The organism is Shewanella sp. WXL01 (assembly GCF_012263345.1).
In the GTDB taxonomy this organism is placed as follows: Bacteria; Pseudomonadota; Gammaproteobacteria; order Enterobacterales; family Shewanellaceae; genus Shewanella; species Shewanella maritima.
The window spans coordinates 1-53,444 of record NZ_JAAIKQ010000015.1; the positions used below are offsets into that span (position 1 = coordinate 1).

A 53,444-nucleotide genomic window follows, 5' to 3' on the forward strand; every position below is an offset into this window, starting at 1 on the left:
CGACATATCGGGTTCGAACCGATGACCTAAACCTTGGCAAGGTTTCGCTCTACCAACTGAGCTAATGTCGCAATCAAATATTTATACTCTCTTGACTAGAGTCGTTAGCTTCAAAACTCACCTTGAAAAGGTTTCAACTTTCCACCTAACAACCGAGCTAATGTCGCTTCTTTCACTTCAAACGGTGCTAGCTAATCACCAGTGCCGCTTGAGTGAGATGAATTCTACGGATTTGAGTTAAAGTGTCAATCAACAAATCCAAATAAATGACATAATTATGACTGCTTGCTGCAATTGCGATCAAACTGAGTTATTAATCAGCGAAAGCAGCATAAATTATCAACTCATTTATTCACTTGTAAACAGCCTACGTGTAAACATGCCTACATCAACAACAGCTCTATTGCTTAACGCTATTTAGTTGATGCTCTTATCTAAGTTATCTAGAACCAAACAGAAAAATGCCACTTCATTAAAAAATGAAATGGCATTTGTGTTTTTAACGCAAAACAGAGTTGAATATTCAGTGCCAAGCTTCAACTGCTATCGGCAATGAATGGTAAAGCGAGACTAAGTATTTACCACATTAAATCGTCTGGAATTTCATAGCCTGCATACGGATCTTCTTCATCACTAACCTGCTCTGTTGCGCTATTGTCTTCAGCTTGCCATAAGTAACCACACCATTCTGGGACAAGCAGATTAACGCGCTCAGCCAGCTTATGCGGCACAAGGTAGCTTTTATCTTCATGTCTAACGATACCTAGAGTACCGTTAAGTAATTGCTTTTGAATTGCTTCATCGATATATAAGCTGTGGATCTTACTATCTAAAGTGAAGTTAAACTTAACCTCAGCATCAGTAGGAATAGCAACTGCACGGCGAGTGAACTCTGTGATCAAGCCTCGTACCAGGCCTTTTTCTGATGCCTTGGCAAAACGCTCTTCATTTAACGCTTTATCTTTTTCTGCTTGCGCAGCTTTTTGCTGGGCAATTTGCGCTTTTAACTCAGCGCTACCGTCATCAACTTTTGCTTTACGATTGCGACGCTTTTGCGTTTTCACATCGCGCACTTTCTGTTTACTTGCTAAACCAGCTTTTAATAACTGATCTTGTAATGCATTTGCCATGGTTCACCTACACATTGCATCTAAAATTAACACTTAAGCTTGTAGCGAGTTATAAATCGCCGTTAACGCCGCTAATGGGTCGTCTGCCTTAGTAATTGGTCGGCCGATAACCAAATAATCAGAGCCAGCGGCAATGGCTTTTTCAGGTGTCATCACCCGGTGTTGATCGCCAACGTCAGCGCCGACAGGGCGAATGCCTGGCGTGACTAATTGGAAATCTTCACCTAGCGTTTGCTTAAGTGTGCAGGCTTCTTGCGCCGAGCACACAACACCGTCTAAACCAGCTTCTTGAGTCAGCTTAGCTAAACGCATGACGTGCTCATTAGCTGGTACATCGATACCTAATAGTTTCAAATCGTCGTCAGACATTGAAGTCAGCACAGTTACAGCAATCAGGATTGGTGCTTTATCGCCGTACGGCTCTAATGCCTTTTTAGCTGCTTGCATCATTGCTAAGCCGCCACTTGCATGAACATTAGTCATCCACACGCCTAATTCAGCAGCGGCTTTAACAGCTTTAGCTACCGTGTTTGGAATGTCATGAAATTTAAGGTCTAAGAATAGATCAAAGCCACGGCTGTGGATCTGTTTTACAAACTCAGGGCCAAACAGAGTAAACATTTCCTTGCCAATTTTCAGGCGGCACATTTTCGGGTCTAACTGATCAATAAGTGCCAGTGCTTCATCTTGGTTATCATAGTCTAGGGCGACTACAATGGATTTATTCGACATAGGAAACCTCTTTTGTTACTTACTCACCGTCTAAGCCTTTAACCCGCTTGATACTGCCCCACTCTTTACAAGATGGACAATGCCAATATAAGCCGTGTGACGGAAAGCCACATGAATTACAGCGGAAACTCGGACGGAACTTAATCTGTTGCTCAACAAGTTGAGATAACATGGTCAAACTTTCTTTAGCCGCACCATCTTCAGCTTGTTGTATGTGTAATTTCATTAACTGTTGAAAACCACGCATTGTCGGATGTCTATAAAGGTTTTCTAACATGAGTGATTCGGCTTGGTTCAATAATCCTTGGTTGATTTTAAACTCGGCCAACGCCACTATCACGCTAGCACCTGCACCAGCTTCCATGGCTGAATTCAGCATGGTTTCGTAGCCTTGCTTATCACCTTTCTCCATCAGCAAAGACTTAGCAATACTGATTGCATCAACAAATAACTCGGCATCGGCCTCTATTAAGCTGTTGAGTGCGCGTACGCTTTCGGCGTGTTGATGGTTATCAAAGTAAATACCAGCAAGCGACAGCCAAGCTCGGCCACACTTATCATCAAGCTTGATCGCTTGAGTAAACAGTTTAAGTTTTTCACCGTGCTCGGTAGACTCATCAGCAAGCTGACAATAAAAATGTGCGGTAGTTTGCCTAAGGGTTTGCTGACGCTTTCGTGGCAAGCGTTTGGTGGTATTTATCGCCTTTTGCCACTCTTTAGTGATTTGATAAATGGAAATTAAATGGGTTTCCGCTTCTTCACTGTGTTCTTCTTGGCTCACCAAATTGGCAAAAATTTCTTCGGCGCGATCATAAAAGCCTGCCGCAAGGTAATCTTTGCCTAACTCCATCATGGCGATGTCACGCTGCTCGGTTGTTAAACTTGGGCGAGCAATTAAGTTTTGATGAATACGAATTGCGCGGTCGACTTCGCCGCGTTTACGAAATAGCGAGCCTAGCGATAAATGGGTATCAATCGTCTCATCATCAACGTCAAGCATGCTAATAAAAAGATCGACCGCTTTGTCAGACTCGTTCGACAACAGGAAATTTAGCCCAGTAAAATAATCTCGACTAAGCTTTTTAGATTTGTGGCTTTGACTCAAACGAATACTTCGTCGTCCCATATACCAGCCATAACCGGCAGCAATGGGTAAGAGTAGAAACAGCAGCTCCAGCATATTAGGCTGACTTTTCCTCTAACATTCGTTCGTTGTCTAGTTGTAGTTTTTCGATTTGTTTCTGCTTACTTCTTAGTGTTAACTTGAGGCGCACTAAATAGAAGGATGCAAATAGCCAACTAATGATGAACCCTAAAAAGAATACAACGGCTAATACGATAGGTAATCGATATTCACCCTCGGCAACAAAATAACTAATAGTGACGACTTGCTCGTTTCTCGCGCCAAAAATCAATGCTAATACAAAACACAATCCAACAATTACGATGGCAAAAAATGATCTCACTATCTGCTCCTTGCATGTGGGCCAATATCCTGATTATCCAAGAATTTGCGGCCTGTGACTAGCGTTGCTTAGCGTTAGATACAAAAAAGCCTCCAATCGGAGGCTTTTTTAGACAGATGCTAATTAATGGTTAACTGCATCTACACGTTCACGTAGTTCTTTACCCGGCTTAAAGTGTGGTACGTACTTACCTTCCAACTCAACTGAAGTACCAGTTTTTGGGTTACGGCCTGTACGCGGCGCACGATAGTGAAGTGAGAAACTACCAAAACCACGGATTTCAATGCGATCTCCGCCTTCTAATGTTGTTGCCATTTGCTCCAACATCTCTTTAATGGCATTTTCCACTTCTTTCGCCGACAGTTGCGACTGCCTGGTGGCGAGTTTTTCGATAAGTTCAGATTTTGTCATCCTAGCTATCCCCTATTATCAAGCCAAAACTCAGTCGCCTAATAGGGAGCGAACTCCCTATACAACAGACGAACGTGATTACTTGCGAGCTGCTTTGAATGCTTCAGCCATTGCGTTGCCGATTGAAGCATCTTCTTGCTTGTTCAGTGAAGCGATCGCTTCCTTCTGCTCAGCTTCGTCTTTCGCGCGGATAGACAGGCTGATAGAACGGTTCTTACGATCAACACCCATGAACTTAGCTTCAACTGCGTCGCCTACTGAGAATTCAGTAGAAGCATCTTCGATGCGCTCAGCAGAAATGTCAGCTACACGGATGTAACCTTCTACAGTTTCAGCAAGCTCAACAGTAACACCTTTAGCGTCAACTGCAGAAACTGTACCATTTACTATAGTACCTTTCTTCTTATCTGCTAAGTAAGCGTTGAATGGATCGTCTTCAGTTTGCTTAACGCCTAGAGAGATACGCTCACGCTCTGGGTCAACTGAAAGAACAACTGCGTGGATTTCGTCACCTTTCTTGTACTCAGATACAGCGTCTTCGCCAGTACCGTTCCAAGAAATGTCAGATAGGTGAACAAGACCATCGATGCCGCCGTCAAGACCGATGAAGATACCGAAGTCAGTGATAGACTTGATCTTACCTGAAACTTTGTCGCCCTTGTTGAACTTAGAAGCGAAGTCATCCCATGGGTTAGTCTTACATTGCTTAAGACCTAGAGAAATACGACGACGTTCTTCATCGATGTCTAGAACTAGAACTTCTACTTCGTCACCTAGGTTAACAACCTTAGATGGGTGGATGTTCTTGTTAGTCCAATCCATTTCAGAAACGTGAACAAGACCTTCAACGCCTTCTTCGATTTCAACGAAACAACCGTAGTCAGTTAGGTTAGTAACGCGACCAGTTAACTTAGTGTTTTCTGGGTAGCGCTTGCTGATTTCTAACCATGGATCTTCGCCTAGTTGCTTAAGACCTAGTGAAACACGAGTGCGCTCACGATCGTACTTAAGAACTTTAACGTTGATTTCGTCACCAACGTTTACGATTTCAGATGGGTGCTTAACGCGCTTCCAAGCCATATCAGTGATATGTAGAAGACCGTCAACGCCACCTAGGTCTACGAATGCACCGTAGTCAGTAAGGTTCTTAACGATACCTTTAACTGCTTGACCTTCTTGAAGGTTTTCAAGAAGAGCATCACGCTCTGCACTGCTTTCTGATTCGATAACAGCACGACGAGAAACAACAACGTTGTTACGCTTCTGGTCAAGTTTGATTACTTTGAATTCTAACTCTTTGTACTCTAGGTGAGCAGTGTCGCGAACTGGGCGAACGTCTACTAGAGAACCTGGTAAGAAGGCACGGATACCGTTTAATTCAACAGTGAAACCACCTTTAACTTTACCATTGATGACACCGATTACAGTTTCAGCATCTTCGTAAGCTTTTTCTAGAACAATCCAAGCTTCGTGGCGCTTAGCTTTCTCGCGAGATAGTTGAGTTTCACCAAAACCATCTTCAACAGAGTCAAGAGCTACGTCTACTTCGTCGCCAACTTGAATTTCAAGAACGCCTTGAGCGTTTTTGAATTCGTCAGCAGAGATAGGGCTTTCAGACTTAAGACCAGCGTCAACTAGTACCATACCGTTTTCGATAGCAACAACAGTACCACGTACGATAGAACCAGGGCGGAACTCAAGTTCGTTTAAAGATTGTTCAAATAAATCAGCAAAAGATTCAGTCATTTTTAAGTTACTTATGTAATAAACCACTATCCATCCTAGATGTGGAGTCGAGTAATATTATTCGAATTGTCCTTAATTCAAATACCAATCGCCAAGTAGTAGAACTACTCAGCGATTTTAGATTTGTTTACTTGCTCGAGTACTAACTCAAGCACACCTTCAATACCAATACCCGTTGTATCAATGGTAATGGCATCATCAGCTGGCACAAGAGGCGCAGCTGCGCGGTTCATATCACGTTCATCACGCTCAATAATTTCCGCTAAAAGGCGGTCGATTTTAACATCGAAGCCCTTGTCCTGCAACTGATTAAAGCGTCTTTGGGCACGCTCTTCAGCCGAGGCTGTTAGGAATAATTTAAGCGGTGCTTTTGGGAACACAACTGTGCCCATGTCACGACCGTCTGCGACTAAACCAGGCTCTGCACTAAATGCACGCTGGCGTCGTAATAAAGCTTCTCGCACGCGAGGTAAAGAAGCGACTTTTGAAGCGGCGTTAGATACTTCTTGAGTACGAATTGCATTGGTTACATCTTCGCCCTCTAATACCACCTTGCTACCCTCACCTTCTGATGAAGATACGAATTTCACGTCTAAATGTGCAGCTAGAAGCGTCAGGGCTTCTTCATTTTCTAGTTCAACATCATGATGAATAGCTGCTAGTGCTAACACACGATAAATGGCACCGCTGTCTAATAAATGCCAGCCTAAATGCTGTGCCAGTAATTGGCTAATCGTCCCTTTCCCTGCACCGCTTGGACCATCAACGGTGATAACTGGAGCTCGCTCAGACATATTTTCCTCCGAAATGTAACCATCTTCCATGAAAAGTAAAAAGGGTTAACCAGAAATTAGCGGCGGCATTGTATAACAATTCTGAGGTAAATACTGCGAATATTTTTAGTTTATTCGGTACGGTCTTCTTATCTAACAACAAGAAAACCGTACTGTTTTATATCTGTATCAACTACTTTGCGAGACGCGCAAACTGTGTGAAGTAATCAGGGAAGGTTTTTGATGTGCAATCTGGATCGTTAATGGTGATCCCACAATCGGCAAATGCGATAAGCGAGAAACACATTGCCATACGGTGATCATTGTATGTATCAATCGCCGCAGTGTTAATTGTCTCAGGTGGCGTGACGCTAATGTAGTCATGCCCTTCATCAACAATTGCACCTACTTTGCGTAATTCTGTCGCCATCGCAGCTAAACGATCTGTTTCTTTAATGCGCCAGTTGTAGATGTTAGTCATACGCGTCGTGCCTTTGGCGAACAAAGCCGCAGTTGCAATAGTCATCGCTGCATCAGGAATATGGTTCATGTCCATATCAATTGCGGTTAGGCTTGAGCGGCGCGCAATAATATAATCATCGCCCCACTCAATGTCAGCGCCCATTGCCGCCAAGGCATCGGCAAACTTTACGTCACCTTGAATGCTCTTTTTACCTACACCGGTAACTTTAACTTCACCGCCTTGAATGGCGCCCGCCGCTAAAAAGTACGATGCAGATGAGGCATCACCTTCAACTAGCACAGTGCCTGGCGATACATATTGCTGGCCAGATTTAATCTCAAAACGCTGATAATTATGGTTGATAACCTCGACACCAAACTGCGCCATTAACTTGATGGTGATATCAATATAAGGTTTAGATACCAGCTCGCCCGTAATATTGATATTAACGGTTTCACGGGTTAGCGGCGCGACCATGAGTAACGCGGTAAGGAACTGACTGGATAAATCACCGGCAATAGATACTTCGCCACCATTTAGGCCTGTTGCGTTAATGGTTAATGGTGGAAAGCCATCATTTTTTAAGTAAGTCACGTCGGCGCCAAGTTGACGAAGCGCATCCACTAAGTCGCCAATTGGGCGCTCTTCCATACGTGGCTCACCTGTTAGGGTGAACTCACCTTGTCCAAGAGTTAAAGCTGCGCAAAGTGGTCGCATTGCAGTGCCCGCGTTACCCAAAAATAGTGTTTGTGCTTCTGTAGCAGTCAATGCACCGCCATTGCCATCGATGTGACAAACCGTATTATTACTTTCCAACGAATAATTCACGCCAAGCTGCTTTAACGATGTCAGCATGTGCCTGATGTCATCTGAATCAAGTAGGTTAGTTAATGTTGTCCGCCCGCGAGCCAACGTTGCCAATAATAGTGCGCGGTTAGAAATACTCTTGGAGCCGGGAATGTTGATCTCGCCATTTATCTTATTAATTGGGTCTAAACGTAACTGCTTCATGACTTCTCTTTATAACTGGGTCGGTGTCGCCAACTTGCTTAATTGCTGTGCCAAAAGGCAAATGACGACATGCGATAGGATTACTAATCAAATTACGTCTGTAAATTATTTATGCCAGACAAACATGAAAACGGTAGGTGTTTATAACACTACTGATCGACGGCGATCTTGCAACCTTTATTTACCGTAAACAGTCGCTTTTAACGCCTAATTGAAAATAATTTAATTAAACGAGTATTTTCATACGTTTTGCAATTGCACCTTGCTCGGCAAGCTTATGTCACAGATACTTTCCAGGTGACAAATCAACGCCAATGTCAAAATTGTGAGTTTGCTCTAAATTCTCTTTATGAACAGCAGCTAGCAAGTTATCCTAAATCTACTAGTTAAATTGGGCCAGCGCGAAGCGATTAGCCCCATAAAATATAGGTAAAAGGAATGTTTAACGCACTTACCGCCCTACCCGCAGATCCGATTTTAGGTCTTTTAACCCAATACCGTAACGATAACCACCCACAAAAAATCGACTTAGGTGTGGGCGTATATAAAGACCCACAAGGCAACACTCCTATTTTGGATTGTGTAAAAAACGCCGAGCAGCTGCGCACCGATAGCGAAACCACGAAAGTGTATATCGGCCCTACCGGCTCTGAGCAATTTAACCAATTAATGTCTCAGTTAGCATTCGGCTCAGACCACAGTGCCTTGCTAGCCGACCGAGTTCGCACCGTATCGACGCCAGGGGGTACTGGTGCTCTTCGCGTAGCAGCCGAATTCATTAAACAGTGCAATCCAGACGCTACAATTTGGGTATCAGATCCTACGTGGGCAAACCACACAGGTTTATTTGAGGCAGCAGGTTTAACCGTTAAAACTTACCCATATTATGACTATGACAGCAAAACACTGAAGTTTGAGCAAATGACTAACGCGCTTAAACAAGTCAGTAAAGATGATGTAGTGTTACTCCATGCTTGCTGTCATAACCCAAGCGGTATGGATCTAACAAACGCTCAATGGGATGAAGTCATCGCGATTGCAACCCAACAAGGCTTTACTCCCCTAATAGACATGGCGTACCAAGGTTTTGGTGACGGTATAGATGACGACGCTTATGGCGTACGAAAAATGGCGCAGGCCGTTGAAAATATGATTCTCTGCTCGTCATGCTCGAAAAACTTTGGCTTATACCGCGAGCGCATTGGCGCTTGTACCTTAGTAGCGAGCAACACAGCTGTAGCAAATACCGCGTTTTCTGTACTGCTTTACGTTATTCGTTGCATTTATTCTATGCCGCCAGCACATGGTGCAGCGCTAGTTGAAACCATTTTAGGTACGCCAGCGCTTAAGCAACAATGGATTGATGAATTAACCGTGATGCGCGATCGCATTAATGGCAATCGTCAAATGCTAGTCGACAAGCTTATCGAAAATGGCGTTGACCATGACTTTAGCTTCATTGCTAAACAAAAAGGTATGTTCTCGTTCCTAGGTATTAATGCTGCGCAGGTCAAACAGCTTAAACAAGAGCACAGTATTTACATGGTTGACTCGAGCCGCATGAGTATCGCTGGCATTAGCGAGGCTAACGTCGACTACTTAGCAAAATCAATCAAAGCTGTGCTTTAATACCAATTTGCACAAGGACCAAGATAAATTAATAAAAAAGCGAAATGGCCACGGCTATTTCGCTTTTTTATTGCTGTTAGTTCATTGTTTATATGAAGGTTTTAGCTATAATTCTTTAATATCAATCAGGATAAAAAAGTGAGCAGAGATTACGCAGGTAAAATCGCTTAGAACAAGGCAGAAATTGCAGCAAGCTAGTTTTGTTCTACCTTCAAAATTTTTAACGAAGTTATATGCGATTTTAACCAGTAGGAATGTTCAAATACTTGTGCTGATTGGTAGAACGTATAGCAATACAAGGTAGCTAACATTGATGCGATTAACATTCATCTTTCCACTGCTTTTTGTCGTCAGCGCCACAACGGGCTGCTCAACACACTACCTCGCCGATACTTCTCCTATAACCCCAAGCAATAAAACCAACCCTAGTCTAAATGTAAGCATAGACAGCTTAAGCCCTTGCACTGACGGTTTAGATACCAGCTTAAAACTAGACCCAAACAAAAGCGTGACAATATTGGTCCACGGCTGTGATAGCTCAGCCGGGCGTTTTAGGCAACTCGCGCAGCTGTATGCTTTTCATGATCAGCAAGCTGTTTGTTATAACTATGATGATCGTAAAAGCTTAAAAGATGCAGCCGAGACGTTAGCGAAAGCAACTGATGAATTAGGCAGTAAGCTTAATAATCAAGACATTACGGTAGTAGGTCACAGTATGGGCGGCTTAGTTTCAAGAAGAGCGTTTGAACAAACACCAGCTCAACTTGACACCTCTCAAGAGATTGATCTGGTTACCGTATCAGCACCGATTGCGGGGATCCAAGCTGCCAATACCTGTGGTATTAAACCGCTTCATTGGCTCAGCCTCGGTGTAGTGCCTGGGATATGCTGGATAATTACTGGTGATAATTGGACTGAAATTACTGCTAATTCACCTTTTATTCAGCAACCTAGTGAATTGACGAGTAACGTAAATCGCTACGTGAAAATAGTTACCGATGAAACCAATACTTGTAGGCGTAAAAATGACAATGGAGTTTGTATTGAAAGTGACTATGTGTTTAATGTCAGCGAGCAGTATCACCCAGTGATTGATCAATACCCTCAACTGACTAACATTCAAGTGAATGCTGGCCATGTGGCGATTGTTGGCGATGATACCAATATCCCGCGCCAACTTATCTCAATTTTACAACAACAAGGCATTATGCCAACAACGCCTGAAGCACGCCAAGCTGCGTTCGAAAAGCTATTGACCGAAATTTACCTTGAACCAAATGTCACACAAACTATATACAGTGCACCTTAGCTGATTTCATTACCAATTAGTATCTACAGAGCATGCTAGTTAGTTCAGTAACCACACAAATCGGATACTTACTTCTTTAAACTACAGGCATAAAAAAAGGAACCCGAGGGCTCCTTTTTAAACACACAACAACTAATTACTTAGCTAGTGCTTCTTTTGCTTTTTCAACTAAAGTTGCGAAAACAACTTTGTCGAATACAGCGATGTCTGCCAAAATCTTACGATCGATTTCGATAGACGCCTTTTTCAGACCGTTGATGAAACGGCTGTAAGACAGACCATTTTGACGAGAAGCCGCATTGATACGTGCAATCCATAGTTGACGGAATTGACGTTTCTTTTGACGACGGTCACGGTAAGCATATTGACCAGCTTTAGTTACAGCTTGAACTGCAACGCGGTAAGTACGGCTACGAGCGCCATAATAACCTTTAGCTAACTTAAGTACTTTCTTGTGACGAGCACGAGCGGTTACACCACGCTTAACTCTAGGCATTTTTCTTTACTCCTCTAATTAAGCGTATGGTAGTTGACGTGCGATTGCAGGCACATCACTCTTAGCTACTAAACATTTAGCACGTAAGTGACGTTTACGCTTAGTGCTCTTCTTGGTCAAAATGTGACGTAAGTGTGCTTGTTTACGCTTGAAACCATTAGCGGTTTTTCTGAAGCGCTTTTGAACACCCTTGTCTGTTTTCATTTTAGGCATTGCTAAAACTCCGCATTGGGGGATTAATAAAACGTAAGGCGAGCGAAGTCCTCAAAAAGAGTCTTCGCTACTTTTAGTTAGGTTGCCCTACTATTTCTTTTTAGGTGCTAGCACCATAATTGCTTGTCGGCCTTCCATTTTCGGGAAAGACTCAACAACCGCGATTTCGGCCAGGTCGGCTTTAATACGGTTCAAAAGATCCATACCTAAGCTTTGATGAGCCATCTCGCGTCCACGGAAACGCAGCGTGATTTTCGCTTTGTCACCGTCTTCTAGAAAACGAGTCAGGTTGCGTAGTTTTACCTGATAGTCGTTTTCATCAGTACCAGGACGGAATTTAACTTCCTTAACCTGGACCTGTTTCTGCTTCTTCTTTTGTTCCTTTAGTGCTTTTGCTTTATCAAAAAGGAACTTACCGTAGTCCATTATGCGACAGACTGGAGGCTCTGCATTAGGGCTGATTTCAACTAGGTCTACACCTGCTTCGTCAGCTGCGTTTTGAGCTTCTCTGATACTAACAATACCAATGGACTCACCATCTAGACCTGTAAGGCGTACTTCAGGTACGTCAGTGATTTCTTCATTGATGCGATTAGGGGCTTGCTGTCGCCCTGCTGTTCTTTTGATCTTTATGACCTATTCCTCCAACAATTTGAGACTACGGAGCGAAATTTGTTGACGAATCATGGTAGCGAAGTCTTCAAACTTCATCTTACCTAAGTCGACACCGTCACGTGTACGCACCGCAACTTCCTTATTTTCCATTTCTTGATCACCAACGACCAATAAATAAGGCACACGTCTAAGAGTGTGTTCGCGTATTTTAAAGCCTATCTTCTCATTCCTCAAGTCCGAAGATGCACGAATACCTTGTTCTTTGAAGAATTTAACAACTTCATCAACATAATCTGACTGTTTATCGGTAATATTCATAACAACTGCTTGCTGAGGAGCAAGCCAAGTTGGGAATTTACCGGCATATTCTTCAATCAAAATACCGATGAAACGCTCTAACGAACCTAAAATAGCGCGGTGGATCATAACTGGTGTGTGACGCTCGCCGTCTTCACCAATGTAACTTGCACCTAAACGACCTGGCATAGAGAAGTCTAATTGGATCGTACCGCACTGCCAGTCACGACCTAAGCAGTCATGCAATGTAAATTCGATTTTAGGACCGTAGAATGCACCTTCGCCTTCTTGGATTTCATATTTAAGGCCATTAGCACTTAATGCATCCGCAAGGGCTTGCTCAGACTTGTCCCAAACTTCATCGCTACCGACACGCTGCTCTGGGCGAGTTGAAAGCTTGATATCAATCTCTTCAAAACCAAAGGTTCTGTAGGTATCGAACACCATTTCAATACAAGAGCTTACTTCTTGTTGAATTTGCTCTTCCGTACAGAATACGTGGGCATCGTCTTGCGTGAATGAACGCACTCGCATTAAACCATGCAGCGAACCTGATGGCTCATTACGGTGAACTAGACCAAACTCAGCCATGCGGTATGGTAAGTCACGGTATGACTTAAGACCCTGGTTGAAGATCTGTAAGTGACCTGGGCAGTTCATTGGCTTAACAGCGTAAGTGCGCTTTTCAGATTCAGTTGAGAAAATCATGTCACCGTACTTATCCCAGTGACCAGACTTTTCCCACATACCGACATCAAGAATAAGCGGTGCACGTACTTCTTCGTAGCCATACTTGTCTAACTGACCGCGCATAAATGATTCAAGATCTTTAAATAAGCTCCAGCCATTTGCATGCCAGAACACCATACCCGGTGCTTCTTCTTGCCAGTGGAATAAGTCTAACGCTTTACCAATTTTACGGTGATCGCGTTTTGCGGCTTCTTCTAAGCGGGTTAAGTGTGCTTTTAACTGTTTCTTGTCTGCCCAAGCAGTACCATAGATACGCTGGAGCATTTTATTATCAGAGTTACCGCGCCAGTATGCACCGGCCACACTCATTAACTTAAAGTGGTGACAGAACTTCATGTTTGGCACGTGCGGGCCACGACACATGTCTGTGTATTCTTCGTGGTGATAAAGCGCTGGCGTTGAATCCTTGCTGATGTTTTCATCAAGAATCGCCATTTTGTACTCTTCACCGCGCGCTTCAAATGTATCACGCGCTTCTTGCCAAGAAACAACGCGCTTTTCTACTGCGTAGTTGGTTTTGGCAAGTTGCATCATACGCTTTTCTAACGCATCAATGTCTTCTTGGGTCAACTTGTGGTCTAGGTCAACGTCATAGTAAAAGCCGTTATCAATCACTGGACCAATAGCCATTTTGGTTTCTGGCCAAAGTTGTTTGATAGCGTGACCTAATAAATGCGCACACGAGTGACGAAGGATTTCAACACCCTCTTCGTCTTTAGCCGTGATGATCGACAACTCTGAATCTTGGTCAATAATGTCACATGCATCTTTTAATTCACCGTTTACACGGCCAGCGATACACGCTTTTGCTAAGCCAGGACCAATGTCCGCAGCGACTTCTAAAGTTGAAACAGGGTTGGCAAACTCGCGTTTGCTGCCATCAGGCAAGGTAATAATAGGCATGAAAATTCCTTATCCAGTGGTGACCCACACGTAGGGCCACATGGTTAGTTAATTAATTCGTAAGTTAGAACCGCCAATCAAGGTAAAACTTTACAATTGTTTTACTCATTTGACTGAGGAAACAGGCATTCTAATTGAAATACAAAGTCTGGCGCAACACACGGATGCAACAAAGTTTACGATTTCAACAATCTGTTGCATAGATTGAAGGCTGTTGCATGGATTTAAAGTATAACGGATGCGATCACGACGAATTCGTAAAATTTGTGTTCAACGCTTAAAGACAAGCATCAAAGCCTTTGAACTGACTTTTTACAATAAAAGAATAACTTGCGACTGAGCTTTTTCCACAGTGTATTTTGCGTTGAATATGCTTGACCACAATAAGGTCAAAATCATGCCATCGCGTGATTTTAACACTCCATTTTCGCACTATATTTAATGTGAGGGTGTTTAAGCGAGGTAAGCTATGAGATTAATCAACAAAGTGATTAGTTGCCCCCACTGTGGGCACCACCAGCATATCAACATAGATACGAGTCTTGGCGATCAAGAGTATTACGACGATTGTCGTGTTTGCTGTAACCCAATCCATATGCGAATGCATATAGATGAAGCACAAAATCGTGTTGAGCTATTTATAGACTCAGATGACGAGCAGGTTTACTAACTAAAACCTGCTCTACTCTGCGCGAGGGCTCAAGCAGCTAATTGTCCAAAATGGCAAGTTCAATCAGCTACAAACTAAATCTACTACGAGCTTCTTGTTTGCGTTTAGAGCATTAGGGTTAGCAGCTAAGCAACGATGGGTAAGTTTAATAACTCTAGTCATCAGCTAGTTAGTCGGCGAACTTGCGTGCCATGATCTTAGCAACCGTGTCGACAATCACTTGAGTTTGGCTATCGATTTCGATATTCACCAACGAAGATTGTTGTAGATCTGACAAGTTAGTAATGCTGAGTGTTTCTGGAATTAGGTGGATCCAGAAGCAATTACCTTCAATTTCACCAACCGTCAGGCTGCATCCATTAATACCGATAAAGCCCTTATAGAAAATATAGTCCAACCACTTCTCATCAACTTCCAGCAAAATGTTGTAATGCTCAGCAGTATGACTAATGGTTTTTACTGTTGCCTGAGTGTGTACATGGCCAGATAACACATGGCCACCAATTTCACTGCCATAAGTTAATGAGCGCTCAATGTTAACTAGATCACCTTGTTTAACATTTCCTAAATTGGTTAGCTTTAAGGTCTCTTCCATCACATCAAAAATAGCGATATTATCGCGCAACTCTGTGACAGTTAGGCACACACCGTTATTCGCGACACTCGCACCGTGTTTTAAGCCCTGTAACAACTCGGTACCTAAAGCGACTTCAAATGTTTTTAAACCCGCTTTTTCGATGATTTTTTCCACTTTACAAGTGGCCTGAACAATACCAGTAAACATAGTTATCTCTTTTTATTAGGTTTTATATGAATAATGCAGGCTATCAAGCCAAACGCCTTACCCAACTCGCCTTGCCAGTATTAGTCGCGCAAGTCACCCAAACCATGATGGGTTTTATCGACACGGTAATGGCGGGACAAATTAGCGCCGTCGATATGGCTGCTGTAGCGGTTGGCTCAAGTCTTTGGCTACCGTCAATCTTATTCATTCAAGGGTTATTGCTAGTATTCACGCCAGTGTTTAGTGAACACCATGGCGCAAACAATCAGCGCGCAATACCACCTTTATTATTCCAAGCTGGATATATTGCCATAATTGGCGCATTTGCTGTGATGATCTTTCTAGCAAGTTCGAGTTTTATTCTCGATTTAATGAACCTTGAGCAAGATTTATATCAGCTAACAACCGGCTACATAAACTTTTTGCTTTGGGGCGCACCAGCATTTTTGCTTTATCAGGTACTTAGGGGTTGCAGTGAGGGACTATCCCATACAATGCCGCCGATGATCATCGGCTTTGTCGGTCTTGCTGTGAACATACCGGCAAACTATATCTTTATTCACGGAAAATTTGGCATGCCAGCCCTTGGCGGTGCAGGATGCGGCGTGGCAACTGCACTGGTATTTTGGGCAATGTTTGCCTCGATGCTCATATATATGAAGTTTGATCGCACATTTAAAGAGTTAGCACCATTTAGAAAATGGTTTATGCCTAAATGGGGCAAGATGTGGAAAATGGTAAAACTGGGTTTACCTGTCGCACTAGCACTGTTTTTTGAGGTCAGCTTGTTTGCAGTTATCGCGCTATTTATCGCGCCTCTAGGCTCAACAGTCGTTGCTGCCCACCAAATTGCGATGAATTTCTCATCCATCGTATTCATGCTACCGCTTTCAATTGGTATCGCGGTTTCAATACGCGTGGGATATTACCTAGGTAAAGAGCAACCAGAAATCTCCGCACTTGTAACTAAAGTGGGCACAGCAATCGCGCTGTCGCTTGCCGTGGTCACCGCGATAATTACAGTGGTGTTTAAGCATGACATTGCGCTTTTATATAACGACAATAAAGAAGTGATCCAACTTGCAGGCTCATTGATGTTGTTAGCTGGCCTTTATCAAATATCAGACTCCATTCAAGTTGTCACAGCCGGTGCACTGCGTGGTTATAAAGACACGAAAAGTGCATTCTATATTTCGCTGATATCATATTGGTTTATCGGTATGTCACTAGGCTATGTATTAGCTTATACCGATATCATTGTTGAGCGCATGGGTGCCAGCGGTTTCTGGATTGGGCTAATTGCCGGCTTAAGCACTGCAGCAGTGTTGTTCGCCGGTAGGTTAATTTACATCCAAAAGAATCCAAAACGCTTTGTTATCAGCTGACAGCTGGATGAAACCAACATAGTTTAAGAGATTGAACAATAAATAGGCTTATTGAACCACCAATTGACTCTAGTTTCTCATTGTATGTGTTCTGCAGCCGAGAACGGCTGCAAAGTTGGATAGCATTTGTTCGTTTAAACACAAATTGTATTTTTTTACTTGCAAGGCTTAGTTAAGCCACTTAATATAGCCAGCGCTTTGAAGGGAAACGCTTTTTAGCAATACAACCGTAGCTCAGTTGGTTAGAGCACTACCTTGACATGGTAGGGGTCGGTGGTTCGAATCCACTCGGTTGTACCATTCCCTTTCAAATACAATTCAGATATACAACCGTAGCTCAGTTGGTTAGAGCACCACCTTGACATGGTGGGGGTCGGTGGTTCGAATCCACTCGGTTGTACCATATAGTTTTCAAGCACATACCTACTTTATTGCTCCACCTTATCCATAGTCGATAACAAGGTGGTGCCAAATGAACATCTCTATTTACGCTCAACTAAACCATTCAATAGAACTTTACGAAGAAGAAGTAGCTCAACACCAGAAGGGCTATAGACACACCTACCAATACCAATACAAATCCATTAAGCATTTCTTTGGGTGTGTTCCATTAAAGGACTTCACCTCAGAGGATGTTAGGTGGTTTATTACTCAGCGTCAAAAGCAAGTGAGTGATGCCACAGTTAAGAGTGATGTGGGAGCCTTACAGCGCTTCTGGAACTGGTTAAGACGTGACATGGGCTTACCCCTTCCTAATGTGTTTGAACACGTCAGGACACCCTCCAGTGACGTTAGGCGCGAATACATCCCCACTGAAGCAGAGATAAGCAGAGTGTTTAGTCTACTACCTGATGATGTTAAACCTGTGGCTATGTTGCTAAAGGAAACAGGAATGAGACGAAGTGAAGCTGTGTTCATACATCGTACTAATGTGAACTTGGCTAAGAAGTATATTCAACTATTCGACACCAAGAATGGAACGAGTAGAAAAGTGCCATTGAATAAGAAAGCGATTGAGATAGTTGAGAAGGAACTCAGTAATGGGAGAGGAATTTTGTTTGCTGTAAATCCACAGAGGATAAGTAAGCAAGTTAGGAAGGCAGCTGATGAAGTGGGACTTGATATGTTTGTTCTCCATAGCCTGAGACATTGGAGGATAAGTAGCTTGATAATGAAAGGAATGGATCATGCTTTAGTGGCGGGTGTGTCTGGGCACAAAGATATGAGAATGTTAATGAGGTACACCAAGCATGACGCCACAAGTTTAGCAGGCATGTTAGACTAAATAGCTTGCATAACAAGCGTCAATATTAATACTGTGGGTGTAAAACGCGTTGGGTGAAAGACGCTAGTTGGTATTAGAAGATGTACACTGAAGAAGATAGTGTCCGATGATTAACATGGCTGCTTAGAGTTATGGGAGTTGATATTCACTCTCTTTCTTCTTTTCAGTGTTCTCTTCCAAGCTAGCGCGTAGGGCGTTTAAAGCCCTACTAGCGTAGCGCTGTAAACTTCGTTTTATACTTCGTTTACTTACTTCACCGTTTAACACCTATAGCCCTTGGGTTTAACACCTATGGGTCTTTGTAACTATCAGTATTACAAGGGATAAACACCTATGGGCGTATTACCCAACTTGCTTGCCATTCTCACTCATTTCTAAGTCAGCAATCAAGTCTTTAACATCATCGACAACAGAAGCTAAGTGAGCCTTGGCGCTATCTACATCACCTTCGTGTAAATTGTTAATAACATGGTCTGCGTGGCTTAGCGCGTCAGATAGTTGTGTTTCAAATGTGTCAATATCCATAATTTTTACCTCGTTCAATTAGTTTAGCAATAGTTTAAACAACACTGCTTTTAGTTAATAATTAGATCGTATTCGATTTTTAGATAGTATGGTTTTCTCCACTGAGTAATCAGGGAACACACGCTTCCATCCTGTCCTACCATCCAAGACAAACCTGTCTACTTCCCACTGAGAACAATAATCCTCAACCGCAGCTAAGGCTTCTCTCATAACATCGGGCGTGTTGTTCACATCTTGATCGCTATTAATGACATTCACTTCCATCACTTTCAGACCAGTCTCATAAACAATGTACTCCAAGAACACTAAGAACCCATGGATAGAGACAAGTTTATAAGCACCACTCTTCAATTTGTCTTTGAATGTTTGTTCAGTGATGTAGTCAAACAGAGCCAATTTAGGTTTAAGAAGGCGTATAGTTTCCTCGCAGACGCTATCTGTTATCTCAACATTTGTTATATTGTTTTGTTGTTGTTTCATAGAACGTCCCTCCGCTATACTTCATTCTTCCCTAATCCAAGTTCATTAGAACGCAGGCTTTATAGACATGCTACTACCACTCCACTCAGCATCTTTGACCTGTTGTGTGATAGCTGCTAATCGGTTAAAGCCTTGTTGCTCCCATTGGCGAGCCTTGTCTTCTTCCTGTAAGAACTTCCATCCCTCAGCCACTGCCAAGAACACGAAAGCATCTGGTGCTAAATCTAATAACACGTTGCTTTGAGTATCCTCGTTAATCTCAGGAATATCTTTGTAGTAGTTCAGGAAGATGTTAGTAGTTGGCTCAATATTACCTCGTACATAAACACGATTAGCTACAACAGCAAAGTAGCCAGCAGGACGAGAGAAATCACCAGTTGAATAGATCTCACTCTGATCTAAAGACTTAGCCTCAGTGTTATACATCTGTTCAAATGGGATACGCTCTAAGTGTCCACCTTCTGTGTAAATCTGCTTCATTTCTAAATAGTCAGCAGGCATTAAGAAGTAGTATTCATCTTCTGTGCCATGCTCTCTTAGTGACAACCTAACCAGCTTCTCCATCGAAGGCATACGAAGATTACGTAAGATAGTTTTCTCCGCTGCGTTAATGAAGAATGGAATTGTATTCACCGTGTCTACGTCTTTACGGTTGAGATACGTTTTAACCACTTCTACTAACGAGCTGTAAGTAGGCACTGTGGTGTATTGCTCGATGTGGGTTTTAGTTTCAATTAAACTCATTATTAACCTCCATGTTCTTTAGTTTATTTAGGGCATCACTCACCCTCTGTTCCCACTCAACATTCTTGTAGTTATCAATATTGTGTGGGCATAAAGGGAAAGGTTCTTCAGATTTCCAAGTAAACAATTCAACACCAGCATAGTGCCAATTCTCATCAAACCTCTGTTCCCATTTAAGGCGCTTATCAGCATTAGCCGCATACGCTGCCTTCTCCGTCCCTGTTTTAATGCCATGCTTACGTCTATGCTCAGCTATCTTCACTGCTTCCTCTTTAGCCTTCTCTTTAGCAGCTTGTTCACGCTCTTGTGCTTCAACATAACGCTTATGGCTTTCAGCTCTCTCACGCTCTCTATTAGCCCAGTATTCCTCTGAAGCTTGTTTAGATAGCTCAGCATGTTCAGCCATAGTTTCAGCGTATCTAGCCTCTCTCATTGCCTCTAATTCAGCTTCTTCTTTCTCAGCTAAAGCATTACGCTCTTCAAGTCGTTTATAGAACTCTTTGTTGATTTCTAAGTGTTCAGCTTCAGCTTCCTTTAGTTTTTCCTCTTGAGTGGCAAATATCACTTCGTGTGCTTTAGTACCAGCTTCACTTTGCTTCTTAGCTATTTCATTTTGGTGACTAAGAAACACTTCCCATTCATCATCTTCAATGGGTCTTCCTAGCATTGCCTCGTAGGTTGCTCTTGGGTTATACATTTGTTCTCCTCCTTGAAATAAGAAAGCACCCTTACGAGTGCTCTCTTGTTCCTGTCTAAGCAATTAGCTTCAGCTGGTCTCAATCAAACAAGCATCAAAGCTCACATCTGTGTTAGCTGAACCAATGCGTAACTGAATACGATCATAACCAACAGGAACACTGATAACCTGACTGTTGAAGCTGCTATCTCCCTCAATAGGTGTCCAGCCATCAACAACATCTGTCTGTCCTTCACCTTGTAGCCTGAAGTTAACATTACCTGTGCCAGTTCTTGTGAAATCTCTGTATTTGAATACAAAGGAACGACCAGCAATAGGCTGTAATGGACTTGATGTACCAATGTTCCACATCCACCCACCAGCATCCACTGAGGCGTTTGTATAGCCATTATCAGTGACAACACCGTTGCCATTAGGAGTAATATTAATAGTGTTCCAGTGGTTAGCAGTAGCGCCTAATGTACGAGCCTGAACTACAATCTCTTGACCAATACGGGATTGGAAGAACTGTGTAATACCAGTTAAATCACTGACAATATAGAAACCATCAATGAACTGTGTATTGTTGCCGTCCATGCGTATCCATTGGTCATTGTTAAAACCAACTATCCTAACTTCAATGTCTACGTTATTAGAGCCATCAGCTTTGCCTTCTACATTCCACGAGAGAGTGTTCCAGTAGAAAGTATCTGTGGCATTCACATAGATGTCTGTTAGACGTAGGTTGTCAGTTCCATCACCCCATAACCTATCGTTGAAATACGGAGCAGCTGTATTAATAGAACCAAAGCTAGTACCTCTCCAGCCAAGCTGGCCTGTTGTTCCATTAGAGCCTTCTCCTACAGTGATAGTGTTACCTGTCTCTACTCCAGATGAACCAATCCATTCAGGATCTAACCACCAAGGAACATCAAACGCTGGATAACTGCCATCACCACGGAAGGGAACACCTACAAAGGAAGGCTTGTTAATGTGTGCTTTAAAAGCATTCAATATACGCCTACGCTGTGTATTAGTGCTCCATCTACTACCATCATGCTTACGTCTTAGATTGTGCATAGCATCAATTTCATTTACAGAGGAAGCAATAATGGCTCTGGCTGTATTCCATTTATCCTCTGAAGCCCAGAACTTCTGCTGTAGAGGAGTGTCCATAGGTGCCCAACTATTACTCATTGTTCACCTCCTGTGCTTGGTTGCCTACCATCTGTTGAGCTGTGATTATATAAAGCAATTGAGCCTGTTCAGGGGATAGCATCTCAGGTGGAAGCTTAGCTAACGCATCAACCGCTTTTAACACTTGCTTGCCAACTCTAGGAGAGTTAAGGGCACGATTTATCCCGTATGTACTAACCAAAGAGATAACAGTAGCAATAGGAAGAGAACCACCTACCACTGAGCCAACGTCCACAATGGCAGGTAAACCAGATGACAAACCATGACCCACCATACTTGCTTTGTCAGCGCTATCACTAGCTCTCTGTGCTGTCTTCACAGCACCTATTACTTCTCTAGCTCTCTCTGGAGATGAGATGAAATCACTAACAGGACTGTTGACATAGTCCTTATATAAAGCTTGGTTTGTTAATGACCTCTCTATCTCATCTAGAGTGTCAGATAAGTAGATATGCGGCTTTTCTGTAACAACATCTGCTTTCTTCCTATCAGCAATGCCATAGCGTTCTGCAAAGTGGATAGGATCTATGTCTTTACCTTTAAACGCAAATTGACGAATCAGAGACTCACCAGCATCATCTAGGGCTTCTTTGTTTGCTCGGTAATTAGGTGTGTGTTCGAATAATGATTCCCAGTATGGACGAAGCCTTTCAGGTGCTTTTTGGTAAGCAAGACGAACAGCTTCAACAAACTCTGAACCTTTTACAGTTTTACCTCTTTTGTTGTAAAGATCTCGTACATCGTTTTGAACATCTAAGAACTCTTTGTATCTATCATTCAGTGCTACATAATCATCATAGCCATCTTTACCAGCAAGCCTCTTGACAGTAGCGTCTATATCTTCAGTCAAAGCACTATACAAATTCTTTAACTTCCCTTGACGTACATCATCAGAGCCTAGCTTCTCGGATTTAATTCCATGACCTACATCAGAACGAAACTCGATCATGGCTTTTAATTCCATAGGCTTTTCACCTTTCAGCACTTTCTCAATCTTCTTGTAAGAAGTAGGAGTTAACACATCTGCCATTGCGCTCAAGCTTTTCCTGCTACCTTCAAGCATTTTAACAGTAGAAGAAGTGTCAGCTGGTTCCGTGTCTGCGCCAATCTTCTTATTGAAAAACCCATAAGCTTCTTCAAAGTCTTTCTCATTGCCTTTCAGCCAGTTTTTATGATTGTTAATAAAGAAGTCACCAACCTCTTCAGCACTTTTAAGGCTTCCGAGATTATCTAAACGCTCTTTAGATGTACTTTCATCTCTGCCAGCACGCCCTTTCGAAGCTGATAGACCACCTGTTGTTTCATCTAACACACCAGACACCTTACCCAGTGTTGGAGAGATGTCAGCTAGTGAGGGATCTATGTTGTAGTTTTGTTCATGCTTGAGCTTGTTTATTGGCATTTTGTCAGGTGTAATAGCATCACCTATCTTCTTACCAATGCCATAGCCAACAGGAGAGGCTACAGCACCAACACCTGCACCTGTGCCTACGTCTGTAATGAAGTCCACTGGAGCGTCTAATGGGTTAGCCTCAGAAGTACCAGCACCATAAGCAGCACCATAACCAGCACCTTCACCAGCTAACTTACCTAGCTTTGACGCTGTAGAGGCGTTCTTAGCCCAGCCCACTCCTGGTATTAACATAAGAGGAGCACTGCCAACTACCTCAGAGATACCAGCTTCCCATGGGTTATCTTGTGAATACTCACCCATACGTTTACGGATAGCATCAACTTCTTCTTCATAAGTGTTGTCACCGAAAGCTGACTTTACGCCAGCCTCGATTTCATCACCAAATCCGAAAGTCAAACCCTGAGCAGCAGACCTAACAGTGTCTCCTATTGAGTATGGATTGTGTCCAATACGTTCAGAGAAGTCTTCAAAAGACATATCACTGTAATTCTTACGATGTAAGGCACGAGCTAAAGCATCATCAGTCAGATCACCATAAGCGGGATAGTTCTTTCTTATTTCAGCAATATTCATTAACTACCTCCTATCTGATGCCCAAAGGATCATTAGCATTTTGCTCTTGATCAAACTGACGACTAATAGCGTGATATTCTGCCTTAGAAGGTTCTCTACCAAACTGTGATTTATAATTAGCTAAATACTGCATCTTCTTAGAAGAAGTGCGCATAATGTTTAACTGCTCTCTGATGAAGTTTTCAGGTAGTCCAGTACGTAATGTGCCAGTGTTAGGGTCAATTAAGGCGTTAGCAGCGCCACTAATCTTAGAGCCTTCCTTGTCAGATAAAGCACCCATACCACGCATGGCTTCAATACCTTCTAAGAATTGCTTAGAGCCTAATTGGTTAAACAGTGCTTCACTACCACGAGAGCTTGTAGACCAGTAACCGCCCATAGATGAATAACCACCAGCATTAGCAATATCATCTTCACCAATTTGATTGATAACACCTAGTACATCTTCAGCAGCCATATGAGAAGTGAGAGCTTCTTGGTCAGCTTGGACAGCAGCAGCTTCAGCAGCAGCTTGTTCAGCATCTCTGCGTTCCTGTGCTTTTATTTCAACAGCCATCTTCTGAGGAGCTAAAGGATCACCTTGGTAAGTCCAGTCACCATAAGTAGGATTACCCATACGATCATAAGTAGTGTTACGTGTGTAATTACCTTCACTCATCTTCTCACCAGTGACAGGGTTGATTTCACCTTCTTTGAAGTATCGCTTCTGTTCTTGGTCAGGTTTAAGGAATTGGTTCTCACGCATTGTGGCAATAAGGTCATCAGCTTCACCACTACGTTCCCAAGCAGCAATGTCTTTATCAGCATAGCCTTGAGCTTGTAGAGCAGCGCGGTTCTTAGAGCGTTCACGAATACCTTCATATTCACCGAATGTACTGAAACCAGCAGCAGCAGCACCAGCAATAGCACGTTGCATGTCTTCACCCTCTGCTCCAGCTAAAGCAGCAGTGAGGATAACCATACCCGCTGAGAGAAGACCAGCCTGCCATGAGCCATTATCACTGTATTCTTCAAATTGGTATTGTGGAGCACCTGACATACCAGCAGTAACTTTCTGAGCTTTAGCTAAGTCCATATCTCGCTGAGTTTCAGGAGAGGAAGTAATCATACTGTGAGCTGTAGCAGTGTCATCTTGTGTGGGACTTCCATCACCTACTTGCTTCTGTTCACCTGTGTCTGTAACTACATCTGTGGTCTTCTGAGCAGGTTGTTCAGGTACATTAGGCTCTGTTGCTAAAAGGCCAAGCTCTGTCATCTCTGATGGGCTTAAATCTTCTTGTGCTGATTGTCTAACATTGCCTTCATATGGATACAAACGATTAGGTAGTATTCTGTCAAAACCTTCACGAGTAGCTTTCCACGGATCAACTTCTTGTTGAGGCTGGTGTGTGAATTGTGAATTAACATTACGAGGTGTTCCTTGTCCTGTAATCTCACTAGGTAAGTTACTGCCAATCAAAGGCGCATCAATACCCATGTTATTTTGGTATTGCTGTCTACGTCTCTCTTCTTCTCGTCTTTTAGCGTCATTCATCTCTAAAACAACCTGATCTTGTTCAGGCATTAATAGACTTGATACGTTTTGTGGATAAGCCATTACTCACCTCCTTTCATCAGGGTTTCAATGATGTGGTTATTCATATCCTCTTGACCATTCTCAATAGAGTACGGAGTAAAAGGATCATTAACTTGTTCAGCAATAGTTTTAGCAATTTTCACAATGCCATCTATCGCGTTCTTGTATTTAGGATTGTTAGCCCATTCATCTACTTGTTTAGCTTTACCCATATCATCAATACGAGCTAACTCACGTGGAGGTTGAACTTGTAACATTCCTTCACCTACTGGTGCCATCCAATCTACTTCTTGTTGTTGCTCAGGAGCCATAACAGGCATCTCTGGCATAGGAGAGAATGGAGAAGGTTGTCCAGCAGGTTCCAGTCCTAAGCGTTGTCTCTGTTCAGCTATTAGTTGATTTACTTCAGGGACATGAGACATAGGAATGGTGGATAAGATTTGTTCAATAGACATAATTAACCCCTCCCTGCTGCTGTCTTCATAGCGTCTCGTAAAATGCTATAGCTGTGTGTTGGAGGAGCTTGTGTATGAGTAACACGAGAACTACCACCACCGCTTAATAAACTGCCAATAATGCTACTAGCTGCGTTAATGGCAATAGCACCACCAACACCAATAGCTTGTGGTTTAGCTGTAGGTTCACCAGCATCACCTGCTGCTGCTTGTTCAGCTGTTTTCACGTATTCAGGGTCACGCATATCCATACGTGGATCACTCATAGCTTGTTGGTTGTAATCAACAACACCAGCACCTTGCTTCAAAGCACTGCCACTCATGGCGTCTTCAAATGAAGGAGTAGCCATACCAAAAGAGGCTTGTCTGTATTGGGTCATCTTGTTAAAGAAATCGTCTTGGTTTTCCACTGAGGAGGCACCATAAGCGCCTTGTCTTAATACACTCATACTTCCTCCTTATCCACGTGCTTCTGAACTAATGCCACTACCACCAGTACCAGCTTGTAATAGCCATGAACGTAATAGCTCTTGACCAGCTCTTGTGTTCAATAGCTCAGCCATACGATTAGCATCCATATCACCTCGTTCAATGTCTCTAATCCATTCAGCTCTACGAGCAGCATCGTCAAGACCATCACCAATACGGTCAGCAATGCCTAGTTGTCTATCTCTATCACCACTGACAATGCCCATAGCATCACGCTGTAAGCCTCGTTGATAGTCTAATAGAGCCATGTTGCCAGCATTCATAGCTTCACCTGTGGCAATACCAGAAGCGATACCAGCACGACTACCAGTGTTACCAGTGAAAGAACTAGCTTGGTCAATCATTCCTCTATTCTCAGCGATAGTGCGATTAGTTTGGTCAGCAATACTGTCAGCAATACGTGGATCATAAAGACCACCAGCTGTCTTATTAATATCCTCTGCTGAGATGGGAGCTGATCCTGAGTTGATTAGCCATTCATTCAGTGCGTCACGATTAGCACCACCTTCACGGATAGCTTTAATCAGTTCATCACTGTTAACAGGATCGAACCTGCCCATGTCTGGCATATCACGAATAGCTTCACCTAGACGCCTGTCTTGGTCAGCACCACCAGCACCTAGCCAAGGGTTATAGCCTTTAGGTTTACTATCACCACCTCCAAAGAACTTCTTAGTGTGGTCAGGATTGGAAGCAATGCCGCTCCATTTACTTATAATTGTCATAATTTATTTCCTCATAAAAATACCCACGTAATAGTGGGCTTAAATAGTCTCCTCTTGAGCGTTCCTCTTTATGTGTTGTCATTTACACACGTATTCATCTATTTGCTCTATAACGTGGTGTACTTGAGGCTAGTCACTACCACGGGTAAGAGCGACTTCCCTTCATTTCTCCATTGGAGGAAGCCTCTTCTTATTAGAGAGCTAACAATTTTCTTTGCTAGTCCTCTAATGCGTTAAACAACTCAACGTTGCCAGTAGCACCCTTGTCCATCAAAGCTTCTAATTTAGCCTTGTTGGTCTTGGTCACTTGCTTACGTGAAGATGTTTTAGGGGATTTAGTTTGCTTAGTAACAGCTTTAACACTGTCACTGCTCTTACTCATTTTCTCGTCAAAGTATTTAGCTTTCTTAAACACTTCAAACATACGAGCATTAACTAACATAGCGCTATCATTATCCCTGACATCTAAACCATTCAAAGCCATGTACTCACCTACTTCTTTAATGGTGTCTTTTTTGTACTTACGGCTTAGATCAGTTTCCAGTGCTGTAATGTGTTGTTGAACTGCTTCTTCATTTCGTTGCTTCTTAGCAGCTTCATACTTATCAGCTTCTTGAATAATGTGTTGCTTACGAGCGTTAGCTTTCTGTAAAGCATCATGTGCTTTAAGGCGCTCTTCTTGTGGTAAAGCATGGTTAGAGAGAATGCTTTCAGCTTGGCTAATAACTAAATCAGCTTCTGTAGCACTGGTCATAAACAAATGCTTAGCCACTTGGTCAAAGGTTTTGAAGCGTCCTTTGTATTCTTCTAGTCGTTGCTTCTCTGTAACTACTTCTTGTTTATTGGCTACAGCGTCAGTTAGATCAGCTTTAGAGATAGACTGAGATCCCACTGAGAACATAAAGTCATCTGGGAGGTCATCAAAGCTTTCATTCAGCTTCTCAAATTGTTCTAAAGCATCACCACTTAACTTAGGCACTTCCTCTTCGTACTCCTCTGTTTCTTCTTCATCCACTTCTTCAGCTTCAGGAGTATCTTCATCGTCTTCAATCTTGTCATATCCATTCTCATCTTGAGTTGGGTCTTCCACATCTTCCAATGTGTATTTATCAGGGTTAGAAGAACTACCTTCCACTAATAAATCATCTAGGTTCTCAAAGATGTCAAAATCATCTGTATCAATCAGCATGTTGTCTGCTGTTGTTAAATCTTCAATTACCATTGATGTGTCTAAGTCTTGTTCAGCGGCTTCAAAGCCTGCGTTTAATGTTGGATCTAGTTGCATATTAAATTTCCTCCTGCTTTACAGCTTCGTTGTGGATTGTGTTCTGTAATTCATCTAAGAATTTGTATTTAGTTTGAAGTTTCTTAAACTCGTTGTTTTCCACTACGTGAGGGAATTTATCTTTGATAGCGTTCTTGTGTACTTCAACTATGTCTTTCATGTAGGGAGCAACTACGGCTACCGCTATTGCATAACGTTGCATTAAGTCGTTCTGCTTATGCTCTGTTAATAACATATTTGTTCTCCTTGTTTTAAGGTGCTTCCTGTCCTTTGGAAACATTAAGAATAGATAGGTATGCTGTCTTCTTTTAATACACTGAACATGCCTATTCATTGGGCTAAATGAGTGCCCGTATAATGCGGGTTGTAGAGGTGTTTGGCGCGTCTTTTAATACCTACCTACTAGGGCACTGCGCCAAAGGGATATACGCGGTTGTACGTGCGTGCTTTTACTGTTTGTGGGTGGTTAGTCCCGTTCATGCACACAGAAGCGCGTTATGTGGGTAGATAGATAGCTTCACAGCCCCACAGAAACCAATCAGAGGCTCCCCAGCCTCAAGGCTCCACTATCATCTATTGCCAGAATTGTTTATTAGCTTGGAAAGCCTGCGACAGATTGCTGTTGTCCAGTGTCATACGTCATCTGGGCGTCCAACTTAGCAGCATCTTTACGTAGTTCCAGCTCTGTAGCTTTATAAGCACCCTCGACAGCTGCTTCAGCTTCTTTACTACCGCTTTCCACAGCTTTGATAGCCAACTCACTGTTAGCCACTTTAATGTTGTTTTCTACTTCAGTTATCTTGATAGCAGTAAGATTTAGATCAGCAATACCTTTCTCTTTGGCAATAGCTGCCATCTGGGCATTATAAGCTTCAGTGAGTTCTTGTTTAAGAACCTCTTCTTCACTTGGTTGGTTTGTCTCAGGGTTGGTTAAGTATTTATCAACACCAACAACACCAGAGCTGTTTAGCATGTGTTCATACACGTTATAGCGCTGTTGGGCATCCATTAATGTATCTTTTCTATCTGCTTCATTAGCCAGTACATTCATTAATTGACCAGAGATACGAGCATCATCATTGGCAGTGTTAATATCAACATGGAACTCACAACGTTTAGGGAGTTGCTTACCAGTGATAGGCTCTTCGCCCTCGCCAACTTTAAGAGGTAGGTCATTGTCTCGGATTAGTTTATAAATCTGCTCAAACATAGGCTTGATTAATGTATTAGCAAAACTCTTAGCAATGGTTTTGTCTTTAAGCTCAGCATTCTGAACAGCAAACGCCACTGTAGAAGCAGCTACATTATTCAGGCTGTTCTCTAGTCCTAAACCAGCAGCTTTACCTTCGCCTTTAGAAGCATCCTCAATAAGACGCTGTGTAACCTCTTTAAACGTAGCAGGTACATCACCAGAGTAGATAGGGTTGATAGAGCCAGGGAGTTGTGTCTGTACCACACCTGAAGGTTTCCAGTTAAGCATTTCACGCAATTCAACAGAACCTTTAACAACTTCATATCGAGGGAATACCTGACCAATAGCAGCTTCAATCTCAATCTTGTTAGCACGAGTAACATGATCTTGAATGTGTCTGTATTTATCGTGCATAGAGTGACCCCAGAACGAACCAGTGATGTTCTCAGGCTTACCATTACAATATGGAATGCAGTCAGCTTCACATACACTTAATAACTCATTCTCAGTGTGGAAGATTTGATACAACACACTCTTGCCTTCGTTGTTTAAAGCAGAGCTATACATGTAGGTTTCATACACGTAGATAGGACGCTCAATAGGATCAATAGTAGATACGATATTGTCATCTTCGTTAGTGTGTTGGTGCTGAGTTAAAATCTTCTTGTTAGAAGTAGTAGTCTCACCCAGTGTATCAATAGTAGAAGCACTCTCTAAGATTGTAGGATCAAAGCCCATATCACATGCTTCACCCACTGTCATACGGTGACGCTGAGTAATGTAACGAGCGTCTTCAATCTCATACACATCAGGGTCTACATAAAGCTCACCAAAAGGCACTCGCTCAATAACTACTCTGTCTTCAACACGTAAGAGAGGGAGTAAACCTTTTACATAGACAACAGGTTGTAGCTCTTCACCCATAAGTTCCATGGCGAGTTCCTGTTCTTCCTCAGTAGGCTTCTCTTCTTTCATCTCTAACACTGACAAATCAGTATCAGGATATTCTTCCAGTGCCTCTAACAGAACAGGGTTGTTAATCTCCATCCAGTCAATAATTTCAATCTCGTCTTCGTGTCTTACTTCTTGGATAGATTGTTTACTAAATCCATTACCAGTTACCAGAGCATCTAAGAACGCATCTTGAAGTAACTTGTATCCATCATTCTGTCTTAAGAAGATTTCATTAATGGTGTTATTAACAGCGTCAGCTACTCGTGTAGTTACGAACTTATTAGTAGCTCTGTACACCACTGCTTTGTTCTCGTTCTCGCAGAACACATTAAGAAGACTAGGCATAACACTCTCGTTGATGTCCCTGATAATGGGAGCTACTGGTGCGTTACTTTCAGTCTCTACTGTCTCTACGTCTTTATTCTGAACAGTGGCTAAGTTGGTTACGTTATACAGAGGACGCTGACACAGATAATATTGCCACGCCTCCTGATAGTACTTAACACGTTCCTCTTTATGGAAATTAGCATTATTCAAGTTGTGAAGTACGTGATTGTAAAGTTTGTAAAGCATCTCACTTGGTGTCTTATTGTCTTTCATTAAATCAACAGAACCAGTCTCGCCTTTACTTGATCGTGTTTCCTCTAATGGCTTATCAGCCACATAAACTTGATCATCAGAAACACCTAAATGCTCCCTAGATCCTTTCTTGTTTGACATACATTGTCTCCTTACATTGGTACGCTTAACTGACCACCCTCCCAGTAGTCATGCGTTGTTGTTAAACACTCACTTACAGACTTCCCTCTGTTAGCGAGCAGTGAAACAGACGCATACCTAGCGGAGTCAATCACGTCAGAGTGGCTGAACTTCCCGTTCTCAAGTCTTGCGTATGTTGTTATCTCTTTTAATAAGTCAGTGCAGCTATCATCTATCTTCAAGTTTCCACTACGGAAGTCTTCTTCCATCAAGTGAATACCTGTTGCTACACAAGCTGAATGACTACTACCAATATTCTTGAAACCAGTAGTATTAAGTGGGTTGTGAAAACACTTGTAGGCAACATTAACCCCTAAGTCTTTAAGGATTGCTGCATAGCCCCTCTCACCTCCAGCATCTGCTGGTGTGATCATTGGTGCTTTCTTGAATTGGTGTTGTGCTATGAATGAAGCAACGTGAACAGCACTCTTCTCTTGTTGGTCACTGAATACATATTGCTCTTTGACCACTATCTTATCTTTGCCTAATACACCTTCACCGTGCTTCTTAACAGCCAGTGTAAGCACTGTGTCATCTCGTCCTTTACCAGCTATGTCAATAGCCCATAGAACATCGTCAGCATAGTTAATAGCTGTATTACTAACAGTGATGTGTCTAGTGTCAAAGCCAAATACAGCACCACTACCTAAGACTGGAATACCTCGTGAACGCATGTCGTGCTGGTAGGAAGGGATAGAGGCTAAGAGTTCTTTCTTAGTGTCTTCATCTAGATGTGGGGCATCATTCCAAGTAGCGTTTTGCATGTATAGCAAACCTTTCTCATTATCTTGGAACATCCTTACCAGTGGGGATAAACCATTTTCTGGAGTTGCTGTAATAACAACCTGTCCATTAGTAGTCGCGGTTCGTGTTGTGCATTGTGAGAATATCTCTAGGCTTCTGTAAGCATCCTCTTCATCGAGCCAGATGTAATCAACAGTAGCACCCATTAATACGTGTTCGCCTTGCTGAGTAGATCTAAACTCCAAGGTAGACCATCCACCAGATACGTGTTTAACACGCACAACCTTTACTTTGTTTCCTTCTCTTTCCAGTGAATTGAAATCGAGACAATCACGAGGGATAGTTCCTGTTCCAATAGCGTCTTCATCTTTAGCCACCACTGTTCCTAGCAGTTCTTTCTGTAACACCTTACGTGTGCTATCGCCTGTAATACCAACTGCCCAAGCTAAGACTGGTTTATCAAATCGTTTACCATTCCACCAATCAGGATATTGACCAGTGAGATGTAGAGCCATCTCGTAAGCAGCACTGAAGCTCTTGCCTACACGGTTGGCTGCACATAAGAACCTACGCTGGTAATTAGCACCAGATTTATAAAAGTCTTCTTGGAAGGGATAGGGTTTGAACGAGTGGAGTTTGTTATAGCGTTTGTATTGTTCTAGTTCTTCAACTTGCTGTAGGAGATAGAGAAGAGTGTCATTACTTATGTTGTCCCATTCCATGGGAGCTTCTTCTTTCATTAAACCTCCTTATCTGGGATCTTCAACTTTGTAGCGTGAGATAAAGCCATGTGCTTACTCAAATAAGCGGCTATATTCGCAGCTCGCTCCTCTTCAGCGTTACGTTCTTGTTTATGAATGAACACCCATTCACCTTGTGTCCATTTCCAGTCTCCTTGAATGTGTCCTTCAGGGATGTGTGAATTACTTGACATTAAACACCTCCTTGTGTTTCGCCGTAGCGTAGCTACTAGTCATTAATAATCTCCTTGGTTGTTCAGTTGTTCTAGTCTTCGTATCTCTGCATCAATAGCCTTACGCTGTGAATAAAGAGAGGACAAAGTACGAGATACATAACCACTGTCGTATACATCACCAAACACCCTAGCAGCCATAGTGGAAACGTTTATATTCTTCCTGCCACCATTGCCATCATGCAAAGTCACTTCTGGCGCTCTGTATCTAGTTATCCCATTAACCTTGTACTTACTTTGATACGGTTTGAGGATGTTCCCAGTGTCTGTATTCATTACCCGCCCATGGTTGCTAATCAAATAGGAGTCATAATCCTCAATAGGCTTCCATAGTTCTTTACTTGCCATATCGCTCCTCCAGTTGCTGAGTGCTTCTGTCCTTAGTTCCTTTGCTCTTGTAATACCGATCAACTTCATTCCTAAAAGCCTTCTCTAAGTCATTAGGAGAGCCTGTGTGGACGTATTGTTGAGGTTGTATCCTGTGGTAGTCATACATGTGTGTTTCAAAGCCTACTTGTCCTTCAGCGAGCTTCTCTACCCACTCTAGGTTGGTGAATATGCTGTCATTCATCTGCCCATTCTTGATAAGCAAAGTTGTGTAGTTGTTAGGGTTGGGACAAAAGGCTAAAGCTGTGAGGTATGAGAGAGGGTAAGTGATGTATTTATTGTTAATAACTAAGTCAGTGTATCTAATGCCATCTAATGTGTAAGTGTGGAACATCCTGCCATTGTAGTTAATACACCCGTCACTACTGATCATGTACCGTGTTCGTGGTATCTGTTTCCATAACTGGTTGTCGAATGCTATCTGCATATACTATCTCTCCCTTCCACTGGGTAGTGTTGCTACCTCTGGTGATAGCTCTGTAAATCTCGTTGTAGTCTTTTCTATGTTGTCTACACCATTCTGAAAGGTTTAAGCAGATGAACTTCTCTGGTCTGTCAGCAAAGCTAAGCTCGTACCAACGTTTCATAACCACTGGTAGTAAATCTGGTCTGTTGTTGTGTAAATAGACACGACCAATTAGCTGACTACGAAGTATGGGCTTACCACAATAGAGAAGCTCTCTGGTCTTCAAGATCCTCTTGTACTTAGTGCTATAAACCTCTCCTTTATCGCTGAACCAGAAGTCTGAAGCAGGACAAATGAACCACTCTCTACCATCTTCCTTAAGTGGGCTGTCTTCTGGCGAAGCTGTCACCAATGGTGTCAGAACGTCACAAGGCTCAGCCTCGTCTAATACGTTATAACTCTCTTGCGATGTGTCTCTACAAGTCATTAACTTTCTCCTTTAGTTCTTTGATCATCGAAGCTCTGTCACTGTCAGTAAGCTCAATCTTGTCTGGTTCTTGATCTACATTCTTATCGAGTAAATCTAATAACATAGAAATAGCTTTTAGCTGGTGCCCTAGAGCCTGTGTCTCTGTCATCTTCTTGAATAAATGGTGTGTACCTAAAGCAATGGAATAAAGCACGTCTATATGCTGGTAAGCGTTGTCTTCATACATCTTCTCTAGCTTCTTCAGCGTGTTAACTGTGAACTTGTTGCGGCTTCCTTTTGGTCTCCCTTTTAAGTTACCTGACTGTCCTTTCTTCCATTGATTAGCTTTAAATAAATCTACTGCTGCCACTGTAACCTCCTTGTAGTATCAGGTGCCTAAGCGTGTTTAGTGAATAAGAACGCCCACCCTTGATTAGGCAGGCATGTTCCTCATGGGCTTGTTATTTCTCTATTTTAATAATGTTCGAATACCGACTTAGTACACTGATGCGAAAGAAGTTATGTTTAACGTCATAACACTGCCCTCGTGCTAACTCTCCATACACGTCCGAACTGTCAAACTTGAAAGACAGGAGTGTGTCACTGTTCCTGAACACACCTTTATCAGTGAAGATTAAATAATCACTACCTTTACTTCCTCTTACTTGCTCTTTATCTTCTACGCAAACTGTGGAAGTCCTCATTGTGGCGAAGTGCATTATTGGGTAGGTGAATATTGAAAGAAATAATAAAACTATGAACGATTTACCGATCACAACAGTCCCCTTTGCTAATGCCTCGCTCTTCTTCGTAACGCTTCTTGAGTAAATCTTCAACGGCTTTAACATCGTCCTTGATGAAAGCAAACTTAAGACCAATCTTGAAAGCTGTTTTTCCTAAGAAAAATAGACCACCAAAGATGATCATGAATACCATTAATCCGTAATATAAATTTTCCATAATTGTTTCTCCTTATTCTGTTTCTAATAGTTCTGAGGCGTCCTCAGCGGCTTCAGGAGCTACAAAGCTACCTGCTAATAGGCTGTCCATAATGCCCTGTAGTGTTTCCTCGTCTGTGCCAGTGAACTCTTTCACCATGCTGCCAATTTGCTGCACTGTTTCGTTAACTGATTGAAGAGCTTTGTTAGCATCGTAGATTTCAATCTTCAGTGCTGCTACTTGTTGCTCAAGTTGCTGTTCTTTGGTTTGTTCTTGTTGATTAAACATGTTGTTGTTTCTCCTTAAGCTTGTGGTTTTTCAACGATAGATTGGATGTTGTAAGAGGTAAATGCTGCCGCTAGCTTTACATCATCTAAGTCTGTTTCATCCATAAACACTGTTAGCTGTCCTCGCTCTTCAATGTTGGTGAACGTTAATTCGTGAACTGTGTCTGTATGAGTGCCATCTGTAGGATCGATGTCTCTTACTGTTACGTTGTATGTACTCATTACTTGGTCTCCTTGTTAGTAAGTAGTTGGTAAAACTCATAATGAGCTTTTCGTAGTTTGGTTAGTAGGTAGGTGTAAAACACACATACACCAAGCCCCATAGCTGCCATCTCTGTAAGAGGCAAACCTCGTTGGTAGCCTATGTAAAAGAAAAAGGCATAGAGGGAAGCTGAGCCTATAAGAGCTGGTGCCATTGCACTAAAGAAGCTCACTGGTTGTTTGAAATTATCCATTAAGGCTCCTTGAAGGTTGTGTTGTCTAATGAATGGACTGCTGGAGCATGTTCCCAAGAGTGATCTTCTGTGTTGAACAGAACACCAAATTCACTCTCCAGTCCTTTAATTAATTTGTGTACTTGTAATGCTTTCTTGTAATTGCCATCAAGTGAGGCAAGAACATCCTTTGTCTTGTCATCTAATGCTGCGTATTCAGTAGCAGTGTGTTTAATCATGTGTTTCATATTAGGTTTCCTTATCTGTAAATAGCAGTATAGCACTGAGAGCGCCTGAGAGGGCGTAGGAGACGTTTTACGAACCCGAGACAGCCTACCCTACATGGGACGTAGTGGAGGGTCTTAAAATGGGCTTTTAGTGAAACATCTAAATGAGGTTTTTAAGTCGTTTTCTCCACCAATTTCAACCTGCCCTGAAGCACACAGGGTTATTAGGTTGTCACTTTATTTGCAGAGTGGAGTGGCTATGGCTTCTTAGAAAACGTCTAAAAAAGAGGACTTGTCCTGCCTAGTTGGATAAGTTTATAGCAAGTCCTCTAAAAAAAGGTATGGCTCAAAGTGTGCAGATTAGAAGATGTATACAATTACAAAAACACGCGAGAGGCACACAAAGAGCCAATTAGGGTGAGGGCAAGCCCTGCCAGATTAGAGCAAGCCCTCGAATGAGGCGAAGCTCGTTAGCCGTCACTAATCAAGCTTCTGATGGATATGTAAGCAACCTATTGGAGTAGTATCAACTTACACGTCCATGTTCTATTCTTCGCAGCTTTGCTGCTCTTGTTCTTGTCTTAGGTTGTCTAAGAAATCAACACCTCTATCGCCAAACATTCCGATCATCATTCTTTTAATGTTTGCTTCATCTAAGCCAGCTTCAACTAATTCGTTGTAGCGTAGTTCCATACTTGATGGCTTCTTCTTGATCGGGGGTCTGTACGAGTATTGTTTCATTGCGCTCGTTATACGAGTTATTGGTTGTTTCATATTCCCTCCTTGGAAATTCATTGGGGTCAAAATGACCTACATACTAGACTACCTAGTCTACGTGGTAGACCACCCTAGTCTATTAGGTAGACCACCCTAGTCTATTAGGTAGACCACCCTAGTCTACGACGTAGACACTAACATACTATTTAACAAACCACTTAACACACTATCTAAGGGCACGCTGTAAATAAGAAAGAAAGTACATCCACTCTATTGAGCTTCATCTGCAATGGAAAGTTTCTGATCTAAACTAGCGCCCATTAGAAGGGCTTGCTGTGTTCATAACTCACGCTACCGTAGGCAGCTTTTGGTGATTGGGGATGTAAAGGCTCTTGTTTCTGAGCTGGCTTGCTTACAGTTGGTTTAGTTGATAGATAATTCCACACATAAACGTTGCTGTTATCGAAGCGCCTTACTTTGGTGAAGAAGCCTTTCTTTTCCAGTGAAGTTGTAACCTTCTTTACAGTGGATAAACCAAAACCAGAACTTTTAGCTATTGTCTGAACACTTGGGTAACAAATCCATTGGTTAGGATATTCTTCATGTTGATTGCCCAGATAGAATGTTATCTGTATTAAGATTGCTTTCTCTGTACCAGTTACACCTAATTCTTCAGCATCCGTGCCTTGTATTAGCTTGGTTATTTCGAATTGATTAGTGATTAACTTCCTTGTCATTGTTAGTGCTCTCCTTAGTGCTGCTACGAGCATCAGTGATAAATTGCTTAATCAGTGCTGTGACTGATGTGTTATGTTCAGTGGCTAGATCTTTGAGTGTTTCTTCATACCAGCCTTCAAGTTGTATTCTCATAATGTGTTCCTTATTTGTTTAAGTAGCTGCTTCTTGTAGTCCACAGCTTGTTGTTCTTTATTCTTATAATGTGGCTAAAAAGGCTGCACCTTCTTGTGGTAAGACCTCTACAACCAATTTACGAGCATCTTCTTCACTCATCCCTTTAGAGACTGCACGGATAAACAAGTGACTTGGTTCGGCTTGTCTTTTTGCAGCTAGCTTCTCGTAGCTATAATTAAGATATTTCTCGTTCAGTAAGTAAAACGTCCTTACAATGTCCCCTACTACACTGTCCTCTAACATTGATACTTGTTTAGCGCTATCAACACATAACACGTATTCATCTTCTAATCGGTCTGTGGTGTATTTCTCGAAAGTCACAAAATCGCATAAGCCATCTACCCATTCCTTGAAGCCTTTTTCAGTTTCTAATTGCTTGTGCAATGATCTAGCATCAACGTGTAATACATCGCTATCAATGCCTGCAAGGATTGGTAATTTCTCTTTGTAGAGATTTACAACCTCTGTTCCTTGGTGTAGTACAGTTTCCAAATATTGAAGATCTGTTTTTGAAAGCTCTGTTAGTTGTTTAAACATATTGTTGTTTCTCCTTATTTTGTTCATGATGCGCGCTCGCATCATCTCTTAATATAAATTTTGCAGTTGGTAGTAAAGTGTGTTTAACTTGTTGATTTTGTTCATGACCGAAATCTCGGTCATCATTTGTTTAAGTAGCTGCTTCTTGTAGTCCACAGCTGGTATCTGTTACTGGTTAACGTATTTATCGAAAATACCTTCACCTTCGCCTTCGTAAAGCTCTTCAATTAACTCCTGTGCTTCACTTAGTGACTTACCTTTCTCCAACCATCGTAAGTAGGTGTCTTGAACTGTTAAGTAGAATGACAAGTCTTTGCCTTCTAAATAGTTGGCAGGTGTCGGTAGTCCAGCTTGTTTCCATCTGTAAGGCTTAACACCTGTTGATGTCTTGCTGACCACTGCGTTAGTAATTGAGAAGAAGATCTCAGGAGCCATTTTGTTGAAATGTGTGTTGTACACTTCGTTCAATCGGTCTTTATTCTTAACAGTTAAGATGCGAGAGGGGTTGTACATGTAAAGACTTTTAAGAGCTTTCTCGCATAGCAAGAAATATCGTCTGATAACTGCCCCGATTTCATTCTTCTCTTGAAGACCAAGCACCTTTGCCGCATCAACTGTGAGTAAGTAATCAACCTTTGGAGAACCACCCTTTTGTGGCGAGTAATCAATTTTGATTAGTGGCTCGTAATCAAGACCCTTGGTGAATTTATTGTCTTTGATTTTACGATCAATCCAAATACTGAACTGCGTCTTAACTCCGAGTTGTTCGTGAAGTGTACGAGCATCAACAGAAGCCTCGTGGATTTCAGCATCAGTGATAACAGGAACCTTAGTTCGATACTTGTGCATCGCTTTGGCTTCATCGAATGTAAAGCCGCAGATTGTTTGAAGTTCTTTCTTTGAAATGGTTGATAATGATTTGATTGGTTTTGACATATTGATGTACTCCATAGTTGAAGCAATCACTACATTTTGTGGTTTCCTTTTGGCATTGCTTAGTTGTTGTGTTTTTAAATAATGACGCTCACTTGCGAGCTATTTGACTTGTTCAGCTCTCCAAGGCTGAGTTAGTTCTTGTTCTTTCAATGCTTCGTACACACCAAGTGTCTTACTTCCGTATGTATAGCTCCCGATCATCTCACCTTTATCTAGCCATTCTTCCTGTTCTAAATACGAGATGATTTTAGAGACGTTGGAATAACCAAGACCCAGCTTCTTTGAAATGTACTCAATACATGGGATGTAATAGCCTCTGTTGACTTCGTGCCATTCAATCTGGTTAATGATGATGGAGAACACTGCCTTCTCAGTGAATTGTAAATCGCGCTCTCTTAATACAAAGCGTGGAATTGTCACGCCTCGTTTAGGGTTGCCCCTTAGTGTTGTTAATATGCTCATAATGTTAGTCCTCAAATAGTGGATGTAATGTGTTGACGCCCGTGAGACGAGCGAATAAGAATGGGGTGCCCTTACAAGAAGAGCGAATAGGGTGCCCCGCTAAGGAAAACGAGGGCTTCACGCAACTACCAGCCCTGTATGCGCTCACAGGTGAATGGGAGGCGCTCATACTGAGCACACCCTGCTGTTTGGATATGTCTATAAGGAATGTATAAACAAGAGAATGTGTGGATGGGAGGTGTGATAAAATAACCAGTCTCCCATTTTGTTTCTATACCTATTAAACTCTTTGTTTAGACGAAAGTGTGACAAAATAACCAGTCTTTTTGTTAAATAAGCCACCTGAGACGCCCTATACGCCATTTTAACAAAAGCAGGTAGGTAGGTAGCACTTTTCAAATAAGAGGCGGCATATCCCTGTTTATGGCTTGGCTCGATACATCACCCTCTCGCCTTGGTCAGTGACAATGTTGACGTATCCACTTTTAGTAGTTGCCAAGATGCGATAGGTTTTAGCATTCCTAACAGCTCTAGTTTCAGCGTGTTGCTCATACTTGCTCGCCCCTTCAATTGGTAGCCAATCACCTGATGCGTCATTGATAGTTAGGTTCAATAAGTTACTGTTGGTAGGTAAGCCAAGTTGTAGATTAATATCTTTTAAGATGGCAGGTAATGCCTCTTGTATTTGTTGTAATGAGTAGTTCATAATAATTCCTCCTTGATAAATGTAGATAGCCCTAGGAGCGCCTCAGACGCCCGTAGCGGGGTTTTATCCATTCTTGATACATTCACACCAAGAAACAACATAAACCCCGTCAGCAGCCATTCAGACCTATTAGCGTTGACATTGCGCCTATGGCACTCCTCCAAACACTTTGCGCTTGATGATAAACCCACCTCCCTCGCGCTCGACTTGATCATTAGCCTTGCTCAACCATTCATAGCCAACATCTAAATGACTTATCAGTACATTGCCATTAGGACTGACTTCATAGAGATAGTCTCTCTCGTGTAGCCAGCTTAGCAATCTAGCTCTTGTCTCATTTGGCTCGCTATCTTCTCGAACCTCTCCACTGTCAGAATGTTCAGCGTCATGTTCTCGCCCAGCATATGAGTTGGTATCTTGTTGTTCCACTTCTCCACTTGTCGCTGTGTCATGTGGAATATCAGCCCCACTGGTGTCTGGCTCTCGTCCAGTTGTGTTATCACTTCCGTTGTCTTGTAGTTGTTCGTTGCTCTCATTATTGTTGCCCTCATTCCATTGAATATGCTTAATTTGTTTAGTCTTGCTGTAGCTGTTAATAGCTGCCACTGTGCGCTTGTAGTCCCTATCAGCAGGGTCTAGAGGCACGTACCAGTTGCCTTGGTTTCCGTAACATGCCTCGTAAAATAGAAGCCCTAAACTTCTCAGTTCTTTCTTTGCTTTGAGCAGTGCCTTTCTACACTTGGTTTTAGATCGCTCCAATAGCCAACAATCAAAACAGCTATAGCAATGTAACCAACTATCGCCAACGTGCTTGTACTTCCGATACCTGTGTATAAGCAGCACCCATAATCTAAATGCGAGAGGAGACATTTCAATTTCCTCAATCACATGTTCTGAGCAATATCCCAGATAATTTCTGTTGGAAGTTTCTATGCGTTCCATAAAAGCCATTCCATACACCTCCTGTGTTATGTAAATGGCAGGTGGCTCCTCTATTGCCTATGTCGTTTTAACCTGCTGTTAATGTCTATGCCTGTGCTTGTTCAGCGTCCGTGTCAAACCCAACCAGTGGGAAGGTTTGAGGGAACGTTATTGAGTTACCTCCATCAACTGGCAGATAAGAGAACCACACACTGTTGTCGTTGATTTCCATTCTGAACTTCCACTCATTATTGGCTCCGTGATATACGCCATTGGTGTCTTTCTTCATTGCGCCAATATCAAACAAAGTGGTTAGCTGACTTTTCAATCTTAAAAAGAACCTCACCTTGTTGGATTCATCAGTCATATATTCCAAGGTGGTAGCCATTTCCTCACATTCTTCCTGCGTCAGTTCAATTAGTTCATCTTCCGATGGATCTGTAAACAAAGTAACTGTGGAACTATCATCACCGCCTTCTACAAAGCGTTGCTCAACATCTGGGTAAGCTTCTTGTGCCATTCTTAACATCTCATCTGATGACACCCTGCCTGCTTCAATCCATCCATCAGCGCTACCTAATCCTCGATTAAGGAAGAAGGATGACACCTCTGCCCAAGCATTAGTGCTTCTGCTGTACTGGGTTGTGATGTTTTCTCTTTGTTCTTCTGTCCCAGCATACTCGTAACTAAAAGGTGAAGTAGGTGCATAATAGGTATCGCGTATTTCATTGACTTCACCGCTGTAATACTCAACTACTGGGCGTAAATACGCTTCAGCTGCTTGTTTTGCCTCTTTATATTCAGCTTCATTAGCTTCACGAGCAGCTTCCAACAACAAAGCAGTTTTGATTATTCTCCAAGCTTTGCGAGGGTTATTCACATCTTCGTGATTAGCTTCAATTTCTAAAGAAGACCAATCACCAGTCCCTATTTCAATTGTTTGCCACTCGAAGGTTGTGAAATGTTGTTCAACACCGTCTCCGCTTTCGTCACGTGAAACTTGGTAGACGCTCACTCCTGACACATCAATATCCATCACCGCTTTGATCTGTTTAGCGAAAGTGTTAATTAGTTTTATTGCATTCATTATATTCTCCTTGTCCCTTAGGACTTTCCTTAATTGTTAGCACCTTTGGCTTTTCCTTTAGCCACATCTACAAGGCGCTTGTCTGTATTACTACTCTTGTTTGTATTACTGCTCTTGTTGTACCCGTTGTTCCCACAAACACGGGACTAAGTTCTCACTCAACCAATCAGCACCGAAGACAGGTGTTACGTGGTCGTACACAACTGCTCCACCGTCTCGTTCTAAGTAACGTCTGACTACATCAGATGGACGTCTGCTGTTCGCACAGTGTTCTACCCACATTGTTTTCTCAATCTCACATGGAGTTAGTTCCATGTATTCGTGAACTGTTAAGTAGTCTTGCTGTAGTGATAAAGTTTCCATAAATATTCTCCTTGCCTTTCGGCTATTAGTTAGTTAAAAATTCCAAAACACAAACACGAAAACGCCGACCCTCCAATTATTAAACTGGATGCCAACCTTTCGCGTATCATTTATTGTGCCTATCATACCAAGAGATATGGGGATTGTCAAGCACTTTTTCAAGTATTTTTCAACTTATTTTTAATTTATTTTTGTTTTCATTTATTATCAACCACTTACTCGCGAATAAACTCCACTGGCGTATGTAACTGGCATATTGCTGGCAGTCGATAAGCGATAAGTGGTGGTGTTGTCCCCGTGTCCCCATTCAGAGCGCTGTTATAGCGGTTATTAGGTCAACAGCCGATACAGAGGATGCCGCCTAGTAGCCCTGCTCCAGTAAGCAGAGGGTTCAGCGGGTCTCCAACGGTGTGGTGCTAAAGGTAGCATCAGCGCAAGTCAAAGAGGAAGCGAGGTAGTGAAGTGCCAATCGTGGGCTGTCGCTGGTTCACCGTCCAGATGTGTGTACGTGCCCGTGTCTGTGTGGGCGTTTATATAAGTATATAAACTCGATAGGAAGACAGAAATGTGACAGAAAAATTGAAATTATTTATCTATTTCTTTAATAGTTCCTAATTACATGCCCTGTGTTACTGGGTATATGATTGGATATTTCAAGAGGGAATGATGGTGATGATTACTCAATCGCATTTAAAAAGTCTTTACCAATATCATCCAGATACAGGTGTGTTTGTGAACAATAAAGGAGTGGTAGTTGGAGGGAATGGAAAGTACGGGCGTATCTACATAAACAAGAAAGCTTATAACACTTCCCATTTAGCAGTGCTTTACATGACTGGTGCCCTTCCCTTGTATCCAGTGGAGATAGTGGATCATATTAATGGGAATAGCAGAGATGATAGGTGGGATAATCTACGTGTAGGTACTTCTATCACCAATAACAGGAATACAGGTAAGAAGTGTAATAGCAGCGTGTATGGAGTGGGCGTGTATGAAGCCAGAGGGGACGAAAACAAGTTCAGGGCAGTGATAGGTGTTGGTGGGAAACAAAGGCAACTGGGGACGTTTGAGGCACTGTTAGCAGCACAGTTTGTAAGGAAGATGGCAGAGGTTGATTTGGGATACACTGACAGGCATGGGAAGGCTAAAAACTGAGCGATTAAACAACTGGCTATTGCCTTGTTTTATGGCACCTATTCGGTGTTGTTGACTTGCCAAACGGCACCACCTATAATGGCACTCAGTTACAGGGTGGAGCATTTAGCAGGCTTTTCAACTTGTTAACTATTAGGCGCAACATACCCAAACTTGACATGGTGGGGGTCGGTGGTTCGAATCCACTCGGTTGTACCATTCTCTATGAATACCAGCATTTCTCTCTACATTTCGATTGGTTTGTCTCTTTTGCTAGATATCCACAAAACAGTCCTGATTAATTATTTTCATATTTAATCTGCGAATCAATACCTTACTTGTCTTGTAAAAAGTTGATAACAGCAGTCCAACGGTATCACTGACGGCTCTCCCGTTACACTGACCATTCAGTCGCTGCTCTCATGACCTTTATACATTTTTATACTGCATCTATTTCGACAACATTGCTTTAAATACAAACTTTGGCAAGCGTAAGCAGGTGATTGGTTTTGCCATAACATTAGCTTGCTCTTAGTTTAAAAGGCTCATTGCAAATAGCACATCGCAATCAACCAACGCATGATCGCATGTTCTGATCTAAAAGCACGCTTTTGCGTATAAGTGTACGATGCTAACTTAATCTCGCATCCTTGAAACACTGACCACGATAATAGAGAGCAAACTATTGAAACCTAAATCTTTAATATTTGACCTAGATGACACCTTAGTTAGCTCAAACCTAGATTTCGCTACAATTCGTGAGCAAATTGGCTGTCCGCCGGGAAATGACATCCTTAAATTTACCCAAAACTTACCTCTGCCAGCACGTTTAGAGGCCGAAAAGATAATCTACGGTCACGAAATGCGAGACGCAGAGTCAGCTACGATTATCCAAGGCGTAGAACAAGTCCTAGCTGAACTTGCTAGTAACAGTATCAAGTTGGCAATCGTCACACGAAATTCAAATCAAGCAACACAAATCAAACTGCAACGAACAGGTATAAAGGTCGATAAAGTCATCACTCGAGAGGACGCACCGCCGAAGCCTGCACCAGATGCCTTACTCAGCATTGCAAACGATTGGCAGATTAAGCCACAAGACTGCATCTATGTGGGTGATTTTCGCTATGATTTGGAGGCAGCGTTAAACGCCAACATGCACGCCGCTTGGTTTTCAAATGGTACATCCCCTGCCCCTAAATACAGCGAGATGGCCCACTTTAGTTTTGCTCACTATGATGAATTTATAGAACGCCTCGACAACTACTGGCACTCTGCTCGCCGTCTCTAGGAGATAATTCCATGTTTTCTTTTTTAAAACCTGATCCTGTTAAAAAACTCGAGAAACAGCTAGAACTTATACTCGAGCAAGCGATGAATGCACAAAGAAACGGTGATATAAGACAATATTCTCAGTTAACACTTGATGCAGATAATCTTGATAAGCAAATTCAAAAGCTTAAACAGAACAAAAACCAGCAATAATGGTTAACGCTTCCTAGGGCCTTAGCCACTTATTCGATAAGCCCTAAAGCGCATCGAGATTCTCAAGTAAGTATTCAGCACGGGAAAGAATAGCTTGTTGTTGCTCTACACTTTGTCTATTCCAACTTTTATAGGTCAAAGCAGTTCGAGGGTTATGTTCAAATCTAGTTTTATGGCGTTGCAGAAAGTGCCAATAGAGCGAGTTTAGCGGGCAACTATTATCAGACGTTTTATCTTTTACGTCGTACGTGCATTCCCGGCAATAGTCGCTCATTTTATTGATATAGTTACCACTGGCGGCATAAGGCTTAGTTGCAATCAGACCACCGTCAGCAAATAACGCCATACCTCGAGTGTTGGGCTGCTCTACCCACTCTATCGCGTCGACATAAATACCTAAATACCACGCATCAACTTCATCTGGCTCAATACCTGCTATTAACGCAAAATTACCTGTCACCATTAATCGCTGAATATGGTTAGCATATCCATAAGCCAAACTTTGCTCTATCGCTTGTTGCTGACAGCGCATTTGTGTTTTACCGCTCCAAAACCAATTAGGAAGTTTACGAGTAGCATTAAGGGCATTGGTGTTGGAATAACTGTCGCCATTAACCCAATATATTCCCCTGACATATTCGCGCCAGCCAAGAATTTGCCTGATAAAGCCTTCAACTTGTGCCAATGATATCTTGTGTTGATTTTGATTAAAGGCATCAATTGCCACTGAGATAACTTGCGCAGGACTTATCATTTTACTATTCAATGCAAAGCTTAATCTCGAGTGATAGAGGCTCCATTTATGCTCAGATTTTGCAGTCATTGCATCCTGAAACCGACCAAAATTAGCTAAACAATGTTGGCAAAAAAAGTTGAGTAAAGCGATCGACTGCTTCCTAGTCACCGGCCACAATAACTCTGGTTCGGCCTTGCCAAAAAACGACACTTGATGTTTGTCCAACCGCTTTAAGATGTGGCTCACGTCATTAGCGAATGTTAATGGCACGGGCAAATTTTCGATATCAACAGGTTTCAGTTTTTGTCGATTTTCTTGGTCAAAGTTCCATTGCCCTCCCAAAGGGCCACGATCATCCATCAATATGTTGAAACGCTTTCGCATTTTCCGATAAAAGCTTTCTAGACGATGGTGTTTACTGGGCGAAAAGTGTGTAAATAGTTCTTCGTGAGAAAGTAAGAAATGCTCACTACTTACTTGGTGACGAACTACACCCGAGGGCAAATCAAAGCTAATTAGCTGTGCGGATAAGCGAAGCTCATCGGGTTGTTGGTATTCAAAAATCTGACTCTGATGTTTTGTGAGTAACGCATTTATCAGAGCAGGTAAATCAGCATAATGACAAGTTTCATCTAAGGTCATATAGCACACTTGATGACCCGCTTGACTCAATGCTTGAGCGAATTGCTCCATTGCTGCAAAAAACGCACAAACCTTTTGCACATGATGCTTTACGTAACTGGTTTCTTGCGGCAGCTCAGCAATTAAATAAAGGGCGCTATTATCGACCTCTCTATACCAGGAATGACTTGCGTTAAGTTGATCGCCAAGAATCAATCTAATTCGTTTAAACTGCTTCATTTGTGCCTTTCCTATTGATGATTTGACGATTACCTCTACAACGTTTTGAGCAATACCTCACCTCTTGCCAAACTTTTTGCCATTTTTTACGCCAGTCGAAACGCCGTTGGCACACTGGACAAATTTTATAGAGTTGATTTTTGTTACTAGGCTTATGACTCATACACACCAACATCAAGCAATTGGCCAGTCAGCTATATCGTGACTATCAGTTATGGATACATTGTTTCCTAGCCACTTTTTAGTATAAGTTGCGTCAGGGTCAAAACACACGGCTTGTTTATCTAGGTTAAAATGCCTACCGCCTCTTGGGTCACACCCTACTCCAGCGATGTACTGCCAGTTGCCCCAATTAACGGCTACATCGTAATCAATGAGATGTTGTTGAAAAAATGCAGCGCCAAATCGCCAATCCATTGCGAGTTCGTTCACTAAGCAGCTCGCCGCGATTTGACGGCTACGGTTAGTTATATACCCTGCTTCGGTTAACTCGTGCATTATTGCGTTTACCAGCGGGAACGCTGTGTTCCCTTGAGCCCAAGATACAAATCGCTCCGGGTAAAAACTGGTTAAGGGTTTACTTTTATTCCGCCCACGAAACTTGAATAATTGCTTACCTGACTGTAGTGCGGCCCATTGAAAGTATTCTCGCCACAGTAACTCAACATAAATCCACTCATTTGAATCATTAACACCATGTTCTGTTTGGTATTGAGTTAAATGCCAATACACTTGACGAGGTGATAAGCTACCTGACGCTAACCAGGGAGAAAATTTGCAGGAGTTATCCCAGCCATCCAATGAGTTACGAGTTTGTTTGTAGTGATCTGCATGCCCGTTTTCAAAGAAGCGAGTCAACTGTTTTGAAGCCGCACGCTCACCTCCACTAAACTTGGTTAATGAGTGGTTTGTAGCGGTTAATTGATTTGCCAGATTAGCGGGGAATATAAGTGATGTTTCATAGGGAATAACCGAAGAAGGCAGTATATCGATTTGTTGCTCCAACCTTGGAACAGAAAAGTTGCTCGCCTTGTGCCTAAAGGGCGTAAATTGCTTTGGCAACTTTTCAATCAACGCAGGAGTATCACTCGAACAATAGAGAGTATAATTATCAACCTCTATAACATTGATGTCAGGATTTCCCGCTATCACAGCTTTCAAAATGCGTTGCTCATAACAACCAAACTGTCTGGAAATGATTAGCGTATCAATGCTTGCCTGGTTGATGATATTACTAAGCTCAGCCACTGAATCACCATACAACACCTTAATACCTTGATTGATCTCACCTAGCGCGGTATGCAGCTCGACAAGGCAATCGTGGATAAATCGCCAACGTTTACGCCCCAAATACTGACACTGATAATTGTCTTGTTGAAGTAAACGATCATCGATTGCATAAACGCAAGTTAACGACTGAGCTCGAGAACAGATAGTCAAGGCTTTATTATCGACAATTCTTAGGTCGTGACTGAACCAGTACAAAGCGTTTTTCATTGTTTAATAAATTCTTAATCCAGGAGTTAAGCACCAATAACGTGCATTACGAACCCAACTTCCTGATAGTTCAACGCTATCTAATAAGCTACTGTTAAGCGACTCTACTTGCCTTAAATCAAGCAAACGTAATACCTAAGCTGAATGCGTGAATATAATATGTATTTACTTGATGGCACCACTGCAGCAAAGGACGTATCTTTTAAGCGCCAACCAAATCGCCACCTGCAAAATCCGGTACAATGTCTAAAGGTGGTCATCTCAGCAAGTTATTATTGAAACGCTGCGCTAAAGGACTTTTAGAATAAAAGGCAAAATAAACGCTAAAGGCGAGTGTTAAGTTTTTTAAATTAGCGAAGTTGAAGCTAAACCTTATCGTGGCATCAACGTATTAAGTACCAAGTGAAACGCTATAAGCAATCAAGGTAAATACATGTCGAACCCTAAAATGACCCAATCTAAAATCCCCTCTTCGCGTTTAGCAAGGTTAGGTAAATTTGGTGGCTTAACTGCCAAAATCGTTGGCAACATGCTTGTAGATGGCACTAAGGAACTAACCCAAGGCAAAAAGGTGAGTCGAAGTCGTTTATTATTAACGCCAGATAACGTCGAACATGTTGCCAACCAGCTCGGTCATCTACGTGGTGCAGCGATGAAGTTAGGGCAAATGTTATCCATGGATGCAGGAGAACTACTTTCGCCTGAGCTCAGTCATATTCTTGCTCGCTTACGATCTGACGCAACGCCTATGCTACACAAGCAACTCAAGGAGATACTCGATGAAAATTGGGGCGAAGATTGGCTAAACAGATTTTCTCATTTTGATTTAAGACCCTTTGCCGCGGCCTCTATCGGGCAAGTACATCTAGCCCACTTAGAAAATGGTAAAAAATTGGCTGTTAAGATTCAGTATCCTGGTGTGCGACAATCCATAGCCAGCGACATTGATAATGTTGCGGTGTTACTCAAGTTATCAGGGTTATTACCCAAACATCTAGAAATGGATAAGCTGCTAGAGCAAGCAAAGTATCAACTGCAAAATGAAGCAGACTATCAACTTGAAGCAGACTATATTGCTAAATACCAGACCCATATCAACACCAATGAGTTCTCACTACCTCAGGTCGTATCAGAACTATCAAACAAAAATATACTAGTGATGGATTTTGTTGAAGGGATCAAAATCGAAGAAGCAGTCAGTTATCCTGCAGAGCAAAGAAACAAAATCGTCGCCAATTTAATTGCACTTTTTCTACAGGAACTCTTTGATTTCAGATTGATGCAAACAGACCCAAATTTTGCCAACTTTTTATATCAACCACACACAGAAACAATCGGTCTATTAGACTTCGGCGCCACAAGAGCAATCCCAGAAACCATTTCCAAGGGATATCGTTCACTCATGAATGCCGCTGTGCAAAAAGATAAACAGGCAATGCAGGTTGCCGCCAAGCAAATCGGCTTTTTTGGTTCAGCAATCGATCAAAGCTACCTCGACGACGTGTTGGATATTTTTGAGCTAGCATGTGAGCCTCTTCGCGTTAACCAAGAATATGACTTTGCATCAAGTAACTTAGCAACACGGGTGAAAACCAAAGGCTTGGCAATAAAACAACAAAAACACCAATGGCATACTCCACCAGTTGATGCTGTATTTATTCATCGCAAGATAGCAGGCATTTATTTATTGGCAGTAAAGCTGAAAGCCAAAGTCAACGTGCACAGCTTGTTTCAGGCGTATGTGCTGTAGAGGATCAACTTTCTCGAGGCGTGTGAACATAGGTATGTTGTATGTAGTGAACGAGCTTGACTAAACCACTCAACATAAGGCCAATATGGCCACCCCAGTTTAATTACGAAAGAACCTTATTGCATACCGAGGCATCACTTCTCATCAGCCTCGAAATCCATCTAGCGATAGTAGTAACATGCCATGTTATTACTATCGCAGACTGCAGAAGGTTCATGTGTGTTAGGTTTCTTTTTCGAGAAAATCTACCGCTGTAAAATTACTTTTGAAGCTAAAAGCTCGTGGTGTATCTCCATTTTCCCTTAGATACTCTAGCTTTTCTAAAGCCTCATCTATTGACGGTATGTGCCCCTCAGGAACCCACCATAATACATAGCTATCCGTTGGGATATTATCGAACCATTCCTTTTTACGGCGAAGAAAATCTCGATGGTGAGTTCTAAAGATGAAGTTTTTCAGTGCATCAACAGATTTCCACACTGACATATTTACAATAATATTTGGGTCTTCAAAAGCCTGAATATCAGTAGCATCGCCACTTTCATCTTTTAACCGCCAAATAAAACCATCGCTAGATTCAGCTAACTGATTAATAGGATCTAAATTATCTACAAATTCCTTAATTTCAGGTGCGTCTAATGAATATTTGGCTTTAGCTATATTTAACTGTGCTAGGTGCATTAAATCCTCCTTGATGCCTAACGTCCGCTTAAGGGCCGGATAAAACATGGCAATACTTGCGAGTAACGAGAATGAGCCAAGCGTTTTGCGTCCTTTTGAGTACCCTGTTAGGTGAGTGTTTAATCAAGCCCTAAATCTTTTACAATATGTGACTTTAATGTAATTTGCTCTAACGGAACTCCATAGTCTTCATGCAGAATCCTCTTTAAGTAAGCTATAACCGGCTCTATTTCGATAAGAACACCGTTGTTTTGCTCACACGAATTAACGATATATAGAGCTAAGTCACCTACTTTTCCAAGTAAATAGGCGTCTTCATCTGGAATTGAAATATCATACTCTTCTTCAATTTGTATTAGAATTTCGACTGTCTCTAATCCCATGCTTATTCACCAAACGCCGCGTTAAACGGCTAAGTAATAGTTGGCTAAAATGTGTAGCGAAGCGGAACCGAGCCAACTGTTACGTGTCCGCTTATTTGAACCCCTTGTTATATGCCTAGCTGCACCACTCTGCTAGAGCATCACTTGATGAACAACCATGTAGCTTTAAATCTAAAGGATTTTCACCAAATGCGAGTGCAAATTCCTGCTTTCCTTCGACAGTTAACAACCAGTTCACGCCTGATCTAGCTATACCCCAAACAGTTGCTGTTCTGAACGTGTCAAAGTCAGCATCCTCAATTATTGTAGAGGTGACTTTTACAGAGACCGGCTCAATAACAGACTGAAGTAATTGCTTCGCGAGTTGCTCAATATGCTCCTCATAAGTTTTACCTTTCGGAGTAATAATCTGAGGCTCACTGCTATCAAGAGAAGCTTGAATTTTAGTAATTACGTCGACTTTTCTCATGGCATATAACGCTCCGTTAAGGGGCGGATAATGCGTGGCTATAATCGTGAGGAACGAACGTCAGCCACGCGTTAGACGTCCATGCCTTAAACGGCTTGTTATGATTCGTTTTGCGATTTTATTTTGTGCATAAATGAATACCCATCTACATCTCTGGGTAAAACAACTTGATGGTCGGTTTGCACCTTCGGGTTAGTCACCCAATCAATAAAACCCTGTATATCTGCAACAAACGCCTCAACTTCTTGGTTTGTGAAATTTACATTTAATTCGTTTTCACCAGATAAAGTTAATAGATCTGCATGGGCTAGTACTTTGTTGCGCCAATCTTTGATACCTGAATTTTTGTAAAATTCATACAATAGATCAAATTGATTTTGTAATAGTGAGGATTTGGTTTGATTGATAAATCTACGCAAAGACAAGTTTTCGTTACCCATACTCTTAGGTGGATCCATAAGAGTAGCAACTTTAAGGCATATTCTTTCAAGGTAAGCTCGCTGCAAGCGAGAAAAAACAAAGCCATTAAATTTATTTAATTCAGTTATATTGGCTTCTTGTGAAAATAACTGCATATAAAGTGTTAAATCAGTACATATACCTGTGAAGTATTGTTTAAGAGCTTGTAGTTCATTTTGGTTTATATCAGATAAGCTAAAATCTATTTGATTCATAGGATCAAGATGCGCCATCTCAGGAAACCTTTTGACGAAGTCATCAAAGGTACTAGTAGTTACTTTATCGTTACTCATTGACTTCCTCAGAATCATAACGCCAAGCTAAGTGGTGAGTAACTCGTGCCATGTCTGAGCGAATGCGAGTCGGCACGCGTTACGAATCCATCTTGAGCGCCTTGTTATACGATTATAAATTTCTTGCACAAACACAACCATTTAAAACCGAAACTTCAAATATGACAACAAACCTTGCCACTTAACTAACTACGCGAACAAAAATTAATTTTTGACCTTTCATCTACTTGTATGTGACGAGGTTTCAGCACACGCCTTGATTGCGTTAACAGCAAACTCACAGCGCGACCCAATCTCACTTAAAGCGAACGATTAAACTTAAATTGTGCGAGTTTGCAAACAGATAAAATGCAAACTAAACCGAGCCGAAACACTCAACTCACCCACTGAATACACCCAACTTTCCAAATCGTATAACGCCCTGCTAATAAGTGAACCAAGTGCTGGCGGGCGATTTGCTCAGCAAATGGCATGACAGCCTTGGTGAATCTCAGTTTAGCAGCTTGTTAAGTGGCATTTTCATTCTGTTCTACAGATTTCCGGATCTCCGGCAATTGGTACTGTAGTATGCCAAAAATTACAATAAGCGGAATTAATGCAAGCCATAATAATCCATCAAGAAACCACAATGAGGCGAAGAGGATCTGAATAAAAACATATAAGGTCAACTTGAGCAAAGATGGAAGTATGAGCATTTGCCCTATTACTAGAAATGGTAAACCAAAGAGCAAAGTACCAAACACAACAAGTGCTGGATGAAACCCAAGAGATTCTGCACCAACCAACCCTTGGTAGAAGTCATAACCAAAAATTACAAATATTGGAAATAGTGACAAAGCCAAATAGAGCGCACTATGCCTTTCCTTAGCTATCAACTTCGAATGTTCATCATTTTTCTGTTGAAGAGTCTTCATGCCATCTTTTGCCATTTAACGCCCTGTTAAGGGGCTTTTTATCAGCCTGCTAAAATGTGTAGCGAAGCGGAACTCAGCAGGCTATAAAAAGTCCCGATTAAACAGCTTGTTATATGCGAATCATGCATACTTAATTGTTTAATGCATAAATTTTATTTATTTC

General features: G+C 42.1%; 62 protein-coding genes and 2 tRNA genes. 11 read left to right on the plus strand and 53 right to left on the minus strand.

Annotated elements, in window-relative coordinates:
• Positions 1-578 precede the first annotated feature (578 nt).
• From G3R49_RS19170 to aroA, 8 genes are all read right to left on the minus strand, one after another.
• The gene (locus G3R49_RS19170) at positions 579-1,130 is read right to left on the minus strand and encodes a DUF2058 domain-containing protein (RefSeq protein ID WP_130603021.1); all 552 of its coding nucleotides are present in this window, start codon (positions 1,128-1,130) and stop codon (positions 579-581) included.
• Between the two features lie 33 nt (positions 1,131-1,163).
• Positions 1,164-1,862 (minus strand): orotidine-5'-phosphate decarboxylase, encoded by a 699-nt coding sequence (gene pyrF / locus G3R49_RS19175; protein ID WP_167870726.1) that lies wholly within the window; start codon positions 1,860-1,862, stop codon positions 1,164-1,166.
• A gap of 19 nt (positions 1,863-1,881) precedes the next feature.
• Positions 1,882-3,042 carry a lipopolysaccharide assembly protein LapB gene (gene lapB / locus G3R49_RS19180; RefSeq protein WP_167870727.1) on the minus strand — a complete coding sequence of 387 codons (1,161 nt, stop codon included), beginning with the start codon at positions 3,040-3,042 and terminating at the stop codon, positions 1,882-1,884.
• 1 nt (position 3,043) lies between these two features.
• On the minus strand, positions 3,044-3,328 hold the full coding sequence (locus G3R49_RS19185; RefSeq protein WP_130603015.1) for a LapA family protein: 285 nt from the start codon (positions 3,326-3,328) through the stop codon (positions 3,044-3,046).
• Between the two features lie 123 nt (positions 3,329-3,451).
• Positions 3,452-3,739, minus strand: coding sequence for an integration host factor subunit beta (gene ihfB / locus G3R49_RS19190; RefSeq protein ID WP_130603013.1), 288 nt, complete (start codon positions 3,737-3,739; stop codon positions 3,452-3,454).
• Positions 3,740-3,817: 78 nt separating this feature from the next.
• A complete protein-coding gene (gene rpsA, locus G3R49_RS19195) occupies positions 3,818-5,485 on the minus strand; it encodes a 30S ribosomal protein S1 (RefSeq protein ID WP_130603011.1) in 1,668 nt (555 codons plus the stop codon).
• A gap of 104 nt (positions 5,486-5,589) precedes the next feature.
• Entirely contained in the window at positions 5,590-6,279 is a 690-nt protein-coding gene (cmk, locus tag G3R49_RS19200) for a (d)CMP kinase (RefSeq protein ID WP_130603009.1), read from the minus strand.
• A 172-nt stretch (positions 6,280-6,451) separates the two neighbouring features.
• Positions 6,452-7,732 carry a 3-phosphoshikimate 1-carboxyvinyltransferase gene (gene aroA / locus G3R49_RS19205; RefSeq protein ID WP_167870728.1) on the minus strand — a complete coding sequence of 427 codons (1,281 nt, stop codon included), beginning with the start codon at positions 7,730-7,732 and terminating at the stop codon, positions 6,452-6,454.
• Positions 7,733-8,170: 438 nt separating this feature from the next.
• Between aroA and G3R49_RS19210 the strand changes: the two genes are divergently transcribed.
• Together G3R49_RS19210 and G3R49_RS19215 are read left to right on the plus strand one after the other, a co-directional pair.
• The gene (locus G3R49_RS19210) at positions 8,171-9,361 is read left to right on the plus strand and encodes an amino acid aminotransferase (protein ID WP_167870729.1); all 1,191 of its coding nucleotides are present in this window, start codon (positions 8,171-8,173) and stop codon (positions 9,359-9,361) included.
• Positions 9,362-9,674: 313 nt separating this feature from the next.
• Positions 9,675-10,670, plus strand: a complete 996-nt coding sequence (locus tag G3R49_RS19215) for a triacylglycerol lipase (protein WP_167870730.1) — start codon at positions 9,675-9,677, stop codon at positions 10,668-10,670.
• Between the two features lie 136 nt (positions 10,671-10,806).
• Here G3R49_RS19215 and rplT read toward each other — a convergent pair whose 3' ends face one another.
• From rplT to thrS, 4 genes are all read right to left on the minus strand, one after another.
• Complete coding sequence (gene rplT / locus G3R49_RS19220; RefSeq protein ID WP_028775125.1) at positions 10,807-11,166, minus strand: 50S ribosomal protein L20; 360 nt, start codon at positions 11,164-11,166, stop codon at positions 10,807-10,809.
• 18 nt (positions 11,167-11,184) lie between these two features.
• Positions 11,185-11,379: a 50S ribosomal protein L35 gene (gene rpmI, locus G3R49_RS19225; protein ID WP_055023949.1), complete on the minus strand. Its 195-nt coding sequence runs from the start codon at positions 11,377-11,379 to the stop codon at positions 11,185-11,187.
• 90 nt (positions 11,380-11,469) lie between these two features.
• Entirely contained in the window at positions 11,470-12,012 is a 543-nt protein-coding gene (gene infC, locus G3R49_RS19230) for a translation initiation factor IF-3 (protein ID WP_130603001.1), read from the minus strand.
• 3 nt (positions 12,013-12,015) lie between these two features.
• Positions 12,016-13,944: a threonine--tRNA ligase gene (gene thrS / locus G3R49_RS19235; protein WP_130602999.1), complete on the minus strand. Its 1,929-nt coding sequence runs from the start codon at positions 13,942-13,944 to the stop codon at positions 12,016-12,018.
• Between the two features lie 469 nt (positions 13,945-14,413).
• On the opposite strand from thrS, the gene G3R49_RS19240 reads away from it, so the two are divergent.
• Entirely contained in the window at positions 14,414-14,614 is a 201-nt protein-coding gene (locus G3R49_RS19240) for a CPXCG motif-containing cysteine-rich protein (RefSeq protein ID WP_130602997.1), read from the plus strand.
• A gap of 169 nt (positions 14,615-14,783) precedes the next feature.
• On the opposite strand, the gene G3R49_RS19245 is transcribed toward G3R49_RS19240, so the two are convergent.
• Positions 14,784-15,398, minus strand: a complete 615-nt coding sequence (locus G3R49_RS19245; protein WP_130602995.1) for a riboflavin synthase subunit alpha — start codon at positions 15,396-15,398, stop codon at positions 14,784-14,786.
• Between the two features lie 26 nt (positions 15,399-15,424).
• Here G3R49_RS19245 and G3R49_RS19250 point away from each other — a divergent pair, with 26 nt between their 5' ends.
• The 4 genes from G3R49_RS19250 to G3R49_RS19265 all read left to right on the plus strand — a co-directional run bounded on the left by G3R49_RS19250 (position 15,425) and on the right by G3R49_RS19265 (position 18,068).
• Entirely contained in the window at positions 15,425-16,783 is a 1,359-nt protein-coding gene (locus G3R49_RS19250; protein WP_167870731.1) for an MATE family efflux transporter, read from the plus strand.
• A gap of 223 nt (positions 16,784-17,006) precedes the next feature.
• Positions 17,007-17,083 (plus strand) — tRNA-Val (locus tag G3R49_RS19255).
• A 26-nt stretch (positions 17,084-17,109) separates the two neighbouring features.
• Positions 17,110-17,186, plus strand: a tRNA-Val gene (locus G3R49_RS19260).
• A 69-nt stretch (positions 17,187-17,255) separates the two neighbouring features.
• Positions 17,256-18,068 carry a site-specific integrase gene (locus G3R49_RS19265; RefSeq protein ID WP_167870732.1) on the plus strand — a complete coding sequence of 271 codons (813 nt, stop codon included), beginning with the start codon at positions 17,256-17,258 and terminating at the stop codon, positions 18,066-18,068.
• 342 nt (positions 18,069-18,410) lie between these two features.
• Here the strand turns inward: G3R49_RS19265 and G3R49_RS19270 are convergent, their stop codons facing one another.
• The 32 genes from G3R49_RS19270 to G3R49_RS19425 all read right to left on the minus strand — a co-directional run bounded on the left by G3R49_RS19270 (position 18,411) and on the right by G3R49_RS19425 (position 42,619).
• A complete protein-coding gene (locus tag G3R49_RS19270; protein ID WP_167870733.1) occupies positions 18,411-18,593 on the minus strand; it encodes a hypothetical protein in 183 nt (60 codons plus the stop codon).
• Positions 18,594-18,647: 54 nt separating this feature from the next.
• A complete protein-coding gene (locus tag G3R49_RS19275; protein ID WP_167870734.1) occupies positions 18,648-19,073 on the minus strand; it encodes a hypothetical protein in 426 nt (141 codons plus the stop codon).
• Between the two features lie 45 nt (positions 19,074-19,118).
• Positions 19,119-19,817, minus strand: coding sequence for a hypothetical protein (locus G3R49_RS19280; RefSeq protein ID WP_167870735.1), 699 nt, complete (start codon positions 19,815-19,817; stop codon positions 19,119-19,121).
• Positions 19,804-20,514, minus strand: a complete 711-nt coding sequence (locus tag G3R49_RS19285; RefSeq protein ID WP_167870736.1) for a hypothetical protein — start codon at positions 20,512-20,514, stop codon at positions 19,804-19,806. Before G3R49_RS19285 ends, G3R49_RS19280 begins: the two co-directional genes overlap by 14 nt.
• Positions 20,515-20,583: 69 nt before the next feature.
• A complete protein-coding gene (locus G3R49_RS19290) occupies positions 20,584-21,690 on the minus strand; it encodes a hypothetical protein (RefSeq protein ID WP_167870737.1) in 1,107 nt (368 codons plus the stop codon).
• The gene (locus tag G3R49_RS19295; RefSeq protein WP_167870738.1) at positions 21,683-23,677 is read right to left on the minus strand and encodes a hypothetical protein; all 1,995 of its coding nucleotides are present in this window, start codon (positions 23,675-23,677) and stop codon (positions 21,683-21,685) included. Before G3R49_RS19295 ends, G3R49_RS19290 begins: the two co-directional genes overlap by 8 nt.
• A gap of 10 nt (positions 23,678-23,687) precedes the next feature.
• A complete protein-coding gene (locus tag G3R49_RS19300) occupies positions 23,688-25,274 on the minus strand; it encodes a hypothetical protein (protein WP_167870739.1) in 1,587 nt (528 codons plus the stop codon).
• Complete coding sequence (locus tag G3R49_RS19305) at positions 25,274-25,708, minus strand: M3 family oligoendopeptidase (RefSeq protein WP_167870740.1); 435 nt, start codon at positions 25,706-25,708, stop codon at positions 25,274-25,276. The genes G3R49_RS19300 and G3R49_RS19305 overlap by 1 nt, the downstream gene beginning before the upstream one ends.
• Before the next feature lie 2 nt (positions 25,709-25,710).
• Positions 25,711-26,157, minus strand: coding sequence for a hypothetical protein (locus G3R49_RS19310; protein WP_167870741.1), 447 nt, complete (start codon positions 26,155-26,157; stop codon positions 25,711-25,713).
• A 9-nt stretch (positions 26,158-26,166) separates the two neighbouring features.
• Entirely contained in the window at positions 26,167-26,922 is a 756-nt protein-coding gene (locus tag G3R49_RS19315; protein ID WP_167870742.1) for a hypothetical protein, read from the minus strand.
• A 217-nt stretch (positions 26,923-27,139) separates the two neighbouring features.
• Positions 27,140-28,207, minus strand: a complete 1,068-nt coding sequence (locus G3R49_RS19320; RefSeq protein WP_167870743.1) for a hypothetical protein — start codon at positions 28,205-28,207, stop codon at positions 27,140-27,142.
• A gap of 1 nt (position 28,208) precedes the next feature.
• Complete coding sequence (locus tag G3R49_RS19325) at positions 28,209-28,442, minus strand: hypothetical protein (RefSeq protein WP_167870744.1); 234 nt, start codon at positions 28,440-28,442, stop codon at positions 28,209-28,211.
• A gap of 357 nt (positions 28,443-28,799) precedes the next feature.
• The gene (locus G3R49_RS19330; RefSeq protein ID WP_167870745.1) at positions 28,800-31,073 is read right to left on the minus strand and encodes a hypothetical protein; all 2,274 of its coding nucleotides are present in this window, start codon (positions 31,071-31,073) and stop codon (positions 28,800-28,802) included.
• 11 nt (positions 31,074-31,084) lie between these two features.
• On the minus strand, positions 31,085-32,596 hold the full coding sequence (locus G3R49_RS19335; RefSeq protein WP_167870746.1) for a terminase family protein: 1,512 nt from the start codon (positions 32,594-32,596) through the stop codon (positions 31,085-31,087).
• Positions 32,596-32,790, minus strand: coding sequence for a hypothetical protein (locus G3R49_RS19340; RefSeq protein ID WP_167870747.1), 195 nt, complete (start codon positions 32,788-32,790; stop codon positions 32,596-32,598). The genes G3R49_RS19335 and G3R49_RS19340 overlap by 1 nt, the downstream gene beginning before the upstream one ends.
• A 42-nt stretch (positions 32,791-32,832) precedes the next feature.
• Positions 32,833-33,177 (minus strand): NUMOD4 domain-containing protein, encoded by a 345-nt coding sequence (locus G3R49_RS19345; protein WP_167870748.1) that lies wholly within the window; start codon positions 33,175-33,177, stop codon positions 32,833-32,835.
• 921 nt (positions 33,178-34,098) lie between these two features.
• On the minus strand, positions 34,099-34,461 hold the full coding sequence (locus G3R49_RS19350; RefSeq protein ID WP_167870749.1) for a DUF5681 domain-containing protein: 363 nt from the start codon (positions 34,459-34,461) through the stop codon (positions 34,099-34,101).
• Between the two features lie 395 nt (positions 34,462-34,856).
• On the minus strand, positions 34,857-35,051 hold the full coding sequence (locus G3R49_RS19355; protein ID WP_167870750.1) for a hypothetical protein: 195 nt from the start codon (positions 35,049-35,051) through the stop codon (positions 34,857-34,859).
• Positions 35,052-35,063: 12 nt separating this feature from the next.
• On the minus strand, positions 35,064-35,318 hold the full coding sequence (locus G3R49_RS19360) for a hypothetical protein (protein WP_167870751.1): 255 nt from the start codon (positions 35,316-35,318) through the stop codon (positions 35,064-35,066).
• Positions 35,319-35,332: 14 nt separating this feature from the next.
• Positions 35,333-35,539, minus strand: coding sequence for a hypothetical protein (locus G3R49_RS19365; RefSeq protein WP_167870752.1), 207 nt, complete (start codon positions 35,537-35,539; stop codon positions 35,333-35,335).
• Positions 35,539-35,772: a hypothetical protein gene (locus G3R49_RS19370; protein ID WP_167870753.1), complete on the minus strand. Its 234-nt coding sequence runs from the start codon at positions 35,770-35,772 to the stop codon at positions 35,539-35,541. The genes G3R49_RS19365 and G3R49_RS19370 overlap by 1 nt, the downstream gene beginning before the upstream one ends.
• Entirely contained in the window at positions 35,772-35,999 is a 228-nt protein-coding gene (locus G3R49_RS19375) for a hypothetical protein (RefSeq protein WP_167870754.1), read from the minus strand. The genes G3R49_RS19370 and G3R49_RS19375 overlap by 1 nt, the downstream gene beginning before the upstream one ends.
• Positions 36,000-36,524: 525 nt before the next feature.
• Positions 36,525-36,671, minus strand: coding sequence for a hypothetical protein (locus tag G3R49_RS19380; RefSeq protein ID WP_167870755.1), 147 nt, complete (start codon positions 36,669-36,671; stop codon positions 36,525-36,527).
• Positions 36,672-37,015: 344 nt separating this feature from the next.
• Positions 37,016-37,432, minus strand: a complete 417-nt coding sequence (locus tag G3R49_RS19385) for a helix-turn-helix domain-containing protein (protein WP_167870756.1) — start codon at positions 37,430-37,432, stop codon at positions 37,016-37,018.
• A complete protein-coding gene (locus tag G3R49_RS19390) occupies positions 37,410-37,565 on the minus strand; it encodes a hypothetical protein (protein WP_167870757.1) in 156 nt (51 codons plus the stop codon). The genes G3R49_RS19385 and G3R49_RS19390 overlap by 23 nt, the downstream gene beginning before the upstream one ends.
• Positions 37,566-37,628: 63 nt before the next feature.
• Positions 37,629-38,144 carry an antA/AntB antirepressor family protein gene (locus G3R49_RS19395; protein WP_167870758.1) on the minus strand — a complete coding sequence of 172 codons (516 nt, stop codon included), beginning with the start codon at positions 38,142-38,144 and terminating at the stop codon, positions 37,629-37,631.
• Positions 38,145-38,312: 168 nt separating this feature from the next.
• Complete coding sequence (locus tag G3R49_RS19400; protein ID WP_167870759.1) at positions 38,313-39,080, minus strand: antA/AntB antirepressor family protein; 768 nt, start codon at positions 39,078-39,080, stop codon at positions 38,313-38,315.
• Positions 39,081-39,179: 99 nt separating this feature from the next.
• Positions 39,180-39,542: a hypothetical protein gene (locus tag G3R49_RS19405; protein WP_167870760.1), complete on the minus strand. Its 363-nt coding sequence runs from the start codon at positions 39,540-39,542 to the stop codon at positions 39,180-39,182.
• A gap of 421 nt (positions 39,543-39,963) precedes the next feature.
• Complete coding sequence (locus tag G3R49_RS19410; RefSeq protein WP_167870761.1) at positions 39,964-40,248, minus strand: hypothetical protein; 285 nt, start codon at positions 40,246-40,248, stop codon at positions 39,964-39,966.
• A gap of 147 nt (positions 40,249-40,395) precedes the next feature.
• On the minus strand, positions 40,396-40,893 hold the full coding sequence (locus G3R49_RS19415; RefSeq protein ID WP_167870762.1) for a hypothetical protein: 498 nt from the start codon (positions 40,891-40,893) through the stop codon (positions 40,396-40,398).
• 382 nt (positions 40,894-41,275) lie between these two features.
• The gene (locus tag G3R49_RS19420) at positions 41,276-42,256 is read right to left on the minus strand and encodes a hypothetical protein (RefSeq protein ID WP_167870763.1); all 981 of its coding nucleotides are present in this window, start codon (positions 42,254-42,256) and stop codon (positions 41,276-41,278) included.
• Between the two features lie 105 nt (positions 42,257-42,361).
• Positions 42,362-42,619, minus strand: coding sequence for a hypothetical protein (locus G3R49_RS19425; protein ID WP_167870764.1), 258 nt, complete (start codon positions 42,617-42,619; stop codon positions 42,362-42,364).
• Positions 42,620-43,291: 672 nt separating this feature from the next.
• Between G3R49_RS19425 and G3R49_RS19430 the strand changes: the two genes are divergently transcribed.
• The 3 genes from G3R49_RS19430 (at position 43,292) to G3R49_RS19440 (ending at position 45,238) form a co-directional block, all read left to right on the plus strand.
• Positions 43,292-43,774 carry an HNH endonuclease gene (locus tag G3R49_RS19430; RefSeq protein WP_167870765.1) on the plus strand — a complete coding sequence of 161 codons (483 nt, stop codon included), beginning with the start codon at positions 43,292-43,294 and terminating at the stop codon, positions 43,772-43,774.
• 664 nt (positions 43,775-44,438) lie between these two features.
• The gene (locus tag G3R49_RS19435; protein ID WP_165399058.1) at positions 44,439-45,044 is read left to right on the plus strand and encodes an HAD family hydrolase; all 606 of its coding nucleotides are present in this window, start codon (positions 44,439-44,441) and stop codon (positions 45,042-45,044) included.
• Positions 45,045-45,055: 11 nt separating this feature from the next.
• The gene (locus G3R49_RS19440; protein ID WP_167870766.1) at positions 45,056-45,238 is read left to right on the plus strand and encodes a DUF6435 family protein; all 183 of its coding nucleotides are present in this window, start codon (positions 45,056-45,058) and stop codon (positions 45,236-45,238) included.
• Between the two features lie 43 nt (positions 45,239-45,281).
• On the opposite strand, the gene G3R49_RS19445 is transcribed toward G3R49_RS19440, so the two are convergent.
• The 3 genes from G3R49_RS19445 to G3R49_RS19455 are packed head-to-tail and all read right to left on the minus strand — an operon-like array spanning position 45,282 to position 48,332.
• Complete coding sequence (locus G3R49_RS19445; protein WP_167870767.1) at positions 45,282-46,835, minus strand: cryptochrome/photolyase family protein; 1,554 nt, start codon at positions 46,833-46,835, stop codon at positions 45,282-45,284.
• Positions 46,822-46,998 carry a DUF2256 domain-containing protein gene (locus G3R49_RS19450; protein ID WP_130602953.1) on the minus strand — a complete coding sequence of 59 codons (177 nt, stop codon included), beginning with the start codon at positions 46,996-46,998 and terminating at the stop codon, positions 46,822-46,824. The genes G3R49_RS19445 and G3R49_RS19450 overlap by 14 nt, the downstream gene beginning before the upstream one ends.
• An 11-nt stretch (positions 46,999-47,009) precedes the next feature.
• Positions 47,010-48,332 carry a DASH family cryptochrome gene (locus G3R49_RS19455; protein ID WP_167870768.1) on the minus strand — a complete coding sequence of 441 codons (1,323 nt, stop codon included), beginning with the start codon at positions 48,330-48,332 and terminating at the stop codon, positions 47,010-47,012.
• 433 nt (positions 48,333-48,765) lie between these two features.
• On the opposite strand from G3R49_RS19455, the gene G3R49_RS19460 reads away from it, so the two are divergent.
• Positions 48,766-50,082 (plus strand): AarF/ABC1/UbiB kinase family protein, encoded by a 1,317-nt coding sequence (locus G3R49_RS19460; protein WP_167870769.1) that lies wholly within the window; start codon positions 48,766-48,768, stop codon positions 50,080-50,082.
• Between the two features lie 222 nt (positions 50,083-50,304).
• Here G3R49_RS19460 and G3R49_RS19465 read toward each other — a convergent pair whose 3' ends face one another.
• The 5 genes from G3R49_RS19465 to G3R49_RS19485 form a co-directional block, all read right to left on the minus strand.
• Positions 50,305-50,763, minus strand: coding sequence for a DUF3291 domain-containing protein (locus G3R49_RS19465; RefSeq protein WP_167870770.1), 459 nt, complete (start codon positions 50,761-50,763; stop codon positions 50,305-50,307).
• Between the two features lie 119 nt (positions 50,764-50,882).
• Entirely contained in the window at positions 50,883-51,146 is a 264-nt protein-coding gene (locus G3R49_RS19470; protein ID WP_130602945.1) for a hypothetical protein, read from the minus strand.
• Positions 51,147-51,261: 115 nt separating this feature from the next.
• Complete coding sequence (locus tag G3R49_RS19475; RefSeq protein WP_130602943.1) at positions 51,262-51,615, minus strand: hypothetical protein; 354 nt, start codon at positions 51,613-51,615, stop codon at positions 51,262-51,264.
• Between the two features lie 98 nt (positions 51,616-51,713).
• Positions 51,714-52,367, minus strand: coding sequence for a hypothetical protein (locus G3R49_RS19480; protein WP_130602941.1), 654 nt, complete (start codon positions 52,365-52,367; stop codon positions 51,714-51,716).
• Between the two features lie 506 nt (positions 52,368-52,873).
• Positions 52,874-53,296: a hypothetical protein gene (locus G3R49_RS19485; protein WP_130602939.1), complete on the minus strand. Its 423-nt coding sequence runs from the start codon at positions 53,294-53,296 to the stop codon at positions 52,874-52,876.
• Positions 53,297-53,444: the final 148 nt, after the last annotated feature.

Bases quoted from the DNA above. Each gene is read 5' to 3' on its own strand.
- G3R49_RS19215 (WP_167870730.1), top strand. From the start codon at position 9,675: ATGCGATTAACATTCATCTTTCCACTGCTTTTTGTCGTCAGCGCCACA.
- G3R49_RS19460 (WP_167870769.1), top strand. From the start codon at position 48,766: ATGTCGAACCCTAAAATGACCCAATCTAAAATCCCCTCTTCGCGTTTA.
- G3R49_RS19450 (WP_130602953.1), bottom strand. From the start codon at position 46,998: ATGAGTCATAAGCCTAGTAACAAAAATCAACTCTATAAAATTTGTCCA.
- G3R49_RS19480 (WP_130602941.1), bottom strand. From the start codon at position 52,367: ATGAGTAACGATAAAGTAACTACTAGTACCTTTGATGACTTCGTCAAA.
- G3R49_RS19440 (WP_167870766.1), top strand. From the start codon at position 45,056: ATGTTTTCTTTTTTAAAACCTGATCCTGTTAAAAAACTCGAGAAACAG.
- G3R49_RS19470 (WP_130602945.1), bottom strand. From the start codon at position 51,146: ATGGGATTAGAGACAGTCGAAATTCTAATACAAATTGAAGAAGAGTAT.
- G3R49_RS19475 (WP_130602943.1), bottom strand. From the start codon at position 51,615: ATGAGAAAAGTCGACGTAATTACTAAAATTCAAGCTTCTCTTGATAGC.
- G3R49_RS19390 (WP_167870757.1), bottom strand. From the start codon at position 37,565: ATGAGAATACAACTTGAAGGCTGGTATGAAGAAACACTCAAAGATCTA.
- G3R49_RS19210 (WP_167870729.1), top strand. From the start codon at position 8,171: ATGTTTAACGCACTTACCGCCCTACCCGCAGATCCGATTTTAGGTCTT.
- pyrF (WP_167870726.1), bottom strand. From the start codon at position 1,862: ATGTCGAATAAATCCATTGTAGTCGCCCTAGACTATGATAACCAAGAT.
- G3R49_RS19370 (WP_167870753.1), bottom strand. From the start codon at position 35,772: ATGGATAATTTCAAACAACCAGTGAGCTTCTTTAGTGCAATGGCACCA.
- G3R49_RS19275 (WP_167870734.1), bottom strand. From the start codon at position 19,073: ATGAAACAACAACAAAACAATATAACAAATGTTGAGATAACAGATAGC.
- G3R49_RS19315 (WP_167870742.1), bottom strand. From the start codon at position 26,922: ATGACAATTATAAGTAAATGGAGCGGCATTGCTTCCAATCCTGACCAC.
- G3R49_RS19310 (WP_167870741.1), bottom strand. From the start codon at position 26,157: ATGAGTGTATTAAGACAAGGCGCTTATGGTGCCTCCTCAGTGGAAAAC.
- G3R49_RS19305 (WP_167870740.1), bottom strand. From the start codon at position 25,708: ATGTCTATTGAACAAATCTTATCCACCATTCCTATGTCTCATGTCCCT.
- lapB (WP_167870727.1), bottom strand. From the start codon at position 3,042: ATGCTGGAGCTGCTGTTTCTACTCTTACCCATTGCTGCCGGTTATGGC.
- G3R49_RS19270 (WP_167870733.1), bottom strand. From the start codon at position 18,593: ATGGATATTGACACATTTGAAACACAACTATCTGACGCGCTAAGCCAC.
- G3R49_RS19280 (WP_167870735.1), bottom strand. From the start codon at position 19,817: ATGAGTTTAATTGAAACTAAAACCCACATCGAGCAATACACCACAGTG.
- G3R49_RS19265 (WP_167870732.1), top strand. From the start codon at position 17,256: ATGAACATCTCTATTTACGCTCAACTAAACCATTCAATAGAACTTTAC.
- G3R49_RS19405 (WP_167870760.1), bottom strand. From the start codon at position 39,542: ATGAGCATATTAACAACACTAAGGGGCAACCCTAAACGAGGCGTGACA.
- G3R49_RS19425 (WP_167870764.1), bottom strand. From the start codon at position 42,619: ATGGAAACTTTATCACTACAGCAAGACTACTTAACAGTTCACGAATAC.
- G3R49_RS19410 (WP_167870761.1), bottom strand. From the start codon at position 40,248: ATGAACTACTCATTACAACAAATACAAGAGGCATTACCTGCCATCTTA.
- G3R49_RS19335 (WP_167870746.1), bottom strand. From the start codon at position 32,596: ATGAAAGAAGAAGCTCCCATGGAATGGGACAACATAAGTAATGACACT.
- G3R49_RS19465 (WP_167870770.1), bottom strand. From the start codon at position 50,763: ATGCACCTAGCACAGTTAAATATAGCTAAAGCCAAATATTCATTAGAC.
- G3R49_RS19380 (WP_167870755.1), bottom strand. From the start codon at position 36,671: ATGGAACTACGCTACAACGAATTAGTTGAAGCTGGCTTAGATGAAGCA.
- G3R49_RS19295 (WP_167870738.1), bottom strand. From the start codon at position 23,677: ATGAATATTGCTGAAATAAGAAAGAACTATCCCGCTTATGGTGATCTG.
- ihfB (WP_130603013.1), bottom strand. From the start codon at position 3,739: ATGACAAAATCTGAACTTATCGAAAAACTCGCCACCAGGCAGTCGCAA.
- G3R49_RS19290 (WP_167870737.1), bottom strand. From the start codon at position 21,690: ATGAGTAATAGTTGGGCACCTATGGACACTCCTCTACAGCAGAAGTTC.
- G3R49_RS19325 (WP_167870744.1), bottom strand. From the start codon at position 28,442: ATGTTATTAACAGAGCATAAGCAGAACGACTTAATGCAACGTTATGCA.
- G3R49_RS19485 (WP_130602939.1), bottom strand. From the start codon at position 53,296: ATGGCAAAAGATGGCATGAAGACTCTTCAACAGAAAAATGATGAACAT.
- G3R49_RS19345 (WP_167870748.1), bottom strand. From the start codon at position 33,177: ATGGCAAGTAAAGAACTATGGAAGCCTATTGAGGATTATGACTCCTAT.
- G3R49_RS19360 (WP_167870751.1), bottom strand. From the start codon at position 35,318: ATGTTTAATCAACAAGAACAAACCAAAGAACAGCAACTTGAGCAACAA.
- G3R49_RS19400 (WP_167870759.1), bottom strand. From the start codon at position 39,080: ATGTCAAAACCAATCAAATCATTATCAACCATTTCAAAGAAAGAACTT.
- cmk (WP_130603009.1), bottom strand. From the start codon at position 6,279: ATGTCTGAGCGAGCTCCAGTTATCACCGTTGATGGTCCAAGCGGTGCA.
- G3R49_RS19365 (WP_167870752.1), bottom strand. From the start codon at position 35,539: ATGAGTACATACAACGTAACAGTAAGAGACATCGATCCTACAGATGGC.
- rplT (WP_028775125.1), bottom strand. From the start codon at position 11,166: ATGCCTAGAGTTAAGCGTGGTGTAACCGCTCGTGCTCGTCACAAGAAA.
- G3R49_RS19245 (WP_130602995.1), bottom strand. From the start codon at position 15,398: ATGTTTACTGGTATTGTTCAGGCCACTTGTAAAGTGGAAAAAATCATC.
- G3R49_RS19420 (WP_167870763.1), bottom strand. From the start codon at position 42,256: ATGAATGCAATAAAACTAATTAACACTTTCGCTAAACAGATCAAAGCG.
- G3R49_RS19395 (WP_167870758.1), bottom strand. From the start codon at position 38,144: ATGTTTAAACAACTAACAGAGCTTTCAAAAACAGATCTTCAATATTTG.
- G3R49_RS19375 (WP_167870754.1), bottom strand. From the start codon at position 35,999: ATGAAACACATGATTAAACACACTGCTACTGAATACGCAGCATTAGAT.
- G3R49_RS19430 (WP_167870765.1), top strand. From the start codon at position 43,292: ATGATTACTCAATCGCATTTAAAAAGTCTTTACCAATATCATCCAGAT.
- rpsA (WP_130603011.1), bottom strand. From the start codon at position 5,485: ATGACTGAATCTTTTGCTGATTTATTTGAACAATCTTTAAACGAACTT.
- G3R49_RS19300 (WP_167870739.1), bottom strand. From the start codon at position 25,274: ATGGCTTATCCACAAAACGTATCAAGTCTATTAATGCCTGAACAAGAT.
- thrS (WP_130602999.1), bottom strand. From the start codon at position 13,944: ATGCCTATTATTACCTTGCCTGATGGCAGCAAACGCGAGTTTGCCAAC.
- aroA (WP_167870728.1), bottom strand. From the start codon at position 7,732: ATGAAGCAGTTACGTTTAGACCCAATTAATAAGATAAATGGCGAGATC.
- G3R49_RS19445 (WP_167870767.1), bottom strand. From the start codon at position 46,835: ATGAAGCAGTTTAAACGAATTAGATTGATTCTTGGCGATCAACTTAAC.
- G3R49_RS19385 (WP_167870756.1), bottom strand. From the start codon at position 37,432: ATGACAAGGAAGTTAATCACTAATCAATTCGAAATAACCAAGCTAATA.
- G3R49_RS19170 (WP_130603021.1), bottom strand. From the start codon at position 1,130: ATGGCAAATGCATTACAAGATCAGTTATTAAAAGCTGGTTTAGCAAGT.
- G3R49_RS19285 (WP_167870736.1), bottom strand. From the start codon at position 20,514: ATGTATAACCCAAGAGCAACCTACGAGGCAATGCTAGGAAGACCCATT.
- G3R49_RS19320 (WP_167870743.1), bottom strand. From the start codon at position 28,207: ATGCAACTAGATCCAACATTAAACGCAGGCTTTGAAGCCGCTGAACAA.
- rpmI (WP_055023949.1), bottom strand. From the start codon at position 11,379: ATGCCTAAAATGAAAACAGACAAGGGTGTTCAAAAGCGCTTCAGAAAA.
- G3R49_RS19330 (WP_167870745.1), bottom strand. From the start codon at position 31,073: ATGTCAAACAAGAAAGGATCTAGGGAGCATTTAGGTGTTTCTGATGAT.
- G3R49_RS19250 (WP_167870731.1), top strand. From the start codon at position 15,425: ATGAATAATGCAGGCTATCAAGCCAAACGCCTTACCCAACTCGCCTTG.
- G3R49_RS19355 (WP_167870750.1), bottom strand. From the start codon at position 35,051: ATGGAAAATTTATATTACGGATTAATGGTATTCATGATCATCTTTGGT.
- G3R49_RS19240 (WP_130602997.1), top strand. From the start codon at position 14,414: ATGAGATTAATCAACAAAGTGATTAGTTGCCCCCACTGTGGGCACCAC.
- G3R49_RS19340 (WP_167870747.1), bottom strand. From the start codon at position 32,790: ATGTCAAGTAATTCACACATCCCTGAAGGACACATTCAAGGAGACTGG.
- G3R49_RS19455 (WP_167870768.1), bottom strand. From the start codon at position 48,332: ATGAAAAACGCTTTGTACTGGTTCAGTCACGACCTAAGAATTGTCGAT.